This is a genomic window from Sinorhizobium terangae (genome assembly GCF_009601505.1).
Classification (GTDB): domain Bacteria; phylum Pseudomonadota; class Alphaproteobacteria; order Rhizobiales; family Rhizobiaceae; genus Sinorhizobium; species Sinorhizobium terangae.
Map to the genome: position 1 here is coordinate 1 of NZ_WITC01000037.1, position 57,671 is coordinate 57,671.

General features: G+C 61.9%; 50 protein-coding genes and 1 pseudogene (1 of these 51 running past the window's edge). 20 read left to right on the plus strand and 31 right to left on the minus strand.

Annotation, left to right across the window (positions count from 1 at the left end; translation table 11 throughout):
• Positions 1 to 60 precede the first annotated feature (60 nt).
• A protein-coding gene (locus tag GHK62_RS10900; RefSeq protein WP_167528167.1) for an IS630 family transposase occupies positions 61 to 1,006 on the plus strand; the annotation gives its coding sequence in 2 pieces (ribosomal slippage) (positions 61 to 399 and positions 401 to 1,006; 945 coding nt in all).
• 19 nt (positions 1,007 to 1,025) lie between these two features.
• On the opposite strand, the gene queF is transcribed toward GHK62_RS10900, so the two are convergent.
• The 5 genes and pseudogenes from queF to GHK62_RS10920 all read right to left on the minus strand — a co-directional run bounded on the left by queF (position 1,026) and on the right by GHK62_RS10920 (position 7,328).
• Positions 1,026 to 1,490 carry a preQ(1) synthase gene (queF, locus tag GHK62_RS10905; RefSeq protein WP_153438950.1) on the minus strand — a complete coding sequence of 155 codons (465 nt, stop codon included), beginning with the start codon at positions 1,488 to 1,490 and terminating at the stop codon, positions 1,026 to 1,028.
• Between the two features lie 86 nt (positions 1,491 to 1,576).
• Entirely contained in the window at positions 1,577 to 2,488 is a 912-nt protein-coding gene (locus GHK62_RS10910; RefSeq protein ID WP_153438951.1) for a cation diffusion facilitator family transporter, read from the minus strand.
• Between the two features lie 169 nt (positions 2,489 to 2,657).
• Positions 2,658 to 4,847 (minus strand): anthranilate synthase, encoded by a 2,190-nt coding sequence (locus GHK62_RS10915; RefSeq protein WP_153438954.1) that lies wholly within the window; start codon positions 4,845 to 4,847, stop codon positions 2,658 to 2,660.
• Positions 4,848 to 4,961: 114 nt separating this feature from the next.
• Positions 4,962 to 5,006: a trpE operon leader peptide TrpLE gene (gene trpLE, locus GHK62_RS33880; protein ID WP_184108869.1), complete on the minus strand. Its 45-nt coding sequence runs from the start codon at positions 5,004 to 5,006 to the stop codon at positions 4,962 to 4,964.
• A 117-nt stretch (positions 5,007 to 5,123) separates the two neighbouring features.
• Positions 5,124 to 7,328: pseudogene (locus GHK62_RS10920) on the minus strand (TonB-dependent hemoglobin/transferrin/lactoferrin family receptor).
• 276 nt (positions 7,329 to 7,604) lie between these two features.
• On the opposite strand from GHK62_RS10920, the gene GHK62_RS10925 reads away from it, so the two are divergent.
• Both GHK62_RS10925 and GHK62_RS10930 read left to right on the plus strand, forming a co-directional pair.
• Positions 7,605 to 8,438 (plus strand): extensin-like domain-containing protein, encoded by an 834-nt coding sequence (locus GHK62_RS10925; RefSeq protein WP_153438956.1) that lies wholly within the window; start codon positions 7,605 to 7,607, stop codon positions 8,436 to 8,438.
• A 299-nt stretch (positions 8,439 to 8,737) separates the two neighbouring features.
• Entirely contained in the window at positions 8,738 to 9,247 is a 510-nt protein-coding gene (locus GHK62_RS10930) for a DUF1993 domain-containing protein (RefSeq protein ID WP_153438958.1), read from the plus strand.
• Between the two features lie 48 nt (positions 9,248 to 9,295).
• Here GHK62_RS10930 and GHK62_RS10935 read toward each other — a convergent pair whose 3' ends face one another.
• The 7 genes from GHK62_RS10935 to GHK62_RS10965 all read right to left on the minus strand — a co-directional run bounded on the left by GHK62_RS10935 (position 9,296) and on the right by GHK62_RS10965 (position 18,675).
• Positions 9,296 to 10,975, minus strand: a complete 1,680-nt coding sequence (locus tag GHK62_RS10935) for a formate--tetrahydrofolate ligase (protein ID WP_153438960.1) — start codon at positions 10,973 to 10,975, stop codon at positions 9,296 to 9,298.
• Between the two features lie 90 nt (positions 10,976 to 11,065).
• On the minus strand, positions 11,066 to 12,292 hold the full coding sequence (locus tag GHK62_RS10940) for a DUF2333 family protein (protein ID WP_153438962.1): 1,227 nt from the start codon (positions 12,290 to 12,292) through the stop codon (positions 11,066 to 11,068).
• A gap of 3 nt (positions 12,293 to 12,295) precedes the next feature.
• Complete coding sequence (locus GHK62_RS10945; protein WP_153438963.1) at positions 12,296 to 13,585, minus strand: DUF6638 family protein; 1,290 nt, start codon at positions 13,583 to 13,585, stop codon at positions 12,296 to 12,298.
• A 49-nt stretch (positions 13,586 to 13,634) separates the two neighbouring features.
• Positions 13,635 to 15,551: an AAA family ATPase gene (locus GHK62_RS10950; protein ID WP_153438965.1), complete on the minus strand. Its 1,917-nt coding sequence runs from the start codon at positions 15,549 to 15,551 to the stop codon at positions 13,635 to 13,637.
• Between the two features lie 2 nt (positions 15,552 to 15,553).
• Positions 15,554 to 16,702, minus strand: coding sequence for a hypothetical protein (locus tag GHK62_RS10955; RefSeq protein WP_153438967.1), 1,149 nt, complete (start codon positions 16,700 to 16,702; stop codon positions 15,554 to 15,556).
• Positions 16,703 to 16,763: 61 nt separating this feature from the next.
• Entirely contained in the window at positions 16,764 to 17,852 is a 1,089-nt protein-coding gene (locus GHK62_RS10960) for a coiled-coil domain-containing protein (RefSeq protein ID WP_153438969.1), read from the minus strand.
• Positions 17,853 to 18,087: 235 nt separating this feature from the next.
• The gene (locus GHK62_RS10965) at positions 18,088 to 18,675 is read right to left on the minus strand and encodes a thymidine kinase (RefSeq protein ID WP_153438971.1); all 588 of its coding nucleotides are present in this window, start codon (positions 18,673 to 18,675) and stop codon (positions 18,088 to 18,090) included.
• 367 nt (positions 18,676 to 19,042) lie between these two features.
• On the opposite strand from GHK62_RS10965, the gene GHK62_RS10970 reads away from it, so the two are divergent.
• The 7 genes from GHK62_RS10970 to ade all read left to right on the plus strand — a co-directional run bounded on the left by GHK62_RS10970 (position 19,043) and on the right by ade (position 26,701).
• Entirely contained in the window at positions 19,043 to 19,999 is a 957-nt protein-coding gene (locus GHK62_RS10970) for a choline ABC transporter substrate-binding protein (protein WP_153439161.1), read from the plus strand.
• Positions 20,000 to 20,183: 184 nt separating this feature from the next.
• The gene (choW, locus tag GHK62_RS10975; protein ID WP_184108865.1) at positions 20,184 to 21,029 is read left to right on the plus strand and encodes a choline ABC transporter permease subunit; all 846 of its coding nucleotides are present in this window, start codon (positions 20,184 to 20,186) and stop codon (positions 21,027 to 21,029) included.
• The gene (gene choV / locus GHK62_RS10980) at positions 21,026 to 22,075 is read left to right on the plus strand and encodes a choline ABC transporter ATP-binding protein (RefSeq protein ID WP_153438972.1); all 1,050 of its coding nucleotides are present in this window, start codon (positions 21,026 to 21,028) and stop codon (positions 22,073 to 22,075) included. Before choW ends, choV begins: the two co-directional genes overlap by 4 nt.
• Before the next feature lie 91 nt (positions 22,076 to 22,166).
• On the plus strand, positions 22,167 to 22,910 hold the full coding sequence (locus GHK62_RS10985; protein ID WP_153438974.1) for a HugZ family pyridoxamine 5'-phosphate oxidase: 744 nt from the start codon (positions 22,167 to 22,169) through the stop codon (positions 22,908 to 22,910).
• A gap of 119 nt (positions 22,911 to 23,029) precedes the next feature.
• Positions 23,030 to 23,371, plus strand: a complete 342-nt coding sequence (locus tag GHK62_RS10990) for an ArsR/SmtB family transcription factor (protein ID WP_153438976.1) — start codon at positions 23,030 to 23,032, stop codon at positions 23,369 to 23,371.
• A gap of 215 nt (positions 23,372 to 23,586) precedes the next feature.
• On the plus strand, positions 23,587 to 24,915 hold the full coding sequence (gene aptA, locus GHK62_RS10995; RefSeq protein WP_153438978.1) for an omega-aminotransferase AptA: 1,329 nt from the start codon (positions 23,587 to 23,589) through the stop codon (positions 24,913 to 24,915).
• Between the two features lie 88 nt (positions 24,916 to 25,003).
• Positions 25,004 to 26,701: an adenine deaminase gene (gene ade / locus GHK62_RS11000; RefSeq protein WP_153438980.1), complete on the plus strand. Its 1,698-nt coding sequence runs from the start codon at positions 25,004 to 25,006 to the stop codon at positions 26,699 to 26,701.
• 3 nt (positions 26,702 to 26,704) lie between these two features.
• Here the strand turns inward: ade and bglA are convergent, their stop codons facing one another.
• From bglA to GHK62_RS11020, 4 genes are all read right to left on the minus strand, one after another.
• Entirely contained in the window at positions 26,705 to 28,351 is a 1,647-nt protein-coding gene (bglA, locus tag GHK62_RS11005; protein ID WP_153438982.1) for a beta-galactosidase BglA, read from the minus strand.
• Positions 28,352 to 28,538: 187 nt separating this feature from the next.
• Entirely contained in the window at positions 28,539 to 29,972 is a 1,434-nt protein-coding gene (gene der, locus GHK62_RS11010) for a ribosome biogenesis GTPase Der (protein ID WP_153438984.1), read from the minus strand.
• Between the two features lie 124 nt (positions 29,973 to 30,096).
• Positions 30,097 to 30,765, minus strand: a complete 669-nt coding sequence (locus tag GHK62_RS11015; protein ID WP_153438986.1) for a tetratricopeptide repeat protein — start codon at positions 30,763 to 30,765, stop codon at positions 30,097 to 30,099.
• An 89-nt stretch (positions 30,766 to 30,854) separates the two neighbouring features.
• The gene (locus GHK62_RS11020; RefSeq protein ID WP_153438988.1) at positions 30,855 to 31,442 is read right to left on the minus strand and encodes an NnrU family protein; all 588 of its coding nucleotides are present in this window, start codon (positions 31,440 to 31,442) and stop codon (positions 30,855 to 30,857) included.
• 146 nt (positions 31,443 to 31,588) lie between these two features.
• Here GHK62_RS11020 and GHK62_RS11025 point away from each other — a divergent pair, with 146 nt between their 5' ends.
• Complete coding sequence (locus GHK62_RS11025; RefSeq protein WP_153438990.1) at positions 31,589 to 32,593, plus strand: polysaccharide deacetylase family protein; 1,005 nt, start codon at positions 31,589 to 31,591, stop codon at positions 32,591 to 32,593.
• A 10-nt stretch (positions 32,594 to 32,603) separates the two neighbouring features.
• Here the strand turns inward: GHK62_RS11025 and sbmA are convergent, their stop codons facing one another.
• The 8 genes from sbmA to glpK form a co-directional block, all read right to left on the minus strand.
• A complete protein-coding gene (gene sbmA, locus GHK62_RS11030) occupies positions 32,604 to 33,866 on the minus strand; it encodes a peptide antibiotic transporter SbmA (protein ID WP_153438992.1) in 1,263 nt (420 codons plus the stop codon).
• Between the two features lie 166 nt (positions 33,867 to 34,032).
• Positions 34,033 to 35,163, minus strand: coding sequence for an MFS transporter (locus GHK62_RS11035; protein WP_153439163.1), 1,131 nt, complete (start codon positions 35,161 to 35,163; stop codon positions 34,033 to 34,035).
• A gap of 254 nt (positions 35,164 to 35,417) precedes the next feature.
• Positions 35,418 to 36,167, minus strand: coding sequence for a type I methionyl aminopeptidase (map, locus tag GHK62_RS11040; protein WP_153438994.1), 750 nt, complete (start codon positions 36,165 to 36,167; stop codon positions 35,418 to 35,420).
• Positions 36,168 to 36,236: 69 nt separating this feature from the next.
• On the minus strand, positions 36,237 to 37,295 hold the full coding sequence (locus GHK62_RS11045) for an LLM class flavin-dependent oxidoreductase (RefSeq protein ID WP_153438996.1): 1,059 nt from the start codon (positions 37,293 to 37,295) through the stop codon (positions 36,237 to 36,239).
• Between the two features lie 136 nt (positions 37,296 to 37,431).
• Entirely contained in the window at positions 37,432 to 37,656 is a 225-nt protein-coding gene (locus GHK62_RS11050; protein WP_153438997.1) for a hypothetical protein, read from the minus strand.
• 66 nt (positions 37,657 to 37,722) lie between these two features.
• Positions 37,723 to 38,154 (minus strand): SRPBCC family protein, encoded by a 432-nt coding sequence (locus tag GHK62_RS11055; protein WP_153438999.1) that lies wholly within the window; start codon positions 38,152 to 38,154, stop codon positions 37,723 to 37,725.
• Positions 38,151 to 38,474, minus strand: coding sequence for an ArsR/SmtB family transcription factor (locus GHK62_RS11060; protein ID WP_153439001.1), 324 nt, complete (start codon positions 38,472 to 38,474; stop codon positions 38,151 to 38,153). The genes GHK62_RS11055 and GHK62_RS11060 overlap by 4 nt, the downstream gene beginning before the upstream one ends.
• 320 nt (positions 38,475 to 38,794) lie before the next feature.
• A complete protein-coding gene (gene glpK, locus GHK62_RS11065) occupies positions 38,795 to 40,288 on the minus strand; it encodes a glycerol kinase GlpK (RefSeq protein ID WP_153439003.1) in 1,494 nt (497 codons plus the stop codon).
• Positions 40,289 to 40,591: 303 nt separating this feature from the next.
• Here glpK and GHK62_RS11070 point away from each other — a divergent pair, with 303 nt between their 5' ends.
• From GHK62_RS11070 to xdhB, 3 genes are all read left to right on the plus strand, one after another.
• The gene (locus tag GHK62_RS11070; protein WP_153439005.1) at positions 40,592 to 41,368 is read left to right on the plus strand and encodes a 3-hydroxybutyrate dehydrogenase; all 777 of its coding nucleotides are present in this window, start codon (positions 40,592 to 40,594) and stop codon (positions 41,366 to 41,368) included.
• A 170-nt stretch (positions 41,369 to 41,538) separates the two neighbouring features.
• Positions 41,539 to 43,029, plus strand: coding sequence for a xanthine dehydrogenase small subunit (xdhA, locus tag GHK62_RS11075; RefSeq protein WP_153439007.1), 1,491 nt, complete (start codon positions 41,539 to 41,541; stop codon positions 43,027 to 43,029).
• A gap of 171 nt (positions 43,030 to 43,200) precedes the next feature.
• Positions 43,201 to 45,537 (plus strand): xanthine dehydrogenase molybdopterin binding subunit, encoded by a 2,337-nt coding sequence (gene xdhB, locus GHK62_RS11080; RefSeq protein WP_153439009.1) that lies wholly within the window; start codon positions 43,201 to 43,203, stop codon positions 45,535 to 45,537.
• A 24-nt stretch (positions 45,538 to 45,561) separates the two neighbouring features.
• Here the strand turns inward: xdhB and GHK62_RS11085 are convergent, their stop codons facing one another.
• Positions 45,562 to 45,825, minus strand: a complete 264-nt coding sequence (locus tag GHK62_RS11085) for a hypothetical protein (protein WP_153439011.1) — start codon at positions 45,823 to 45,825, stop codon at positions 45,562 to 45,564.
• Between the two features lie 29 nt (positions 45,826 to 45,854).
• Here GHK62_RS11085 and GHK62_RS11090 point away from each other — a divergent pair, with 29 nt between their 5' ends.
• The 4 genes from GHK62_RS11090 to GHK62_RS11105 all read left to right on the plus strand — a co-directional run bounded on the left by GHK62_RS11090 (position 45,855) and on the right by GHK62_RS11105 (position 50,814).
• The gene (locus tag GHK62_RS11090; RefSeq protein ID WP_167528215.1) at positions 45,855 to 46,754 is read left to right on the plus strand and encodes a LysR substrate-binding domain-containing protein; all 900 of its coding nucleotides are present in this window, start codon (positions 45,855 to 45,857) and stop codon (positions 46,752 to 46,754) included.
• Positions 46,755 to 46,904: 150 nt separating this feature from the next.
• Positions 46,905 to 48,137: a urate hydroxylase PuuD gene (gene puuD, locus GHK62_RS11095; protein WP_153439014.1), complete on the plus strand. Its 1,233-nt coding sequence runs from the start codon at positions 46,905 to 46,907 to the stop codon at positions 48,135 to 48,137.
• Positions 48,134 to 49,450: a guanine deaminase gene (gene guaD, locus GHK62_RS11100; protein WP_153439016.1), complete on the plus strand. Its 1,317-nt coding sequence runs from the start codon at positions 48,134 to 48,136 to the stop codon at positions 49,448 to 49,450. Before puuD ends, guaD begins: the two co-directional genes overlap by 4 nt.
• Before the next feature lie 209 nt (positions 49,451 to 49,659).
• Positions 49,660 to 50,814, plus strand: a complete 1,155-nt coding sequence (locus GHK62_RS11105) for an alpha-hydroxy acid oxidase (protein ID WP_153439018.1) — start codon at positions 49,660 to 49,662, stop codon at positions 50,812 to 50,814.
• Here GHK62_RS11105 and uraH read toward each other — a convergent pair.
• The 5 genes from uraH to GHK62_RS11130 all read right to left on the minus strand — a co-directional run bounded on the left by uraH (position 50,799) and on the right by GHK62_RS11130 (position 54,056).
• On the minus strand, positions 50,799 to 51,161 hold the full coding sequence (gene uraH / locus GHK62_RS11110) for a hydroxyisourate hydrolase (protein ID WP_153439020.1): 363 nt from the start codon (positions 51,159 to 51,161) through the stop codon (positions 50,799 to 50,801). The two genes, GHK62_RS11105 and uraH, sit on opposite strands and share 16 nt — an antisense overlap.
• Positions 51,162 to 51,174: 13 nt before the next feature.
• Entirely contained in the window at positions 51,175 to 51,672 is a 498-nt protein-coding gene (locus GHK62_RS11115; RefSeq protein ID WP_153439022.1) for an ureidoglycolate lyase, read from the minus strand.
• 69 nt (positions 51,673 to 51,741) lie between these two features.
• Positions 51,742 to 52,245: a 2-oxo-4-hydroxy-4-carboxy-5-ureidoimidazoline decarboxylase gene (uraD, locus tag GHK62_RS11120; RefSeq protein ID WP_153439024.1), complete on the minus strand. Its 504-nt coding sequence runs from the start codon at positions 52,243 to 52,245 to the stop codon at positions 51,742 to 51,744.
• On the minus strand, positions 52,245 to 53,174 hold the full coding sequence (gene puuE / locus GHK62_RS11125) for an allantoinase PuuE (RefSeq protein WP_153439026.1): 930 nt from the start codon (positions 53,172 to 53,174) through the stop codon (positions 52,245 to 52,247). Before puuE ends, uraD begins: the two co-directional genes overlap by 1 nt.
• A gap of 81 nt (positions 53,175 to 53,255) precedes the next feature.
• Complete coding sequence (locus tag GHK62_RS11130) at positions 53,256 to 54,056, minus strand: DUF1045 domain-containing protein (RefSeq protein WP_153439028.1); 801 nt, start codon at positions 54,054 to 54,056, stop codon at positions 53,256 to 53,258.
• 473 nt (positions 54,057 to 54,529) lie between these two features.
• On the opposite strand from GHK62_RS11130, the gene GHK62_RS11135 reads away from it, so the two are divergent.
• A complete protein-coding gene (locus tag GHK62_RS11135; RefSeq protein ID WP_153439030.1) occupies positions 54,530 to 55,585 on the plus strand; it encodes a glycosyltransferase family 2 protein in 1,056 nt (351 codons plus the stop codon).
• Positions 55,586 to 55,735: 150 nt separating this feature from the next.
• Here GHK62_RS11135 and GHK62_RS11140 read toward each other — a convergent pair whose 3' ends face one another.
• On the minus strand, positions 55,736 to 56,902 hold the full coding sequence (locus GHK62_RS11140) for an NAD(P)/FAD-dependent oxidoreductase (RefSeq protein WP_153439032.1): 1,167 nt from the start codon (positions 56,900 to 56,902) through the stop codon (positions 55,736 to 55,738).
• Between the two features lie 107 nt (positions 56,903 to 57,009).
• On the opposite strand from GHK62_RS11140, the gene mnmC2 reads away from it, so the two are divergent.
• On the plus strand, positions 57,010 to 57,671 hold the 5' portion of the coding sequence (gene mnmC2 / locus GHK62_RS11145; RefSeq protein ID WP_153439034.1) for a tRNA (5-methylaminomethyl-2-thiouridine)(34)-methyltransferase MnmC2. The gene runs 58 nt beyond the window's last position; the window shows 662 of its 720 coding nt (coding positions 1-662); it begins with the start codon at positions 57,010 to 57,012; the stop codon falls past the right edge of the window.

The following is a 57,671-nucleotide window of genomic DNA, read 5'->3' on the forward strand; positions in this document are numbered from 1 at the left end:
GGATTCCCTTTTTGTTGGGATTGTGATTCAAGATCATTGCTGGTGAGGAGGCCAGCAATGATGGCGCGACCTCTTTCTCTTGATTTACGCCAGCGCGTCGCCGCCGCTTTGGCCGGAGGCATGACGGTGCGGGCGGCCGCCTTGCGCTTTGGGATATCGGCGGCGACGGCGGTGCGGATCGGCCAGCTCGACCGGTCCGGCCGCGGTTTGGCGCCGGCCAAGATGGGGGGCCATGTCAAACCCATGCTGCGGGGCGCGGCGGCCGATGAGGTTCACCGCCGACTGGCGGCCAAAACCGATTGGACGGTGCGGGCGCTTGCCGCCGATCTGAAGGCGGCCGGGATCGATGTCTCGCATGACACCGTTTGGCGGTTTCTGCGCCGCGAAGGCAAGACATTTAAAAAAAACGCTGATCGCCAGCGAGCAGGACAGGCCGAAGGTGGCGCGCTTCCGAAGCCGCTGGAAGACCCATCAACATCGACTTGATCCGCGCCGCCTGGTGTTCGTTGACGAAACCTGGGTCAAAACCAACATGACGCGCAGCCGCGGCTGGTGTCAGCGCGGCCAGCCGCTGATCGCCAGAATACCGCATGGCCATTGGAAGACGCTGACCTTCCTCGCCGGGCTGCGTCACGACCGCATCGTCGCACCCTTCGTGCTCGACGGCCCGATCAACGGCATTGCCTTCACCGCCTGGGTCGAGCAATGCCTGGCGCCAACCCTCAACCCCGGGGATATCGTCATCCTCGACAATCTCGGCAGCCACAAGGGCAAGCCGGCGCGCAGCGCCATCCGCGACGCCGGCGCCCATCTGTTCTTCCTGCCGCCCTACAGCCCCGACCTCAATCCGATCGAGATGATGTTCGCCAAACTCAAGACCCTGCTGCGCAAGGCCGACGAGCGTAGCGTCGAGGCGACATGGCGGCGCGTCGGCGAAGCTCTCAAGGCGTTCAGCCCGCACGAATGCGCCGCCTATCTCAGGCATGCAGGATACGTTTCAACGTAGGTCTGACAGACTCTAGGAATCACCCACGACCGCGATAGGTCGGCACACCCTGATCCGGCAGCCAGACACCCTCCGGCGGCGCGCCCGTCTGCCAGAAGACGTCGATCGGAATGCCGCCGCGCGGATACCAATAGGCGCCGATCCTCAGCCACTTCGGCGACAGGAGCGACACCAGCCTCTTGGCGATGTCGATGGTGCAATCCTCGTGGAAAGCGCCATGGTTGCGGAAGGAGTGCAGGAAGAGCTTGAGCGACTTCGACTCGACAAGCCAGCCATCCGGCACATAATCGATGACGATATGCGCGAAATCCGGCTGCCCAGTCATCGGGCAAAGCGAGGTGAACTCCGGCGCCGTGAAACGGACGACGAAGTCCGTCCCCGTATGATTGCTCGGTACCCTTTCGAGCACCGCCTCGTCCGGGCTTTGCGGCAGGTCGACCTTTGCGCCTAGTTGTGAAAGTCCTGATACGTCCGTTTTCGTCATTTCCTTACTGCTCCACCAAATCCTGGCCGTGATCGATTCTAAATAGTAAGAGCGGGATGCGGGCGGAAAACCGCAAACGCTTTTCCTCATCCCGCTCTGGTCTTCACACGCACACCGTGTGCCTTCTCGCCTTCCGGCTCGACGTGAATGGCTATTCTCGCGCCCGGATGAACGACGCGAATCGCGTCCTCGACCCGGTCGCAAATGTCATGGGCGTCGCCGACGGGCATCGCTTCGGGCACGACCATGTGGAAGTCCACGAAGATCGCCGGACCGGCCTGCCGTGTCTTCAAATCGTGTACGCCGAGAGAGCCGCCGGCATTTGCCGCGATTGCCTGCTTGATCGCCTCTTCCTCCTCCGCCGGCACGGCCCGGTCCATCAGCCCGTCAACCGAACGCGAGATGACCTTCCACCCCTGGAAGAGGATGTTGCCGGCGACGATCACTGCCAGCAGCGGATCGAGGATGGCGTAACCGGTGGCAATGGCAAGAAGAAGGCCGACGAGCACGCCTGCCGATGTTACGACGTCGGAAAGAATATGGTGCCCGTCGGCGCTCAACGCTGGCGACCGATGACGGGTACCGGCGCGGATCAGCACATAAGCCCAGATCGCATTAATGACGCCGGCGGCGAAGTTGATCGCTAGACCGAGCGCCGGTGCGCTCAAGAGTTCCGGCGCCATCATCTCCGGCACCGCTTCCCATAAGATCAGAAGCGCTGCCACGACAATCAGCACGCCTTCGATGACGGCGGAAAAATACTCCGCCTTGTGATGTCCGAACGGGTGGGTCGCATCCGCCGGTTTCGCGGCATAGCCAATCATCACATAGGCCATTACTGCGGCAATCACATTCACGATGGATTCCAGCCCGTCGGAAAGCAGCGCAACCGAACCGGTCACCCACCAGGCGAGCATCTTCAGCCCCATGACACCGACAGAAAGCGGCATGCCCCAAAAGGCCAGCCTCAGGATCGTTCTGCTATCGGAAGCGGTCATCTTCATTCCTCGTGCAGATGCAAACGAGTTGCAAATGCAAGCCTATTCAAACGCAAAACCGCCCGCGCGAATTTTCGCGCAGGCGGGTTCGAAACACCATATGGGTGATTACGCACGGCTTGTCAAAGGGCCGTGTGGCGCAGCCTTGCCCGCCGCAATTCGTGTGCCGTCAGGCGGCCTTGGTTTTCGCCCGTTTGGCGAGATGCGCGACCACGTTCTCGATCATCCGCATGCCGGCGTCGCCGCCGAGCGTCATGATCGATTCCGGATGGAACTGCACCGCCGCCACCGGCTCTTTCATGTGCTCGATGCCCATGATCGTGCCGTCTTCGCTCTCTGCCGTGATCATGAACTCGCGCGGTAGACTGGAGGGATCGGCAAAGATCGAATGGTAGCGCCCGACCGTCACCTCTTTGCCTAGACCGGAGAAAACGAGGCCGGGTTCCAGCACGCGGATGCGCGACGGCTTGCCATGCATCGGAATTGCCAATTGTCGCAAGTCGCCGCCATAGGCCTCGGCGAGCGCCTGAAGGCCGAGGCAGACCCCGAAGATCGGCAGTTCGCGCGCCCTCGCCTTCTTGATCGTCGCCTTGCAGTCGAAATCCTTTGGAGTGCCGGGTCCGGGCGAAAGCACGACAAGGTCCGGTTTGACGCGGTCGAAAATCTTCTCGGCAACCGGCGTGCGGACGGTGGTAACGTTCGCGCCCGTTTGCCGGAAGTAGTTAGCCAACGTGTGGACGAAGCTGTCCTCGTGGTCGACGAGCAGGATATTGACGCCCGCGCCGACCGGCGCAACGTCGCGCCCGGCCTTGGCGCTGTTGGCGGATTTGGCGTCGCGGATGGCTGCAATCATGGCGGATGCCTTCAGTTCGGTTTCGGCTTCTTCTTCTTCCGGATTGGAATCATAGAGGAGCGTCGCGCCCGCTCTAACCTCGGCGATCCCGTCCTTGATGCGGATGGTGCGCAAGGTCAGGCCGGTGTTCATGTCGCCATTGAAGCCGACCATGCCGATCGCGCCACCATACCATGCACGCGGGCTCTTCTCATGGTTCTCGATGAAGCGCATGGCCCAAAGCTTCGGCGCGCCGGTGACGGTCACCGCCCAGGCGTGGCTCAGGAAGCCGTCGAAGGCATCCATGTCATCGCGAAGCCGCCCCTCGATGTGGTCGACTGTATGGATCAGCCGCGAATACATCTCGATCTGGCGACGGCCGATGACCTTCACCGAACCAGGAACGCAGACGCGGCTTTTATCGTTGCGGTCGACGTCCGAGCACATGGTGAGCTCGGATTCGTCCTTCTTCGAATTCAGGAGCTTCAGGATCTGCTCGCTATCGGCGATCGGGTCGTCGCCCCGCTTGATCGTGCCGGAAATCGGGCAGGTCTCGATGCGGCGGCCTGAGACCCGGACGAACATCTCCGGCGATGCGCCAACGAGATATTCCTGGTTTCCGAGATTGATGAAGAAGGAATAGGGCGACGGGTTGATCGCCTTCAGCCGGTTGGAAATCTCCGAAGGGCGGCTCTCGCAGCGTTCGTAGAATTTCTGCCCTGGCACGACCTCGAAGAGGTCGCCGCGACGGAAGCTTTCCTTTGCCTTGACCACGAGTTCGGCATATTCGCCCGGGCGATGATCGCCATGCGGCGGAATGCCGTCGACAGAGCGGAACGGCTCCGGTGCGATGTCCGCCGCCTTGCCCTCGGTCGAAAGACCGCCCTTGGCAAAATCATAGCGGTCGACCCAGGCCTTCGCCGCATAGTGGTCGACGACGAGGATCTCATCCGGCAGGAAGAGGACCATGTCGCGCTGGTCGTCGGGCCGCTGCAATTTGAGGTCGATTGCGTCGAACTGGAAGGCAAGGTCGTAGCCGAACGCGCCATAGAAACCGAGATTGGAATCTTCGGGCGAATGGAAGAGGTTCGTCACGGCGCGAAGCACGGTGAAGACCGTCGGCATCTTCGAGCGCTCTTCCTCGGTAAACACGCGATCCGGCTGGTTGATGGTGAGATCGAGACGACGGGCCTCCGATTTGCCGAGCGTGATGTCAGCAACGGATTTCAGGTACTCGCCGATCAGCGCCAGCAACACCTCGCCGCGCTCGTTATAGGCTTCGATCCAGAGCGAGCGACCGAAGGAAGAGATGGCGAGCGGCGGGTCGACGACGGCGGTGTCCCAGCGGGTGTAGCGGCCGGGATATTCGTAGTTCGAGGAGAAGACCGCGCCGCGCCGCTCGTCGAGCTTGTCGACACAGGACGAGATCGCGTCCGTGTAGGATGCATCGCGCCGCCTGCGCGTGACGACGATGCCGCCTTCGGTTGTGTAGCTCTCCGCGCCGTCTTCCAGAATTACCGTTGCCATTCGCCTCGCTCCGTAAAAGCCCGGTCTTTCCACACGGCTTTGAATACGAAAAAGCCGCCTCGAAATCTCCGGGCGGCTTCATGTCTCAATCACGCATGACTGGTCAAGGCCGCCTCAGCGAGCCCACCACCAGATCGAAATGTTGCGTGCGTTCATCATGGGCGAAAGTGTTAGCGCGGCTTGCGGATGCGTGCAAGCGGGAAAAACGGGATCGACGGAGTTGAAATGGGCGGCTACCGAGAGCCGCCCATTCGATCGATCGGATGCGTCGGGCCGCTAGAAGCGTTGCGTCAGCGAGATCTTGAAGGTGCGGCCCGGCTCCGAATAGAAATCCGCCGGCTGCGTGAACGTATTTTGGGTGTTGATCGCATCCCAATAGGTCTTGTCGAAGACGTTGTAGACGCCGGCATTCACCCGCAGGCCCGGCAACTCAGCCGGCTCCCACCAGCCGGTGAGATCGACGATGCCATAACCCGGCGCCTTGAAGCTGTTGGTCGACTTGTCCGAAACGGCCATCGCAGCCGTAAGGATCACGTCGGTTCCCCAGGTTTCGGTGGCATAGCCTACACCGAGGACTCCCTTCAACGGGGCCACAGAGCCCAGCACTTCGTCCGTATCGAGATCCCGGCCATAGGCATAGGCAAGTGCAGTGCGCACGTGGAAGCCATTGGCGAAGACCTTGTGGCCGGACACCTCGATCCCGTGGATGGAGACGTTCGCGCGGTTTATAGCCTCGGTAATGCCGAGCGGATAGGTTCCGGTCGGATCGAAGCTCTAGCGCTCGTCGATGAAGTTCCGGTACCTGTTGTAGAAGGCACTTACGCGCCCACCGAATTCCTCGTCACCGAAATTGGCTCCGACCTCAAAACCGTGGCTCGTTTCCGGCTTCAGGTCGGGATTGCCGATCTGCAGGTAGCTGCCCGGTGCACCGTAGTTGAGATAGAGTTCCTCGGCTGTCGGCGGCCGGAAAGCCATCGCCCACTGCGCGAAAAGCTCGACCTGTTCCGCCGCCTGATAGGTCGCAAGCAGCTTCGGCGACAGCGCCTGGTCGCTCTGACCGGGCGGCACCCCGTCATAGTTGGGATTGCGCATATAGGCAGCGGTATTCTGGGGCGAATAATCGTACCAGTCGAAGCGGAGCCCCGGCGTCAGCGCGAAGGGACCATCACCGATCGAGATGCGATCCTGCAGGTAAATACCTACTTTCTTGCTGTCGACGTCCGGGCTGTCGGACTGATTGGTATGCAGGAAGTTGCAGGAAGGGCTGGGCGCCGTGTCGCAGCTATCCTCACCTGAAGAGTACTGGTGTAGCTTGCCGATGGCAAAATCGCCGCCGAGCGTGACCTGATGCAGCAGGAGACCGGTGTCGAAGAACCTGTCGACGTAACCGGTGGCGCCGAAGCTCTCGTCCTCCGCCTCGTTGAGCCGCGAATACTCGCCGATCACCGAGGTGCTGCGAAAAGCATCAACACCATTTTCGCGGAGCAGGCGTTGCCAGTAAATGGTGGCCGAGGCGCTGTCGAACCAGCCGTTATCGTCGGTGGCCTCGAATTCATAGTCGAGCGACAGGCGCTCACGCCGGGTATTGTCGAGCTTGTCGTAGTTGCCCGGCCGATAGTTGCCGAGGAGACTCTGCCCGGACATGAAATCGATGTCCTTGTCGCGATCGAAGCGTTCCGCCGTCAGCCCGAACGTGTGGCCGCTGTCGGTATATTGCCGCACCTTGAACAGGAGGTTGTTCTGGTCGTAGTCGGCCGGATCCGCCTCGGTGCGCGTCGTCGAATAGCCACCGACATCACCGTTGCTTTGCCGTTCGTGCCCCCTCTTGTAGCCACCCTGGAACAGAACGGCCGTATTGTCGTAGCGCGCGGCAACGGCGGCCGATCCGCCGAGGCTCTCATCGTCACCGTCATAGGCGAACTTGAAGATTCCGCCCCAGGTCCTTCCCTCGCCGATCAGGTCTTCCGGCTCCAGCGTGCGCAGGACGACGGCGCCGCCGAGCGCACCACCGCCGGCGCGGCTCGAATCGGCGCCACGTACGACATCGATCGTCGAGAGCGTGGCAAAATCGAAGCTGTCGATACCGCCATCTGCTTCGGGCGCACCGTCATCAATGAAGGGGATCGGGATGCCATCAATCGTCGTCAGCACCCGTGGCCCTTCCAGACCGCGGATATTGACGCTGCCGTTTGTGCGGTTGAAGTTCACGCCGGGCTCAAGACTTCTGCCCAGATCTTCGAAACTCGATATCTGGTTGTTGTCGAGTTGTTCTTCGGTGACCCGCTCGGCAAGCGGCGTATCCGCCACACCTTCCTTCTCGCCGTTCGTGACGACCAATTTCTTCAGTGCCGTTACGCGCCCCTGCTTTTCAGCGGCAGTCGCCGCCTTGTCAGCGGGTTGCGCGTGCGAAAACGTTGTTCCGGCCAGGGTGACGAATGCCGTGCATGCAAAAAGACCCAGGCGATGATGCCGGTTGAGCATGGACCAGTCCTTTGAGATGTTGGCCGGGCTTGCTGTTGAGCGGCAAACTCAAGGGGCTGGCTGGGCGAGGTTTAATTGCGAGCGACGTGTGAGCCGCGTCGCCTCATTTACGCCACATAAAAAACATGAGTGAAATTGTCAATATAAATCCAGGGGTGCGGGCGCCCCCCCGGATTCACGCTCCAAACCGACCTCGTCCTCAGTTTCAGCACATTTTGAAACAGGATCTGCTCTCATGCGTTTTGGCTTTGGCCGCAACGGATGGGAAGGACCTGCATGCGCCACTCCGCCGGAATGATCCTGTTGTCCGTTTCGATTCTTTCGGGCGCAAGCCTTCCCACGAAGGGTCCGGTGCCGGTCCCGAAACCAGCTGTCCCCGGCGAGCAAGCAACGCCAACCCCGGAGCTGAAACCTGGCGTGCCACCCAAGGGCGCCGAGATCAATAGAAAGACAGGTGCTCAGCCGCGCGTAGAAGAGAAAGAAGCAGCTCCCGGAGACAAGACAAAGGACGACAGCATTGAGGAGGTATTCCTGCCGGTGAAAGAGGAGCCTGCCGAAGAGCACGCCTCCTGCCTTGCCGATCTCAAGGCGCTCGGCGGCACATTCACTGACACCAAGCGCATCGACGATGGCAAAGGCTGCGGCATCGACAAACCGGTTCGCGTGACGGCGATCTTGCCGGGCGTCGCCCTGAAGCCGGAAGGGACTATGCGCTGCGCGACGGCACTGGCGCTTGCCCGTTGGACCAAGGAATCGGCGGTCCCCGCAGCCGCGGCCGCGTTCGGACCGGACACCCGGATCGCGACGGTGAACCAGGCATCGACCTACGTCTGCCGCCTGCGCAACAACGCAACGGCCGGCAAGATATCGGAGCATGCCCATGGCAACGCTGTCGACATCGCCTCGTTCACATTGGGCAACGGCAGGACGATCGCCATCCAGCCGCGCGACGAGGATGGCACGCTGGACGGCGCGTTTCAGCGCGCGGTCACGGCATCGGGCTGCCTCTATTTCACAACCGTCCTCGATCCGGGCAGCGACGCCGCCCATGAGATGCACCTGCATCTCGACATCATCGAACGCAAGAACGGCTATCGCTACTGTCGATAGGCGGTCGTCAAGTTCCTGTCGGAGCAGGTTGGCGCCTTCTCGTCTGCAGGCACGACGAACTTGCCCAGGGAGACAAGTCGTTACCGTGGTACCTGCCGCCTACTGCAAATCAAAGTGCTACAGCGACCTTTGCGCGTCCGATTGGACGCGCGGCGCTGTAGGTATCCATGCTGCGCGGTGACGCGGCTCACCGACCATGGGACGCAAGATAGCGGCGAGGCGATTGAAATCACCGCGGGCGAGCACGATCTATTGCGCATCATTTTTCGCCCGCCATCGACCTGACCGAGGAACAATCCATGCCGCTAACCATGTACAAGCTCTCCGTGCCCGCCTTCATCCGCGGCTTTTCTGCCCTCGGTGGCCTCTTGGACAAGGCCGAGGCCTTCGCTGCAGAGAAGGGCATGCCGCTCGCTGAGCTCTTCGAGGCACGGCTCGCGCCGGATATGCTGCCGCTCGTCGGACAGATCCAGCGGGCGAGCGACACCAGCAAGAACGCCATCGGACGGCTGACGACGATCGAAACGCCACGCTTCCCGGACGAGGAACGGAGCTTCGCCGAGCTGCGCGAACGGATCGCCAAGACGGTCGCATTCCTCGAAACGGTCCAACCCGCCGATCTTGAAGGCAGCGAAAACCGCGAAGTCACGCTCAGCTTCCCCAACCTCAAGGTCAACTTCAGCGGCGAGGACTATCTCTTGAAGTTCGTACTGCCGAACTTTTATTTCCACGTCACCACTGCCTACGACATCCTCCGCCACAAGGGCGTTCCGATCGGCAAGCCCGACTATATCGGCGGTCTTGGCTGAAAGGCAGAGGGGGTGCCGTCATGGGCGGCTTCGCCATGATCGCGCGCCTCAGAACAGCCCCTCAATCAGCCCCTCTTCATTGAGCCGTATCCTCTCGGAGGACGGCGCTTTCGGCAGGCCGGGCATCGTCATGATCTCGCCGGTGATGACGACGATGAAGCCGGCGCCGGCCGCAAGTCGCACCTCCCGGATCGGCACGGTGTGACCGCTCGGCGCGCCGCGCAGGTTCGGGTCCGTCGAGAACGAATATTGGGTCTTCGCCATGCAGATCGGCAGGTGGCCGTAACCCTGGTCCTCCCAAGTCCGGAGCTGTTCGCGCACCAGCTTGTCGGCAATAACCTCGCTCGCGTGATAGATGTCCTTGGCGATCGTCTCGATCTTCTGGAAGAGCGGCATGTCGTCCGGGTAAAGCGGCGAAAACTGCGAGTGGCCCGCATTGGCAAGGTCCACGACCTTGTGCGCCAGTTCCTCGATCCCTGCCGAACCCTCGGCCCAGTGCCTGCAAAGAACGGCTTCGGAACCGAGCGTCCTGACGTAGTCCTTGATCGCCTGGATCTCGGCCTCGGTGTCGGAGGTGAAGTGGTTGATCGCAACGAGCACGGGAACGCCGAATTTCTTGACGTTCTGCACGTGCCGCCCAAGATTGGCGCAACCTTTCTTGAGCGCTTCGATATTCTCCCGGCTGAGGTCCTCCTTCTTCACGCCGCCATTCATCTTGACCGCCCGCACGGTCGCGACGACGACGGCGGCGTCCGGCTTCAGGCCGGCCTTGCGGCATTTGATGTCGAAGAATTTCTCGGCGCCGAGATCGGCACCGAAGCCGGCCTCGGTCACCACGTAGTCGGCGAGCTTTAAGGCCGTTGCCGTAGCGACCACCGAATTGCAACCATGGGCGATATTGGCAAAGGGGCCGCCATGGACGAAAGCCGGGTTGTTCTCAAGCGTCTGCACCAGGTTCGGCTGCATCGCGTCCTTGAGCAACACCGCCATCGCCCCGTCCGCCTTGATGTCGCGGGCGTAGACCGGGCTCTTGTCGCGCCGATAGCCGATGATGATGTTGCCGAGCCGCTTTTCGAGATCCTTGATGTCCATCGCCAGGCACAGAATCGCCATGACTTCCGAGGCGACGGTGATGTCGAAGCCGGTCTCGCGCGGGTAGCCGTTGGCGACACCGCCGAGCGAACCGACGATCTGGCGCAGCGCCCGGTCGTTCATGTCCATCACCCGACGCCAGGCGATGCGGCGAATGTCGATCGCCTGCTCGTTGCCCCAATAGATGTGATTGTCGATCAGCGCCGCCAGCAGGTTGTGCGCCGCCGTGATGGCATGGAAATCGCCGGTGAAGTGAAGGTTGATGTCCTCCATTGGCACGACTTGGGCATAACCACCGCCGGCCGCGCCGCCTTTGCTGCCGAAGCAGGGGCCGAGTGATGCCTCCCGGATACAGACGACCGTCTTCTTGCCGATGCGGTTGAGGCCGTCGCCGAGCCCAACGGTGGTCGTCGTCTTGCCCTCGCCGGCCGGCGTAGGGTTGATCGCGGTCACCAGGATAAGCCGGCCGTTTCCGTTGTTCAGTTGCTGAGCGATGAATTCAGCGCTGACCTTGGCCTTGTCGTGGCCGTAGGGCAGCAGGTGCTCCGGCGGAATGCCGAGCTTTTCGCCGATCTCCTGGATCGGCTTCTTCTTCGCGGCGCGCGCGATCTCGATATCGGATTTGACCTCCGGCATGGCTGTTCCCCCTTTGTGGCACGCCCATCCGCCTCCTCCGCGAAAATGGGCGCGCTTTGTTTCTGCGTGCTTACGCTTGCACGCCGCGCGTCATCGGGCAAGGATATCGCGCATTTCCACCAGGTTGGACCGCACGCGAAGGATGTAGAAGCCCATCGTCGCCAGATGCGTCGGCATGATCCAGCCATCCTCGCGACCGTTCGAGATGATGAGCGGCTGGATGTTCAAGGCGGCGCGCAGCTGCCGGATCGTCTCCGTCCAGATCGGCGTCAGGCCGCGCTGCGCCACCACATTCTCGAAGTCGGCACCGGCCGCGGAAAGAATGCCGTAGTAGCCATAGAGCTGGCCGAAGGCGAACCAGAAGCGGTCGTCGGCGCGCGTGTCGAACCAGCCGCCGTTGTGGAATTCGGAGCGTTCGCGGATGATTGCCGAGGTGTTGCCGAGATCGTTGGCGATGCGGTCGAGGAACTCGACCATGTTGTCGGACCGCCCGTCGAAGATCGCCTCGCACTTGCCGAGCGAAACATTGAACTTCCTGAAATCGTGCATCGCCGCCCGATAGAAGCTCGGCGTCGGCGTCTTGGGTCCGAACGGGTTGATGCCGAAATACCAGGTCTCCTCGTCGAACTGGATGTTGCCGCGCGCGCTTTGCAGGTCGTTGTTGATGCCCGACGTGCCGCGGACGCGTCCGAGCGAATCCACGAGCTCCACCGAGGTGCGGCGTATCGCCTGGTTGATGCCGCGCTGGAACGACGCCTTGTTGTCGAGCCAGGGCGTATCGTCCCAGTCCATCCCGAAGAGGCCGAGCTTGTAGAGCAGCATCGAGGATATCCAGGCATTCTGGTTGACATTGTAGTCGATGAGATCGGCTGCTACGTCGACGATCGCCGAGGTCTGGCAAACCGTTCCTGCCGGCAGCTGCGCGACGGCGAGCGCCTCGGTCGTGTTGGCCTCGCCCGATGAACCGACTGCGGCAGCCTGGTCGCCAGTAGTCCCTGGATTTGGCTGCCCCGGCGTGGTTGCGCCGGGACCGCTTACCGGCGACCCTGCCGGCACCTTGCGCTCGGCGAGCTTGTAGCGATCGACATAGTCTGGATTGAAGTTGGTCCAGGCCTGCGTCTGCCAAATGAAGTAGCCGTAGAACAGGATAAGACCGAGCAGGACGAGGCCGACCGGGCCCTTGATGATCCAGCTTCTCGCCCGATACCAGTTGCCGAGTGCGACGAAGGGCCAGAGGAGCCAGGCCACCGCCAGGCCGATGCCACGGCCGATCGCCGTGAAGACACGCGAAAAAAACGCAACGATCGGATCGAACATGTCCTATTCCTCTTTGAGACCGTAAAGCTTGTGGCGGAAAGCGGCCTTGTCCTTGAGATACGTGCTGGTCAGCGTCGCGACAACATATTCCCGGAACTTTTCGCCGTAATGCTCGTAGGCGTCATAGAATCCCTGCTTGTCGAACACGAAGCGGGAGACGAAGTCGCGCGGGACGAGCTGCGATATCAAGCGGTTCACCAGCCATTGATCGGGATGCATCGGTGCGGCGCGCACGAGCAGGAAGCGATGTTCCGGCGGGACCTCCGCCATGGTGATCGTGCCCGTTGCCGCAAGCATGCGAGCCATTTCCTGAAGGAAGGGGTATGTCCCGTCGCGCGACACGATCGCCGCGTTGCGGTGGATCCAGGTCTGCAGCCAGATCCGGTCGGCACCCATGAGATCGGCAGTCGGATCGGCAGCGTTGATCAGCCCGCGAATGATCATGTCTGCCCGGTGCTGGAACAGCCCGGATTCCTGCACCCAGGAGGCCTGCGGCAGTTGCAGCCGGTTGGTCCGGGCGAGAAACTCGTAGATGCGGGCGTGATCGTTGATGGCAATGTAGGCCACCTGCCACGGCCGCGACCGCCTGAAACCGGGCACCGAGGGATCGCAGATCACCGTCGTCGTCTTCTGGTCGAGGAAGACATAGACGCCGCCGAAGTGATTGGCCCAGAAGGCCTCATGGCGGAAAACGAGTTCGTTCGGCACCAGCGCGTTCTGCCGGATGTCGCCGGTCACCTTTGCCAGCTCCACCATCCGGTTCAGCATGGCGTCGTCGGCCCAGGCGGTCGGTACCTTCTTCAATCGGTCCACCAGTTCCCTGAGCTCGGTTGCCTTGCCTAGCATGTCTTCCGCCGAAAGGACCCGAAAACGAACCTCGTTGATCGAAAGCAGGTCGTCGATGTCCTCGACCACCGAAACCGAATCCTCGATCTCGCCGTAGAGCGCATCCTTGATGGTCACCGCGTTGATCGCGCGGCTGTTGGCGTTGAAGAATTCATGCATCAGCGCCGCGGTGTTGGAGAAACTCGTATGAACGACCGGGAGGTCCGCCTGCGCCGGCGTCAGGATGATAAAGCGCCGATTGACGCGGTTCGGGTCGAGATAGTCGCGATCCCCGAGTTCGTCGGCGATCTCCGGCGAGAAACCGGTCATATCGATGCTGAAGTGATCGAGCGCCGTCGGTTTCAGGCCCAAGCCCTGCAGCGCCTTGTTGTAGCGCGCGACGAGATGCGGCTCGGCTATGTCGAGCAGCCGCCCATAGATCAGTTCCGCTTCGAGGAGGCGTTTCATACGGAAATGCTCCGCGCGTTGGCGCTGGAGCGTTCCTTATGCTCTTCGCTCATGCCTGCCACCTGCCCTCGCGCTTCATGGTCTCGATTTCGCGGATCGCCTTCTCCCGCTGGCGCTCGCGGCGGATGATCTCGCCGACCGCCGCATCGTCCGACTTGTCGGTGTAGCGGAACTCGCTGTCGGCGTAGCGGTTGATTTCCTGCAGCACCATCTCGATCGTGATCGGGCCGCGCAACTCCTCGATCATCGCCTTCTTCTCGTCGTAGGACTTGTGCATGAAGGCGCCGGCATCCTTGAACCAGTCGTCGGGCAGTTCAACGTCCATCGCCCGCATCTTGATCGCATCGGTGATGTTCCTGATCGCCCGGCCGGTAAAGCGCGGTTCGGCTTCCTTGATCATGTGCAGATAGGCGCCGACGTCGGCGAGCGTGGCAATCTTGCCCTTTTCCTTCTCGTAGCGCTCCCAAACGGCGGCGAGCCCCTCCTCCTGCGGCTGTGAATGGGCCACGTAGGACTTTGACACCGCGCGCTCGATCTCCTGGCCGGCATAGAGATCGTGCTGACCAAGCGGGATCTTGTGGTTCTTGCCGACAAGCAGCGCAAAGATGTCGATATAGTCGCCTTCCGTCTGGGGCCCGTCGACAAGCCAACGCGCCCCCGCGCGCTGACGCAACGCGTCGTCGACGTTCTCCGGGTAGTTCGAGAACATGCCGAACGTGCAGTTGCCGCGCACCACGGTCGACGCACCGGCGAAACTCTCCATCAGCACCGCCGTCACCTCATGCTGGCCGGCCGAAGCGCGGTCGTCGGAGCGCCTCGCCGCCACCTGGTCGACATCGTCGATCGTGCCGAAGCCGATCGCCCGAGGATTGATGACGTTGTTGACGAATTCCTTGCAGTTCTGGCCGGACTTTCCCTGGTAGGAGGAGATCTGGTCGACTCCGAAGTTCTCGTAATGGAAAGCGTAGCCGGCAACGCCGCAGTAATCGTGGAGCATTCCGGCGAGCATCTGGATGAGAATGGTCTTGCCGGTGCCCGGCATTCCGTCGCCGATGAAGGTGAAGAGGAAGCCGCCAAGTTCGACGAAGGGATTCATCTGCCGGTCGAAGTCGTAGGCCATCAGCATCTTGGCAAGCTTCAGCGCCTGGTACTTCGCAATGTGGTTGCCGATGATTTCTTCCGGCTTCTTGAAGGTCATCACCAATGGCTTGCGCTTCTGCCCAGGCGCAATGTCGAAACCGTTCAGGGTGAAGTCGTCCTGGTCGAGCCGGATATGGACGTTTTCGAAGCTCTGGAGGCCGGTGAACCGCGCCTTGCGGGCGATCAGTCCTTCGATCGTGGCGCGTGAAAAGGCGCGCGTCCGGGCGGTCAAGGCAAGATCGTCCTGGGCGCCAGCAATGCTGCGGTCGAGTCCCGCAACCATGCTCTTCAGCGCATCCTGGGGCGTATCGAAGAGAAAGTCGGGCTCTGCGGCATCATCGACCGGTTCGCCCTCTCCCTGCAGGGTGGCACCCAGATAGGCCGCGAGCGTGAAGGCGGCGATATAGGCGGCGGCCGAAAGCAGTGCCTTGAATTGGCCTACCTCCTCGCCGCCGAGCGGCGCCGTGGCGTTGCGCGCCTGCAATTGCTCGAGATTCGTCTGCCGCGCGAAGACGTCGGCCACGGCAAGCGCCACCTGGATGCCGCGGCGCGTCCGGTAGAGGACGGCATGCTGGGCGGGCGACAGGAGCGGATCGGCGCCACGCACCGACTGGATCGTGCGCTGAAGCTCGACCTCGCGGCTGCGGCGCTGGCTGCCGGTCGAAACGGTCGAGACAAAACGACGGCCGGTGCCCGCGAGCGGCGTCCCTCTGGATGTATCTTCCCGTTCGAGGATGATCAGCTTGGTGACAAGGCTCTGGGCTGTCGCCTGATGTTTGGCGATATCGTCTTCGTGCAGCGTCGTCAGGCCGGTATTCAGCGTCATCGTCAAACCTCGCTCACCACCTGGTTGCCGGAAATCACGTGCACTTTGTAGTCTCCGAAGACCGCACCCGCCTCCCCTTCGGCGTAAAGCGCCTGATAGGCGTCGTGCGGCACGAGCGCATGCTTCTCATAGGAGCTGACGCCCATCCGTGCAGCCTCCAGGTTGTCCGTGTCTATGTGGAATTCCTCCTGCGCCGGCGTCGAGGACCAGAAGCCGCGCTCCGCAGGGCGTTCGGCCTTGGAGAAGACCTCCTGCACCGTCCAGGTCAAAAGCCAGGCATTTTCGGCCTTCCGGACCTTCGAGAGGATATCGTTGACCCGGGCGTTGTTCTCGGTGATCCCGGCCGAATAGAACGGGCCGAGCACGATGCGCCGAAGCTGTTTCGGGTGAAGCTCCGGGAAATCCTTGTCGAGATTGGTCGCGATCGTCACCGGCGTCAGCGAATAGGCGCTGTTCTTCGAGGCGAAGTCATCGAAGCGGCTCGCAAGGTCGGGATTGAGGAGCCCGCCAACCGGCAGCGGAATCTCGACGTCCGGGTTGAGCTTGCCTTCACGGGTGACCAGCATTTCGACGATGTTTTCCGATGAATCCTCGATCGTCGCCATGTAGACCATGGGGAGCGTCTGGGTGCCGTCGAAGGCGCCCCAGGAGACGACGTAATAGGGCCGCATCGTCTTCGAATTGACGGCGACCCGGATCGTCTCCGGCAGGATGAACGGCGAAAAGATGTCGCCCTTGCCGATCTGCTCGAGATAGAGCCTTTCCGCCATGCGGGCCTGCAATGCCTCGGGAAAGGCCTTCTGCCTGAGGATGAAATCGGCCATTTCTTCGCGGAGCGCATCGGCCGCGGGAATGCTCGCCAGACGCTTTTCCGCGCTCTGCCGGTCGTTTTCCAGTTCGAGCACGTTCTGGAACACCGGGAAGCCGCTTTCGGCGCGCGAAATCCGGAACCGCTCGACGAAGCCGATGCGGTTCTCCCAGCAGGCGATCGATGCCTTCAGACGGGCGAGATAGGGAACGATCACCTCCCCGACCACCGTATTCTGATAGAGCGGTGAGTTGCGGTCGCCGAGAAACAGTTCAAGCCCCGCCAGCGCGGATCGGATGGAACTGAAATATTGCCGTACGGCTGCGGATGCGGCGGTGTTCATGCCTAATCCCTCGGCGAGCGCCGAAAGGCGGTCGCAAATCTTGTCATTGCCGCCTTGCCGATCACTGCTTCACGTAGTTTGCCGCATTGTGCTTGTCCATCACCGTTTGGAAGCGACGGGCGAAGGCGTCGTCGGCAAGCTTCTTGCGCCGCTGGATATCCTGCGTCGCGAGCATGTTCTTTTCATGCATTTCGAGAAGGTCGCCGATGTGACGCTGCGCCGCCGCGCCGATCCCGGCCATGGTTTCCTCGGCCGCGGTGTCGACCTGGCTCCCGAGCGTGTTGATCCTGTGGGCGACGTCCTGCTGCGCCGCCGTCTTCAACGAGTCCTCCAGCGATTTGTAGAGCACGATGCGCTGTTCGGTATCGATCGTCAGCTTGTTGATCAGCGTATTCTGCGCCGCGATCTGATTGTTGAGGGAATCGACGAAGGTCTGGAACATCGACGTGTAGCGTTCGAGCGTCTGGCTCTCTGCGAGCAACTCCTGCTCCTTGGCCTGCTTCTCGTTATATTCGGTCGCGAGCGTCGAGCGCTCGCCCTCGAGTCCAGTTCTCGTCTTCTGGTCGGTCGACGCGGCGATCCTGTTCTCGATGTCGAGCAACAGTGGATTGAGTTCCTCGATGCGCTTCTGCGTCTCCTCAAGCGCTGCCATCGTCCCCTTGCGGCGGTCGATCACCTTGATAAGGCTCTGCTCGGAGGTCTTGTAGCGCTGGTCGAGGATCGCCCTCTGTTCCTTGAGGATGCCAACGATGGTGTCGGACTTGACGAGAAGTTCCTGCAGGTTCCCGGCAAGCGACATGTTGCGCACGCGATCGGTCCTGAGGCGCTGCATCTTCTGCTTGGAGAATATGCCGATGAATTTCTCATAGCCGGTATAGCTTTTCATGCTTTCAAATTCGGAGCCGAAGACGTTGGTCGCATCCTCAAGCCCGATGATCAGATCGGCAATGTTGGCTTCCATCACCTTCTGCTGATTGATCACGTCCTGAATGCGGGCGTTCTCGATGTCGAAATTGACGTCACCGAGTTTGGTGTCGGCCTTGGCGAACTGGTCGAGGACAACGCCAGATTGCTCAAGCTTGCCGCGCATCTCCTGGACGACATTCTTCGTCTTTTCGATTTCTGCGGCAAAATTCTGAAGAGTCGCCATACTTTCCCCCTTTAACCCGGCCCCTTGATCGGGACGGTCACCCGCATCGCGTGCCGAATTATTCAGCTTTCGATTGCAGTTATATAAAGGATGTTTGGCCGGTCAGGACAAGTATAGCACACACGCTTTTTTGCGCGGGCGCCCGCACAGGCGCAAGCGGTGGCGGTGGCCGTCTATCGTGCAGCCGAAGTGTCCGTGAGATTGGCGATCACGTCGGGAATTTCGGCGGGCTTCTTCAGCCGTCGCGCATCCGGTCTTCCCAGTGACGGCGGCAATAGGGGACGTATTTCTCGTTGCCGCCGACATCTACCTGCGCGCCCTCGCGCACAAGGTTGCCGGCGCCGTCGAGGCGCACGACCATCGTCGCCTTGCGCCCGCAATGGCAGATTGTCCTGACTTCGCGCAACTCGTCAGCGATCGCAAGCAGCGCCATGGAACCGGGAAAGAGCTTGCCCTGGAAGTCGGTTCTGAGGCCATAGGCCATCACCGGAATGCCGAGGCGGTCGGCAACGCGCGCAAGCTGCCAGACCTGATCTTCGGCGAGAAATTGCGCCTCGTCCACGAAGACGCAGGCGATCTCGCCCGAACCGTCACCGTTCAGGCGATCGACCAGGGCGTAGAGATCGTCATCACCGCTGAACGGGATCGCGTCCGAGGCCAATCCGATGCGCGACGAGATGCGGCCGGCTCCGGCGCGGTCATCGAAGGCGGCAATCAGCATGACGACGCGCATGCCGCGCTCCTGATAGTTATAGGAGGCCTGCAGCAAAAGCGTGCTTTTGCCGGCATTCATCGTCGCATAGCTGAAATAGAGTTTGGCCATATTCCCCGTCTCCGGACTTCCTGCAGCGCCGCGCGTCCTAATCAGACGCGCAAGCTGCAGCAGTCCGCTTCATGACGGGGCTTGCGGCCGATGGCCAGAGCGGGTCGGCACGACCCACAGATTTTCGCTTCGGCGCGTTTCCCCAAAACCGCGTAGCTGGGCGAAGCATGACGACAACTGGTGCGCGCCGGTGCAAGCGCGTGGCGAAAAATGGCTTTCTTTTCTTGGATATTGCGACATCCGGCGTCGCATTGTGCATCCCGTCAATGTATTGACGCAATACACTTCCTTCGGCATCAAGGCGCTTGAATTCAAGCTCCATTGGTGTTTGGCTAAAACAATAAATACAGGCAGGGGAACGACAATGATGACAAGCATACGCTCTCTCAAATTCATGCTGGCTGGTGCCGTCTGCATGGCAGCCCTGACCGCCGGAAATGCCGTCGCGGCCGAGCCGGAAAGCTGTGGAACCGTCCGTTTCTCCGATGTCGGCTGGACGGACATTACGGCAACGACCGCAACGGTGACCACGATACTCAAGGGCCTCGGCTACGAGACTGACGTGAAGGTCCTGTCGGTTCCCGTCACCTATACCTCGCTGAAGAACAAGGACATCGATGTCTTCCTCGGCAACTGGATGCCGACAATGGAAGCCGACATCGCGCCCTATCGCGAGGACAAGTCGGTCGAAACCGTGCGCGAGAACCTCGAAGGCGCCAAGTACACGCTCGCCACCAACGCCAAAGGCGCGGAACTCGGGATCAAGGATTTCAAGGATATCGCCACACACAAGGATGAACTGGACGGCAAGATCTACGGTATCGAACCGGGCAATGACGGCAACCGTCTGATCATCGACATGGTCGACAAGGGAACCTTCGATCTCAAGGGTTTCGAGGTGGTCGAGTCCTCCGAGCAAGGCATGCTGGCGCAGGTCGCCCGCGCTGAGAAGGACGGCGAGCCGATCGTCTTCCTCGGGTGGGAGCCGCACCCGATGAACGCCAATTTTAAGCTCACCTATCTGTCGGGCGGCGATGATATCTTTGGTCCGAACTTTGGCGGCGCGACGGTGCTGACCAATGTGCGTGCCGGCTACACGACCGAATGCCCGAACGTCGGCGCCCTGCTGAAGAACCTGAAGTTCTCGCTCCAGATGGAAAACGAGATCATGGGCAAGATCCTGAACGACGGCGAAGAGCCGGAGGCAGCTGCGGCGGCATGGCTCAAGGCCAATCCGACGGTAATCGACCCCTGGCTTGCCGGTGTGACCGCCAGGGACGGCGGCGACGGAATGGCTGCGGTCAAGACCGCCCTGGGTCTCTGATCGACCAGAGGGCCGTGTGTCCTGCAGCACGCATAGAGGTCGCTGTAGCACCCTGAAGTGCTGCACGTTTCACCCTTCAATCGGTCCGGTTTGAGGAAACATGCAGCGGGCGGGGTACCACCCCGCCTTTTTTCACCGCTTCGCGCGATCCGGTTTTTGACCCTGACAAGAGGGATCCAAGCTCGTGGAATTTCTGACTGAATACCGCATCCCCATCGGAGGCTGGGCCAAAGCGTTCGTCGACTGGCTGACAACCAATTTCGAACTGTTCTTCGATCAGCTCGCAAATTTCCTGTCGGCGGTCGTGGCCGTCCTGCTCTACATCCTCCAGACCCCTCATCCGCTCATCGTCGTCGCGGTCGTCACGGCGCTCGCCTGGTGGTTCCGCCGCTCGCTCGGGGTGACGCTCTTCACCGGTCTTGGGCTTCTCTTGATCGTCAACCAGGGCTACTGGAAGGAAACGACCGAAACTCTAGCGCTGGTTCTCGCGGCAAGCTTCGTGAGCATGGCTGTCGGCGTTCCGCTCGGCATTGCCGCAGCCCGCCGCGCGTGGGTCTATGCCGTCATGCGCCCCATTCTCGACCTGATGCAGACGATTCCGACCTTTGTCTATCTCATCCCGGCGCTGATCCTCTTCGGCCTCGGCATGGTTCCAGGCCTGATCGCCACCGTCATCTTCGCCATTCCCGCGCCGATCCGGCTCACGCGCCTCGGCATCATCTCGACGCCGCCTTCCCTGGTTGAGGCGGCCGAATCCTTCGGCGCGACGCCGTGGCAGGTATTGCGCAAGGTGGAGTTGCCCTTTGCGACGCCGCAGATCATGGCCGGCCTTACCCAGACGATCATGCTTTCCCTGTCGATGGTGGTCATCGCCGCGCTCGTCGGCGCCAACGGTCTCGGCGTTCCGGTGCTTCGCGCCTTGAACTCGGTCAATGTCGCCAAGGGTTTCGAGGCTGGTCTTTGCATCGTTATCCTCGCGATCATCCTCGACCGCCTGTTCCGCTCGTCCGATGAAGGAGAAAGCGCATGACGGACGCGGTTGTTTTCAAGAATGTCGACATCATCTTCGGCAAGAGCCCGCAGACCGCTCTGCAAATGGTCGACCAGGGAAAGAGCCGCGACGAGATCGGCGCCGCCACGGGTCTTGTGCTCGGCGTCGCCGGGGCTTCGCTGACGATCAACGAGGGCGAAATCCTGGTCCTGATGGGCCTCTCCGGTTCCGGCAAGTCGACGCTGCTCAGAGCTGTCAACGGCCTTGCACCCGTGGTACGCGGCGACGTCGAGATCAAAACGGCAAACGGTTCTCTGAACCCCTATCGCTGCACGGCGAAGTCGCTGCGCGACTTCCGCATGCATACGGTCTCCATGGTGTTTCAGCAGTTCGCGCTTCTTCCCTGGCGCACGGTTGCCGACAATGTCGGCTTCGGTCTCGAACTCGCAGGCATGCCTGAGGCAGATCGCAAGAAACGCGTCGGCGAACAGCTCGATCTGGTCAACCTGACGAAATGGGCGGACCGGAAAGTCAACGAGCTTTCGGGCGGCATGCAGCAGCGCGTCGGACTCGCCCGCGCCTTTGCGACAGGCGCGCCGATCCTGCTGATGGATGAACCGTTCTCGGCGCTCGATCCGTTGATCCGCACCCGCTTGCAGGATGAGTTGCTCGAATTCCAACGGCGGCTGAAGAAGACGATCATCTTCGTAAGCCACGATCTCGACGAAGCCTTCCGCATCGGAAACCGCATCGCCATCATGGAGGGCGGGCGCATCATCCAGTGCGGGACACCGCAGGAAATTGTGAAAAGCCCGGCAAACCAGTACGTCGCCGATTTCGTCCAGCATATGAACCCAATCACCATGCTGATGGCCAAGGACGTCATGCGCACCGGCGTCGAACGGGACGCGACAATTGCCGGCGTGACGGCGACGGCGAAACCGACGACTCCCCTCGTCGACATCCTTGATGCAATGTCCCGCCAGCCGGGCAGCATCGGCGTGGTCGACAACGGCTCGGTGGTCGGCACGATCGACGCGCAAAACATTGTCGAAGGCCTGACGCGCCACCGCAACAAAAGTTGACGCGACACGCCGAACGGCCAATAAAGCCCGGAGCAACCGCTTCGGGCTTTATTATTTGTCTGGAGTGACAAGCGGCGAAAGGAAGGCGGTCATGAGCGAAAAACCCAACGTTTTGCGCGAAACCGATGATGAGGCCCGCAAGCTCGCCCGGGTGTTGCTTCGCTCAGCGAAAAGCGCCTCGCTCGCCGCGATCGAACCCGAAAGTGGCGGCTTCCCCTTCGTCAGCCGTGTGCTGATCGGCATCGACATCGATGGCGCGCCGGTCATTCTCGTCTCGCGGCTGGCAACGCACACGCAGGCGCTGCTCGCCGACCGGCGCGCGTCGCTTCTGACCGGAGAGCCCGGCAAGGGCGATCCGCTCGCCCACCCGCGCCTCACCGTTCAGTGCGAGGCGGAAGAGGTCCCACGTGACTCCGAGGCCCATGTCCGCATCCGCGCGCGCTTCGTCCGCCGCCATCCCAAGGCAAAGCTCTATGTCGACTTTCCCGATTTCGGCTTCTTCCGGCTGAACCCATTGAGGGCAAGCCTCAACGGTGGCTTCGGACGCGCCTACGCACTGACGGCCGAGGACCTCGCCATAGCCTCGCCCGCCGTCGCTGAACTCGCCGAAATGGAGGAGAGCGCGATCGAACACATGAATACTGACCACGTCGACGCCGTGAATCACTACGCGACCGTCCATTGCCGCGCGCCGGACGGTGACTGGAAGATCGTCGGTATCGACGCGGCCGGCCTCGATCTCTTCGACGGCGAGCGGTTGAAACGCCTCGAATTCGAAGCACCGATCCAGGAAACGATGGAATTGCGGCCGCTTCTGAAAAAACTTTACCGTTAACCGCTGCCTAGCTACCCCCATTTTTCGCAGTGGGTAGTTGCCCTTTCATGCATCACGTCTAATTATCGTGCTTCATCAATCATAACTACGTGTGATGTAATTTTCGCATGGAGCACGCAATGCAGCCCCTTCCGCCTGAAAAACACGAGGACGCCGAAATAGCAGCCGGTTTCCTTTCGGCCATGGCAAATCCTAAACGCCTCCTCATCCTTGACTCTCTCATCAAGGAAGAGCTGGCGGTCGGCGCCTTGGCCAACAAGGTCGGGCTGAGCCAGTCGGCTCTTTCCCAGCACCTTTCGAAGTTGCGCGCCCAAAATCTGGTAAGTACCCGACGTGACGCCCAGACGATTTATTATTCGAGTTCCTCTGACGCGGTCATGAAGATCTTGGGCGCCCTCGCAGAAATCTACGGCGAAGGCAATGCCGTGGAAGAAAAAGTCCTCGTCCGCAAATCGGCGTAGTCTCCCAATACGTCCGTCACGCTGGACGCGTCATGAAGCCCCCACGAGCAATCGCGCGGGGCTTATATTTTTTCGAGCCCCGAAAACGCCGGTCGTCTCCTCGCGCCGTAGAAGCCGCAGGCTTGACGCTATCAGGCGCGCTGATAGTTTGACCAAAGGGTAAAAGAATCCAGTCGCATCGCCAGCAAGTCAGAATTCGCGGAGGAGAACAGCACATGTCGAACCGATTGAACACAACGCCGAACGATCTGCGCGCCTTCTGGATGCCGTTCACGGCAAATCGGCAATTCAAGAAGGAGCCGCGCCTCTTCGTCGGCGCCAAAGACATGTACTACACGACCCATGATGGGCGCACGGTGCTGGATGGAACAGCCGGCCTCTGGTGTGTCAATGCGGGTCACTGCCGGCCCAAGATCACCGAAGCGATCCGCGAGCAGGCCGGCGAACTCGACTACGCGCCGGCTTTCCAGCTTGGCCATCCGAAAGCCTTCGAACTGGCGAACCGACTGGTGGACATCGCGCCCGAGGGCATGAACCATGTTCTCTACACGAACTCGGGTTCGGAATCGGTCGACACGGCGCTCAAGGTCGCGCTCGCCTATCATCGCGCAAAGGGCAATGGCTCCCGCTTCCGGCTGATCGGCCGCGAGCGTGGCTATCATGGCGTCAACTTCGGCGGCATCTCGGTCGGCGGCATCGTCGCCAATCGCAAGATGTTCGGCACCCTGCTCACCGGCGTCGATCACCTGCCGCATACCCATCTCCCGGCAAAGAATGCTTTCACCCGAGGTGAACCGGAGCACGGCGCCGACCTTGCGACCGAACTGGAACGGATCGTCACCTTGCATGACGCTTCCACGATCGCCGCCGTCATCGTCGAGCCCGTTGCCGGCTCCACCGGCGTGCTCATCCCACCGAAGGGCTATCTCCAGAAGCTACGCGAGATCTGCACCAAACACGGCATCCTCCTGATCTTCGACGAGGTCATCACCGGTTTCGGCCGCCTCGGCACGCCCTTCGCAGCGCAGTATTTCGACGTGAAGCCAGATATCATCACGACCGCGAAAGGCATCACCAACGGCGTGATCCCGATGGGCGCGGTCTTCGTGACCTCGGAAATCCACGACGCCTTCATGACCGGGCCGGAGCATCTGATCGAGTTCTTCCACGGCTACACCTATTCCGGCAACCCGATCGCCTCCGCTGCCGCACTCGGCACGCTCGATACCTACAAGGAGGAAGGCTTGCTCACGCGGGCCGCCGAGCTCGCGTCCTATTGGGAAGAAGCTCTGCATTCGCTCAAGGACTGCCCGCATGTCATCGACATCCGCAACATCGGACTGATCGGCGCAATCGAACTGGAGCCGATCGCCGGAGAACCGACGAAGCGGGCATTCTCCGCCTTCTTGAAGGCCTATGAGAAAGGGCTGCTTATCCGCACGACCGGCGACATCATCGCCTTGTCGCCACCGCTCATCATTCAGAAACAGCAGATCGACGAATTGTTCGACAAGCTGCGCGACGTTCTGAAGAATAACATCTGAGCTTCGGCATCACGCTTTCTCAAGCCCTTTCCCCGCAAGCGGGGAGAGGGTTATTGTCATGAATTAATATAGAAAGCGGAGCGTGGGCATGTCCGAGAGGTTGGAACGTATCATCGATCAGGGCGTCGGCCGCACCCCGGCTGACATCGTGCTCAAGGGCGGCCGTTTCTTCGATCTCGTCACCGGCGAACTGATTGCTTCCGACATCGCCATTTGCGGCGACCGCATCGTCGGCACTTACGGCGATTATCAGGGGCGCGACGAAATCGACATCGCCGGGCGCATCGTCGTTCCGGGTTTTATCGATACGCATCTGCATATCGAATCCTCGCTTGTCACCCCGCATGAGTTCGACCGCTGCGTGCTACCGCTCGGCATAACGACAGCGATCTGCGATCCGCACGAAATCGCCAACGTGCTTGGCACCGAGGGCATCCAGTTCTTCCTCGATTCGGCGGTGGAAACGATCATGGACATCCGTGTTCAGCTTTCGTCCTGCGTGCCCGCAACACATCTCGAGACGGCTGGCGCCGACCTGCCGATCGAGCGCCTGCTGCCCTTCCGCCACCATCCGAAGGTGATCGGGCTCGCCGAGTTCATGAATTTTCCCGGCGTCGTCCACAAGGATCCCGTCTGCCTGGCCAAGCTCGATGCATTCCAGGGGGGCCACATCGACGGTCATGCGCCGCTTCTCTCCGGCAAGGAGCTGAACGGCTATCTCGCTACCGGCATCCGCACTGATCACGAGTGCACGACGGCGGACGAGGCGCTCGAAAAGCTCCGCAAGGGCATGCACATTCTCGTGCGCGAAGGCTCCGTCTCGAAGGACTTGCATGCCCTGATGCCGATCATCACCGAGCGGCTGTCGCCCTACCTCGCACTCTGCACCGACGACCGCAATCCGCTCGATATCGCCGAACAGGGCCATCTCGATCACATGATCCGCACCGCGATCGCCGGCGGCGTCGAGCCTCTGGCGATCTATCGCGCTGCCTCGGTTTCCGCCGCCCGCGCCTTCGGCCTCAGGGACCGCGGCCTTGTCGCGCCCGGCTGGCGCGCCGACCTCGTCGTTATCGACAGCCTGGAGAACTGCAAGGCCGAGATCGTGTTTTCCGCGGGCCGACGGGTAACGGATGCGTTGTTCGCGACGCGCACGCCAGTCGAGCCGGTCGGGCTCGACAGCGTCAAGGCTGGCCAAGTCAAAGCCGCCGATTTTGCGGTTCCCTACACGCAAGGCCAGACCTCGGTGATAGGCGTCCTGCCCGGCAAGATCATCACCGAACACCGCCGCTTCCACCTGCCCGCTGAAGGTAACCAGACGGGGCTGGACCTCGGCCAGGACATCATCAAAGTGGCCGTCATCGAGCGTCACGGCGTCAACCGCAACCACGCCAACGGCTTCGTCCAGGGTTTTGGACTGAAGAAGGGGGCGATCGCCTCGACCGTCGGCCATGACAGCCATAATATCTGCGTCGTCGGCGTTAACGAGGAGGACATGGCGCTCGCGGCCAATCGGCTCGGCGAGATCAAGGGCGGCTTCGTCGTTGTCGACGGCGGCAACATCACGGGCGAAATCGCCCTCCCCGTCGCGGGCCTCATGAGCCTTGAACCCTACGACCGCGTGCGCGACACCCTGCATCACCTGCGCCAAGCCGCCTTCGCTCTCGGCGCGACGCTGGAGGAGCCCTTCCTCCAACTCGCCTTCCTGCCATTGCCGGTGATCCCGCACCTGAAGATCTCGGACAAGGGCCTGGTCGATGTGGATACGTTCACGCTGATCGGCTGACAGTCACCGCAACCGGCCGCAGAAGACGTCGCGCGCGGAAAGCGCGATGACGTCGTCGAGCCAGACGGGTGCGAAGCCGGGCATCGGAACGGCCTCGTGAACAATCACATCGGCGGGGAGCCGCACCTCCTGCGGTTCCCGCGTGAGGTTGAACACGAACAGCATGCGTTCGCCATTCTTCTCCCTCGTGAAAGCTAGGATGTCCTGGTCGAAGGTGAGAAACGCCATGTCACCGTCGAGCAGCGGTTCCTGCGTCCGGCGAAAATCGAGGGTTCGGCGATAATGCTCCAGCACCGATCCCGGAACGCCCTCCTGCGCATCGACGGCGAGCAACCGCTGTTCGTCGCGGACCGGCAGCCAGGGTGTCCCGAGGGAGAAGCCCGCATTGGGCAATTCCTTTTCCCATACCATCGGTGTACGGCATCCGTCGCGGCCCTTGAAGGCCGGCCAGAAGCGGATTCCGTAGGGGTCGCGCAGTTCCTCGAAAGCAAGTTCCGCCTCCGGCAATCCCAGTTCCTCTCCCTGGTAAAGGCAAATCGACCCGCGCAACGCAGCAAGCAGACAGATCGCGAGCTTGGCCACCCGTTCCCGCTCGGCTTCATTGTGTGCGAACCGGCTGACATGGCGGATCACATCGTGGTTGGAAAAGGCCCAGCAAACCCAACCGTCGGCGACCACCGCCTGAAAATTCTCGACGCAGCGGCGGATATGCCTTGCCGTCAGTTCGGGGCCGAGAAAATCGAAGGTGTAGCACATATGCAGCTTGTCGCGGCCACCGGTGTAGGCGGCGACCGTCCTCAATGAACGGCGGCCGTCGCCCACTTCGCCGACCGTTGCGCGAGCGCTGTATTCATCGAGCATCGCCCGCAATCGGCGCAGGAAGCCGACGTTCTCCGGTTGGGTCTTATCGTAGAGATGGTCCTGCATGCCATAGGGATTGACATCCGGCGCATCGTGGCTCGTTGCGTCCGGATCTGGAACGAGCGGCGGATTGTCCCTGAGGTTCCGGTCGTGGAAATAGTAGTTGGCGGTATCGAGCCGGAAGCCGTCGACGCCGCGGTCGAGCCAGAAGCGGACGGTCGAGAGCACGGCCTCCTGGACCTCCGGATTGTGGAAGTTGAGGTCTGGCTGCGACGACAGGAAATTGTGCAGGTAATATTGCCTGCGGACGCCGTCCCATTCCCAGGCCGGGCCGCCGAAGATCGAAAGCCAGTTGTTCGGCGCCGTCCCGTCGGGTTTCGGGTCGGCCCAGACATACCAGTCGGCCTTGGCATTGGTCCTGCTCGACCGGCTCTCGAGGAACCACGGATGACGATCGGAGCTGTGCGAAATCACCTGGTCGATGATCACCTTCAGCCCGAGGCGATGCGCCTCCGCGAGCATGGCGTCGAAATCGGCAAGCGTGCCGAACATGGGATCGACGTCGCAATAGTCGGAGACGTCATAGCCCATGTCGGCCTGAGGTGACTTGAAGAAGGGCGACAGCCAGATCGCATCGACACCGAGCGAGGCGATATGGGGAAGCCGCCCCGTGACACCGCGAAGATCGCCGATACCGTCGCCGTCAGTATCCTGAAAGGAGCGCGGGTAGACCTGATAGATCACCGCGCCGCGCCACCAGTCGTCCGCTGATCTCGATGCTATCGCCATCGGCAAATCTCCTCGTTTCGGCTGTCTGCAAGCAGATGTATCTTTGCGAGTTCTTTGAGTAAACGACGATGGTGATATTCACTCGCCGGGCGTCCGCGCGAGCGCGATCCGGAAATCGAGGGCGTATGGCCGGCACGCGTCGTTGACTGCGCGGGACAAGTTGCCGGCGAGGCTCGCCGGCTCCCGATCAGCGCTTCTTGCGTGCCTTTGATTCGTAGGGATTGTCCGACGCGCGGAAATGCACCCGGATCGGCACGCCCGGCATGTCGAAGTCGTTGCGAAGCCCGTTGATCAGATAGCGGGTGTAGGATTCCGGCAGCGCCTCGGGACGCGTGCAGGAGATCATGAAGCCCGGCGGGCGGGCCTTTACCTGCGTCATGTATTTGAGCTTGAGGCGGCGCCCGGAAACGGCCGGCGGCGGATGCTGCACCTGCTGAGACTCGAGCCAGCGGTTGAGCCGGGCCGTCGAGATGCGCCGGTTCCAGACCTTGTCAGTATCGATGATCGCCTGCATTAGCCGGTCGAGCCCATAACCCGTATGGCCGGAAATCGGCACCGCACGGATGCCGCGCGCCTGCGGCAGGAGGCGCTCGGTCTTTTCACGAAGATCGGCGAGCACCGCTTGCCAATCCTCGACAAGGTCCCATTTGTTGAAAGCGAGCACAGCCGCCCGCCCCTCGCGCAGGACCAGATCGACGATCTGCAGGTCCTGCTTCTCGAAAGGGATCGTGGCGTCGAAGACGACAACCACGGTCTCGGCGAAGCGGATTGCTCTCAGCGCATCGGCGACCGAGAGCTTTTCAAGCTTCTCCTGGACCTTGGCCTTGCGGCGCATGCCGGCCGTGTCGAACATCTTGATCGTGCGGCCGCGCCATTGCCATTCGACGGAGATCGAGTCGCGCGTGATGCCCGCCTCAGGCCCGGTCAGCAACCGGTCCTCGCCGAGGAAACGGTTGATCAGCGTCGACTTGCCGGCATTCGGCCGTCCGACGATCGCCACGCGCAGGGGCTTCGTCTCGTCGTAGGCAGGCTCGGCATCCTCGTCCTCGGCCCCCTCGCCCGGAGCGGTTGGGCGAATGTCGACATCGGTCACCGCCACGTCTTCCCTGGGCGGAAAGGCCCTCTCCTCGCCGAGCGCTGCGACAATGGCATCGCGCAGGTCGAGCATGCCCTCGCCGTGTTCTGCCGAAATCGGGCAAGGATCGCCGAGGCCGAGTGTGAAGGCGTCGTAAAAGCCGCCATCGGAGCCGCGCGCTTCCGCCTTGTTGGCGACGACGATAACGGGCTTGCCGCGACGGCGCAGCATCTCGGCGAGCGTTTCGTCCGCCGGGGTCAATCCCGCCTTTGCATCGATCACGAACAGCGAGAGATCGGCCTCGTCGATCGCCGCCTCGGTCTGCGCCCACATCCGCCCCTGCAGGCTTTCGGGCGCCGATTGTTCGAGGCCGGCCGTATCGATGATGCGAAACTTGAGGTCGACGAGCTTCGCGTCGCCGGGGCGCCGGTCACGGGTCACCCCCGGCGTATCGTCGACAAGCGCCAGCTTCTTGCCAACCAGACGGTTGAACAAGGTGGACTTGCCGACATTGGGGCGCCCGACGATGGCGACGGTAAAACTCATCTCGAAATTCCGTTTCCGCTCTTACAGCGCCGTGCATCCTTTAGGACGCACAAAGGACGCTGTAACTCTTTGAGTCTACGCATCGTGCTTTCCGAAAATCGGGTCCGATTTTCGGGCCGATGCGCTAGGCTTTTCCGCTCGCCGCGATCACATCAAGCAGCATCTGCGCACGGCCCACGACCCCGCGCGGGCTCTCGGTGTCGTCGGTGATCTGCTGGAACCAGCTTTTCGCCTTGGCGAAGTCGCCGGCCTTGTAGGCCGCGAGGCCAAGCGCTTCCCGGGCGGAATGGCGCATCGTGTTTTGCGGAACGGCCAGTTGTTCGACCTCCGACGACACCTGCTCATAGGTTCCGTGGTCAACGAGCAGATAGGCGGCGCGCAGGCGCGCGGCGTCACGCAGCGCCGGCGGAATGCGCGTATCCTTGCCGATTTCGGAAAAGGCAGTGATCGCCGCCTCGGTCTCGCCCTTCTGCGCCTGAAGGGTCGCCGACCGCAGCCGGGCCAGCACCGGATAGGAGCCGTAGCCGTCCTTTTCCAAAGCCGTGAGCGCCGCGAGGGCCTCGTCCGACTTGTTATCCCGGGCGAGATTGAGCGCGGCGAGGAAGGCGTCTCCCGACTGTGACGAGGATGTTTCCTGCCAATAGTCGTAACCGACCTTACCGACGGTGCCGAGCACGATCAAGGCGGCGAGCGCGACGATCAGGCCGCCGAAGCGCATCCAGATGGCTTTCATCTGGTCCGAACGGAGTTCTTCATTGACCTCGCGGATAAAACTGTCGTCTTGGTTCGCCATGTCCCTGTGTTCCGGCTGCCCGGCCTTCATGCTGAGAATTTTGCGCCTTCTACCCGATTTTGCGCCGCTTGTAAGGGGGAGAAGATCATTTAGCCGATGGCGATGGGTGCCACGCCGATCACCAGTTCGTGCAGCTTCCAGACAATCGCGACGAAGAGTACGGCACCGAGGAGGATTGCGCCGACATCATAGCGATAGGAAGCAACGGTGGGATAACTGATCTCGCCGGCTCGCCAGCGCTTCTTCATGGAAATGCGGAGAACGACGCCCCAGGCCAGGAAGGCACCGAAAAGCAGGACGGACGAGGTCTCGCCATTGGCAAGCAAATGGGCAAACGCCCAGATCTTGATGGCGAGGATGGCCGGATGTTTCGTTGCGACACGGATCTTGCCGGCGGGCAGGAAGGCCGCGGCGAGACAGATGCAGGCGATCAGCATCAGCGTCAGGGCGATATGGGTGAGAAAGACCGGCGGCGTGTAGAGAATGCCGGTGGTCGAGCGCGCCTGGTCGAAACCGAAGGCGATAAGGGCGAGGCCAACGACCGCCGAAATGCCGTGGATCGCATGCCAGGTTCCAACACCCTTCCGCTCGATCACCGCCTTGCGCACGCCCGGTGCGAAGCTTCGAACGAGGTGGATGCCAAAGAAGATCACAATGCCCAGTATGAGAAGCGCCATGTTTCACCGATCGAAATTATTCATTTGTTTACCAAGCCATAGCGATATCGCTCGCGAATTTCCAGATGGATCAAAGGATTGCCGCAATCCTCAAGAAGGGACGGCACGAACAAATCCTTTACTGATTCTCCCAAGATGCCTCCCGAATGACGCGCCAGATCCTTGCTCTCTCCCTTTGCCTTTATCCCGCCCTCGCCACGGCCGAGCCGCTGCCGGCGCCCGACCCCACAGCGAACAAGCAGCTCATTATCGTCTCCTTCGACGGCGCGCACGACAACGCGCTGTGGGAGAAGAGCCTCGCCATGGCCAAGCGCACCGGCGCCCACTTCACCTATTTCTTGTCCTGCACATTTCTGATGACGAGAGCGGACGGCAAACAGATCTACAAGGCACCGGGCCAGAAGGCGGGACGCTCCAATGTCGGCTTCGCGCAAAGCCGCGAGGAGATCGCGACGCGCGCCGGCCATATCTGGCAGGCCCATCTCGATGGGCACGATATCGGCAGCCATGCCTGCGGCCATTTCGACGGCAAGGGCTGGAGCAAGACCGATTGGACGCGGGAATTTACGGCGTCCCGGGAGGCACTTGTCGATGCCTGGAAGAAGGCCGACAGGGCAGAGGCCGAGCCGCAAGGCTGGGCCGACTTTGCGACCAACGACGTCAAGGGCTTCCGCGCGCCCTACCTTTCGTTGAGCGACGGCCTGCTGCCAGCATTGAAGACATTCGGCTTCACCTATGACGCAAGCCTTGTGACCAAGGGGCCTGGGTGGCCGGCGGTGCAGGATGGCTTGCCGCGCTTCGGCCTGCCTCTCATTCCCGAAGGGCCGTCGCATCGGCCGGTGATCGGCATGGACTACAACCTCTTCGTCCGCCATTCGATGGGCGTCGAGAACAAGAAGAAGAGCTCCGTTTTCGAAGAACGTACGCTTGCGGCCTACCGCGATGCCTTCCGTAAGGAATATGACGGCGGCCGTGTGCCGCTTCAGCTCGGCTTCCATTTCGTCGAGATGAATGGCGGCGCCTATTGGCGCGCGCTCGACCGCTTCCTGACAGAGACCTGCGTCAAGCCGGATGTCGCCTGCGTCAGCTACGCGGAAGCGCTTCCCCTCATCGAGAGCGCAAAAAAGAAGGCGGATCGCTCCGCCTTCTGATGCCCGCCTCTTAAAGCGCCAGCTCTTCCTTGCCGCCAGCCTCGATGAACTGCTGGTCGATCTGCGGCAGCGGCTCCTCGTCGAGGATCGACTCGAAGGCACGCAGGCGCTTGTAGATCGAGAGAAGCTCGACGATCGTCGGCCACGAGTTGACGAGGTACTGGAACGAGGACGTTACCTGCCCGAATGCGCCGGAAATCTGGTTCAAGGCACCGAGCGAAATCCGGCCCGCGATGATCGACGGAGCCAGGATCAGCAACGAAAAGATGTTGTTGATCTGCAGGTAGAAGATGCGGGCGATATTGAAATAGAGATAATGGAAGTAAAGCCGGAAATAGTTCCGGCGAACATTGTCGAACAGATCGGCGACCGCCGGCGGTTGGGCGCGGTCGGCGTGATCCTCGCCATAGACGAGTTCCTTGCGGTAGGCGGCTTCCACCCGCTGATTGCGGAATTCCAGCCCCGGCAGCTTGATGCCGACGAGAGCCAGGAACACGGTGCCGAACAGCGACCAGAGTACGGCGGCCGTTACCAGCGGATAGGGAATGATGCCGACGATCGGAAGCTCGGTGACATTGGCTGATAGTCGGATCAGCACCGGCGTGAACGCGATCAGCGTCATGACGCTGTCGATCAGGCTGACACCAAGCCCCTCGACAGTGGTCGAGAAACGCATCGTGTCTTCCTGGACGCGCTGCGAGGCACCTTCGATGTGGCGAAGCCTGCCCCAATTGGCCATATAGTATTCGTTCATCGCCGTGCGCCAGCGGAAGATGTAATGGCTGACGAAGAACCGCGTCATGACTGCAACGGCGACGGCGACCATCGCAATCGCCAGGAATGTGCCGATTTCGCCATAGAACTGCTCAGCGGTCACGGTGGCCGACTTGGAGACCGCGGCCTGCACCAGATCCCAGAACGGGCCGTACCAGTTGTTGATCGCGACACTGACCTGAACCTGGAAATAGGTGACGAAAAGGATCAGCGCCGAGCCCAGGATGGACCAGGTCTGCCAGCGATGCGGGGAATAGACATACCAGAACGCCGTGAAGAGCCCGACGACGATGCCGAAGTAGATATAGAACCACACAAAGGCCGGCGACCAGAACGCCGAAATGCCGACGATCGGCGGCGCATCAACCGACAACGGGGGAAGGCCGAATACGGCGCCCAGGCTCTCGCCCCAGCCATACCAGAAGGCAATGGCTAACAGTGACCAGGCGACGACGGAAATGAAGAATTGCTTCGGCTGAGGGAAAAAGGATTGGAACAAGGTGCGGCACTCTCGCTTCTGAGGAGGGACAATGACTTGCCCCCTGATGTGCCGAAACTAGGGCAATTCGCCCTAGGCAACAATTAGGTAATGTGAATGTTACTGTTATTCATCAAGCTGCGCGCGTTCAAATTTTTCCTGCAGATCGGCCGGATGACCTTGGAAATCAACGATCCAGGGCGGCGCTGATCTTGCGCAACTCGATAACGACCACGCTTCCGCAGCAAAACAGAACCACGGCTGCCACGAGTGTCGGCAAGGTAAAATCGCCGGTTTGTTCGGCAAGCCAGCCGGCGACGAGAGGCCCGACGATCTGGCCGATGCCAAAGGCTGCCGTCATCAGGGCAAGCGCCCGGCGCGGGCTTTGTGGCGCAAGCCGCCGGCCGATCTGCAGGCCATAGGCGGTGATCATCATGAAGGTGGCGCCAAGCATCAGGCCGCCTACGAGCGGCGCGAAGGGCAAGGGCAACGAGACGGTCAGAACCAGCCCCGCGGCCTCCACCAGCAGGCCGATGGCGTAAACGCCCGCGAGCCCGAAGCGCGGCACCGCGAAGCGCCAGAGATAAACCGAGACCGCGGCGCTTGCACCCGTCAGCAGCCAAGCGAGGAATTCGACGCTGTGGCCGCCGCTGGCATCACGGGCCATGGCGACAAGAAACGTGGCGGTGATCACATAGCCGAAGCCGAAGAAGCCGTAGGTAAGCGTCATGGCCGTCAACGGCCGCGTCCACGTCAGCGGCCCTTCGCGTTCACCCCCGCTCGCGGCATGACGACCGCGCGGCAGCAGCGCAGCCACGACGACTGTGCCTACAAGCGCGACGAGCGCACCGGTGAACCAGTCGGCCTGCGACGTGGAAAAACCGGCTGAAGCGAGCGGCGCGGCCCAGACACAGATCGAGGAAAGGGCGATGCCGAGGCCGACGCCGCCGAAATGCACCGACGGTACATGCTCCGATCTGGCGCGCAGCCCCTCTCCCAGCACGATCCCTGAGATGAAGATCATCGCAAAGGCGCTGGCAAGACCGGCGAGGAAACGAATGACGGAGTAAGCGAGCACGGAGGTCGTCACCCCCATGGCGGCGAGCAGCAGCGTCGTCGCCACGAGTGCAGCGAGGCCGATCGCCCGTTCGCGACCATGAGCCCAGCCATAGGCCGCAAGCACGGCGCCGGCGAGATAGCCAACGAAGTTCGCCGACGCGATCAGTCCGGCATCTCGTGGCGAGAGCCCCGCATCCGCCATCATCGCCGGCAGGATCGGCGTGTAGGAAAACCGGCCGAATCCCATGGCGACCGCCATGGCGATGGCACCGGCGATCGCCGTTGCCGCGAGATTGCCGCCCGAGGCGGGATGCGCGAGAGACTCTTTGCTTGCCGGGTGCCCTGCCTTATGAAGGCCGGCACCGGCTTGCTTCGAAGGGACATGGTCGCGGTCCGGCAATTTGTGAAGCGTGCTCATGGTCGTCTTATTGCACCGCAGCAAGAAAACGACAAATGACTATATTTGAACGTCCTGTTGACGAAATCGAATGATCCACCGGATCGGGGTGTGCGTCACCCCGGCAGCGTCACGACCAGCGGCCCGCTGCGCGTGACGACGACGGTATGTTCATACTGCACGGTCGGCGCCCGCGGTTCGCTGTAGAGCGTCCAGTCGTCGTCTCCGCCTTCCGCCCAGTGGGCGCCCATCGACAGGAACGGCTCGACCGTGAAGACCATGCCATCGGTCATGTGCCGCCGCTCGGACGGGTCCGGCCAAGTGGCGATCTCGCCCGGCTCCTCATGCAGCGATCGGCCGATGCCGTGGCTTGCAAGATTGGTGACGAGCGAATAGCGGTTCTTGCGAGCAAAATCGCCAATGGCATTGCCGATCGCCGCCAAGGATTGACCAGGGCGTACCTGCTTCAAACCGACCCACATCGCGCGCTTGCCGTCGCGGCAAAGCCGGTCGATTGCCGCGGTCACCGGAGGCACCGGAAAGGAAGCTGCCGTATCGGCAAAGATCCCGTCCTTCTCGGCCGAAACGTCGATATTGACGAGATCGCCGGCGCGGATCACGCGGGCGCCGGGGATGCCGTGGGCGACTTCCTCGTTGACGCTGATGCAGGTCGCGCCGGGGAACTTGTAGCAAAGCTCCGGCGCCGAACGCGCGCCCGCATCCTCCAGTACCTTGCGGCCGATCGCGTCGAGTTCCGCCGTGGTGATGCCGGGTTCGAGGGCCGCGGTCATGGTCTGAAGCGCATTGGCGCAAATGCGGCCGATTTCCTTCAGCCGCTCAAGATCTTCGTCGTTGTTGAGGGTCATGGTGTCTCGCTTTCGCGGCCACATGTAGCGTGCCGACCCGGCATATGCCAGTGCCGAGACCACGGAGGCTCAGGCGCCGGCAGGCTGCGATCGGCGTTCCTCCGCCAGCCTCTCCCGGACCAGCGGCGCGACCTTGGTGCCGTAAAGCTCGATGCCACGCATGATCTGATCGTGCGGCATCGGGCCGATCGCCATCTGCAGGAGGAAGCGATCGTTGCGGAAGAGTTTTTGATGCGCAACGATCTTTTCCGCCACCGTCTCGGGATCGCCGAGGAAAAGATTGCCGGTCGGGCTGCGCGCCTGGTCGAAGTGGGCGCGGTTCGTCGGCCCCCAGCCGCGCTCTCGGCCGATGCGGTTCATTACCTCCGCCTGCGGTCCGTAGAACTGGTCAGCCGCCTTTTCCGTCGTGTCGGCGATGAAGCCGTGAACGTTGATGCTCGTCTTCAGTTTCGCGACGTCCCGCCCGGCCCGGCGCGCCGCCTCGCGAAAGAGGTCGAAGAGCGGCGCGAAACGGCGGGGCTCGCCGCCAATGATCGCAAGCGCCATCGGCAAGCCGAGCGCGCCGGCCCGCGCGACCGACTGCGGCGTACCGCCGACGGCAATCCAGAGCGGCAGCGGATTCTGCAGCGGACGCGGATAGACGCCGCGGTCGTCGATCGGCGGACGCAACTTACCTGACCAGGTAACCTTTTCGCCCTCCCGGATCGCCAGCAGCAGATCCAGCTTTTCGGAGAAGAGCTGGTCGTAGTCGTCGAGCGACTGGCCAAAGAGCGGGAAGGACTCGATGAAGGAACCTCGGCCCGCCATGATCTCGGCGCGGCCGTTGGAGAGAAGGTCGAGTGTCGAAAACTGCTGGAAGACCCGCACCGGATCGTCCGAGCTCAGTACCGTCACGGCGCTGCTCAACCGGATCCTGCTGGTGCGCGAGGCGGCGGCCGCCAGGATTACGGCCGGCGCTGACGCGGCGTAGTCCGGGCGGTGATGCTCGCCGAGGCCGAAGACGTCGAGCCCGACCTGATCGGCAAGCTCTATTTCCTCAAGAAGGTTGGCGAGGCGCCGCCGTCCTTCGGCACCCTTGTCGATCGCATTCGGATCCACGTCCGCGAATGTATAAAGCCCGAGTTCCATGATGCCTTCCTGTTGCTGTTCGCACAGAAATAGTTGGCATCCTGTCAAGCCGCAAATGGCCGTTCGGGAAACGCATCGTTTCCACTGTGGAGCCACGGGCCGACCTGGAAGCCGGCGCGTCTAGCTGCCATTGTGCTCACTTCATCGCATCAGCGGGTCGACCACGCGGCTTCGCAATGTACGGCAACATGAACATGTAGAGGCCAGTAAACAGCAGCAGGAAGAGCGGGAGCAATGGCGAATAGACCACCCATGCGGGAGGCTCCCCCAGTGCCATGGCGACGAAGTTGGCGATCACAGTCACCGTGAAGACGATCGACAACCAGCGGTGGATTTGCCGAATCCACACATTCCAATTCATTGAGACCTCCCATTAATGCAGTGAACCGGGGGGCGATTGGCCCATTTTGGACGATGCTGGCGGACTTCAATCCATTTGCGCCAAGACGCGCTCCAGATTGGCAAGGAACTGCTGCCATCCCGCTTTGGCGCCTCCGTAGGCCTGCCGCTGTTCCGGCCGGAAGCCCGACTGCTCCATGCGCAGCTGGGTCCCCGTGCTCGTCGGGATGAGAGTGAAAGTCACCACGCTCCTCAGATCGTAGGCGGCATCGTCGTGGGCGAAATTCCAGGTGTAGGTCAGCCTTTTGTTCGGCTCTACGGCGAGGACCTCGCAGTCCAATACTCCGCCCCAGTCTCCGCGAAGATTGAAACGGTGACCCACGAGAGGTTTGAAATCGTTCTTCATCAGCCACTCCTCGACCAGGTGCGGTTGGGTGAGCGCACGCCAGATCTTTTCCGGCGGATGAGGGAACTCGCGTTCGATCACGACGGAGCGGGTTTCGGGCGACGTTTCGTTCATTGGTCCATCCTTTTCAGTAGGTCTTCGAGGTCGTCGAAGCGGCTTTGCCAGAAACCGGCCATCTGGCTTGTCCAATCGACCAGCGGAGCAAGAGCGCCGAGTTGGGCGCTGTAGTACGTGTGGCGACCTTCGTGGCGGTCGCGAACCAAACCCGCTTCCTTCAGGAGCCCGAGATGCTTTGAGACGACCGGTTGCGACACGCCGGCCTGCGCCGTCAGAGCCCCGACTGTCCTTTCCCCCTCACGGCATAATCGCTCAAAGAGCGCCCGCCGAGTCGGATCGGCAAGCGTCCTGAAGAGCACATCGTGCGCGTTCGACATTTTGGGATCCATACCCCGTTGGCTATTGATGAATATATAGCCATCAAGCTATGCGTTAGTCAAGCCGATCCTGGAGTCGGTTGATGATCTTCCTACAAAAGTGGTCGGGGACATAAAGCCCCCGTTGTGCTGGGTCAATCGCCCAGAGAGTGCGCGGCGCGCAGGGGCACATATCCCGCCAGCTATGCTTTCGAATATTATCGATATCGATGATTTGGACAGTGGTAAAATACTGCGGCTGATACCCCTCTGCCCTGTCGGGCAGAGGGGTATCAGCCTGCGCATGGGCAGCCGCGATTCGGTCGGATCGCGACGTTGCTCTAAGCCGCGATCAGCGTCCGCTTGACGGCGCTGCGCCAGCCCTTGAGCTTCCCCTTGCGTGTCGCCTCGTCCATCTTGGGCTCAAAGCGCCGGTCGCGCGCCCAGGAGCTGGCGAACTCCTTCTGGCTTGGCCAGATGCCGGCGCGACTTCCGGCAAGCCAGGCAACACCAAGCGCCGTTGTCTCGAGAATCACGGGGCGATCGACCGGCGCGTCGAGCAGGTCGGAGAGGCGCTGCATCGTCCAGTCGGACGCGACCATGCCGCCGTCGACGCGCAGCACCGTATCCTTGCCGCCGTTACGCCAGTCCTTGTGCATGGCCTCGAGCAGATCGCGGGTCTGATAGCAGACGGCTTCGAGCGCCGCCCGGGCAAACTCCGCCGGGCCCGTGTTGCGGGTCATGCCGAAAATCGCGCCGCGCGCGTCCGGGTCCCAGTGCGGCGCGCCGAGGCCGGTAAAGGCAGGCACGAGATAGACGTCCTGCGAGGGATCGGCGCTTTCGGCGAGCGTGCCAGTGTCCGGAGCCGCCTTGATCACCTTGAGGCCGTCGCGCAGCCATTGCACGGCCGCGCCGGCAACGAAGATCGAACCCTCGAGCGCATAGGTGGTCTCACCGTTGAGGCGATAGGCGATGGTGGTAAGCAGGCGGTTCTTCGAACGGACGATGTCCTTGCCGGTGTTGAGCAGCGCAAAGCAGCCGGTGCCGTAGGTCGATTTCAGCATGCCGGGCGTAAAGCATGCCTGACCGATCGTCGCCGCCTGCTGGTCGCCCGCAACGCCGAGGATCGGGATCGCCGCCCCGAAGAGCGCTGCATCGGTCACGCCGAAATCGGCGGCGCAATCCTTGACCTCCGGCAGCATCGCCCGCGGAACGCGCAGGATATCGAGCAGTTCGTCGTCCCAGGCATTGTCGGCGATGTTGTAGAGGAGCGTGCGCGATGCGTTGGTCGCGTCCGTGGCGAAGGACTTGCCGCCGGTAAGCCGCCAGATGAGGAAGGTGTCGATCGTGCCGAAGCAAAGCTCGCCCTTTGCCGCGCGCGCATGCGCCCCCTTCACGTTCGAAAGCAGCCAGCTGAGCTTCGTGCCGGAGAAATAGGGATCAAGCAGCAGGCCGGTCTTTTTCGCAAAGGTCTTTTCCAGTCCCTTCTTCTTCAGCTTTTCACAGAAGGGCGCCGTGCGGCGGTCCTGCCAGACGATCGCATTGTGGATCGGTTTGCCGGTCTCGCGCTCCCACACGACCACCGTCTCGCGCTGGTTCGTTATGCCGATTGCGGCGATCTCGCTCGCCGAGATGCCGGCCTTTTCGATCGCCTCCTTGACGGTAAAGAGAACCGTTTGCCAGATTTCCTCCGGGTCGTGCTCGACCCAGCCCGATTTCGGGAAATGCTGCTTGAATTCCTTCTGGCCGACGCCAGCGACCTTCTGCTTGCGGTCGAAAACGATCGCCCGGCTCGATGTCGTGCCCTGATCGATCGCGAGAATATATTCGCCCATGCGCCCCTCCCCGGCCTAATTCGACGTCGCGCCTTCCTCAACGACGACATTCGAAAAACTTCAATACGACGGAAAAACGAATGTCAAACGAAAACGAAACGCAATCCCGCCGCTCCTCCAACGGCGTCAAATCTGCGTTGGCAATCCGAAAAACACAATTGTCACTCGTGCATTTTTCCGCGTAGGTTGACACTGTTGCAGCGCAAAACCGAAGCGACGGCGGAAGGACGAACAGCGCGGCGAGTTTCGCCCGCGATCCGCTTCGACCGGCGCAAAGAGCGGCAGCGCGAGGGAGAGAACGAAATGACGAAAACTGCGGTCATAACAGGTTCGACGAGCGGCATCGGTCTGGCGATTGCCAAGGCTTTCGCGAAGACCGGCGCAAATATCGTGCTGAATGGCTTCGGTGCGCCGGACGAGATCAGGGCGGTGACGGACGACGTCGCCGGGCTCGGAAGCGGCACGGTCATCTATCATCCCGCGGACATGACGAAGCCCGACGAGATCGCCGATCTGATGGCGACCGCTGCGGCGCGCTTCGGCGGCGTCGATATCCTCGTCAACAATGCCGGCGTGCAACATGTCGAGAAGGTCGAAGACTTTCCGGTCGAGCAATGGGACCGCATCATCGCCATCAATCTCTCGTCGTCCTTCCACACCATCCGCGCCGCGCTGCCGGGCATGAAGAAGAAAGGCTGGGGGCGGATCATCAATATCGCCTCCGCGCACGGGCTCGTCGCCTCGCCGTTCAAGTCCGCCTATGTCGCGGCCAAGCACGGTATCATGGGCCTCACGAAGACGGTTGCGCTGGAGGTCGCGGAAAACGGCATCACCGCGAACTCGATCTGCCCCGGCTACGTGCTGACGCCGCTCGTCGAGAAGCAGATCCCGGACCAGGCGAGGACGCGCGGCATCACGGAGGCGCAGGTGGTTAACGACGTGATGCTCAAGGGCCAGCCGACCAAGAAATTCATAACGGTCGAGCAAGTGGCATCGCTGGCGCTCTATCTTGCAAGCGACGATGCCGCACAGATCACCGGCACGCATGTCTCGATGGATGGCGGCTGGACCGCGCAGTAGAGCGGCCTAAGTGAACGTATGAGCGGTTTCCATAAGCATCCCGCTCCACCGACAGCACCGCGCTTCTTGTCAGACGCATGAAGCACCTGTAGCACTTTGAATTGCTGCATGTTTTTATCCATATATCGTCTACGGTTATGGGAACATGCAGCAGCCACGGAATGATTGGCATGGCACAGGCATCCGATAGCATCCGCTTCATCCTGAACGACACCGAAGTCGCCCTTTCGGACGTCTCGCCGACCGCAACCCTGCTCGACTATCTGAGGCTGGAGCGGCGGCTGACCGGCACCAAGGAAGGCTGCGCCGAAGGCGATTGCGGCGCCTGCACGGTTCTGGTCGGCCGTCTTTCGAACGATGGCGAGAACGGTGAAAGGCTCGTCTACGAAAGCGTCAACGCCTGCATCCGCTTTGTCGGCTCGCTGAACGCGACGCATATCGTGAGCGTCGAGCACCTCGCGGCCCAGGACGGCACGCTCCATCCGGTGCAGCAGGCGATGGTCGATTTCCACGGTTCGCAATGCGGCTTCTGCACGCCGGGCTTCGTCATGTCGCTCTATGGCCTGTGGCTGACGAATGAAAATCCGAGCCGGGCCGCGATCGAAAAGGCGCTGCAAGGCAATCTCTGTCGTTGCACCGGCTATGAGCCGATCGTGCGGGCGGCTGAAGCCGCAGCGCGGGAACGCCCATCGGCGATATTCGATCCGATCACCCGTACGCGGGAAGCGGTCACCGCACGGTTGAAAGCGCTCCGTTCCACGGAAACGATCGTGATCCGCAAGGGCGAGGACTGTCTGATCGTGCCGGCGGACGCGACGGGACTCGCAACGGTGCTCGACGAACATCCGACCGCGACGATCGTCGCAGGCGCAACCGATGTCGGCCTCTGGGTGACGAAGCAGATGCGACCGCTCAATCCGGCGGTGTTCATCAACGGCATCGCCGAACTCCAGCGGATCGAGCGCACGGAAGTGGGTCTGACGATTGGCGCCGGCGTCAGCTACACCGCCGCGTTCGATGCCCTATCCAAAGCCTACCCAGCCTTCGGCCAACTCATCGATCGCATCGGTGGCGAACAGGTCCGCAACATGGGCACGATCGGCGGCAACATCGCCAATGGCTCGCCGATCGGCGACAGCCCGCCACCGCTGATCGTGCTCGGCGCATCGGTCAGCCTGCGATCGAAGAACGGCGCCCGCACGATGCCGCTCGAGGACTTTTTCATCGCCTACGGCAAGCAGGATCGCAAGCCGGGCGAATTCGTCGAAAGCATCTTCGTTCCCACATTGCCCGAAGGCGATCACTTCGCCGCCTACAAGGTCTCCAAGCGCCGCGACGAGGATATCTCCGCCCTCCTCGGCGCCTTCCGAGTCTCGCTTGACGAAGACAACCGCGTCCGCACCGCCCTCGTCGCCTTCGGCGGCATGGCCGCAACGCCGAAGCGGGCGAAGGCCGTCGAGGCGGCCCTCATCGGCCAGCCCTGGAGCGAGGAGACCATTCATGCGGCGCAAGCGGCTCTCGAGAGCGACTACCAGCCGATCACCGACTGGCGCGCCACGAGCGCCTATCGCATGCTGGCGGCAAAGAACCTGCTAATGCGCTTTTTCCTGGAAAGCACGGGCGAGACTGTTCAACTCCAGCGGTTCGAGGATGTGGCATGAGCGCCTGTCTCGACGTTGGTAGGTTGGGATTGCCCCTCACCCTAACCCTCTCCCCGCTCGCGGGGCGAGGGGACAAGGGCGGCGCGGCAAAGTCCCTTCTCCCCGTCGGAACGGGGAGAAGGTGGCCGGCAGGCCGGATGAGGGGCGCTTTCTTCGAAAGGAATCGACGAGATGGATAAGTCCACCTTCGAAGAGCAGACCACCATTTCTGGCCCGATGCACACGCGGCTCCGCCACGACAGCGCCCACAAGCACGTCGCGGGGACGGCCGATTATATCGACGACATGCCCGAGCCCGCCGGCACGCTGCATGGCGCGTTGGGCCTCACCGATCGCGCTCATGCGGAAATCCTGGAGATGGACCTCTCCGCCGTTGCCGCGTTGCCCGGTGTTGTCTGCGTGCTGAGCGCAAGCGACATGCCGCATTCCAACGACATCAGCCCGAGCCACCTGCACGACGAGCCGGTGCTGGCCGACGGCCGCGTGCAGTTCCATGGCCAACCGGCCTTCGCCGTGATCGCGGAAACGCGCGAGATTGCGCGTCGCGCCGCGCGGCTCGCCAAGATCACGTACCGCGACCTGCCGCATCTGATCGATGTAGCCGACGCCATGGTCCAGGGCGGCGAACTCGTGACGCAGCCGCTGACGCTCCAGCGCGGCGACGCGGAAGGAGAACTGGAACGAGCGCCGCGCCGGCTGAAGGGGCAGATGCGGATTGGCGGCCAGGAGCACTTCTATCTGGAAGGGCACATAGCCCTCGCCATCCCCGGAGAAGACGACGAGATGACCGTCTGGTCCTCGACGCAGCATCCAAGCGAAATCCAGCACATGGTCGCGCATGTGCTGGGCGTGCCGTCCAACGCCGTTACGGTGAACGTGCGCCGCATGGGCGGCGGCTTTGGCGGCAAGGAGACGCAGGGCAACCAGTTCGCGGCGCTTGCCGCCGTCGCCGCGCGAAAGCTTCGCCGCGCCGTGAAATTCCGCCCGGATCGCGACGACGACATGATGGCGACCGGCAAGCGCCACGATTTCCTCGTCGACTATGATGTCGGCTTTGACGACGAAGGGCGCATCCATGCCGTCCATGCGAACTATGCCGCCCGTTGCGGCTACTCCTCCGATCTCTCGGGCCCGGTGACCGATCGGGCGCTCTTCCATGCCGACAGCTCCTATTCCTACCCGCATGTGAAGCTGACCTCGCAGCCGCTGAAAACCAACACGGTTTCCAACACCGCCTATCGCGGCTTCGGGGGACCGCAGGGCATGGTCGGCGCCGAGCGGATTATCGAGGAGATCGCCTACGCCCTCGGCAAGGATCCGCTCGAAATCCGCAAGCTCAATTTCTACGGAGAGAAAGGGTCCGGTCGCGATGTCACGCCCTACCACCAGAAGATCGAGGACAATATCATCCATCGGATCGTCGGCGAGCTGGAGGCCAGCGCCGATTACCAGGCGCGCCGCGCGGCGATCATCGATTTCAACAAGTCGAGCCGGGTGATCCGGAAGGGCATCGCGCTGACGCCCGTCAAGTTCGGAATCTCTTTCACCATGACCGCCTTCAACCAGGCGGGCGCGCTGGTGCATATCTATCAGGATGGCTCCGTCCACCTCAATCATGGCGGCACCGAGATGGGACAGGGCCTGTATACCAAGGTGGCCCAGGTCCTCGCCGACAGCTTCCAGATCGATATCGACCGGGTGAAGATCACCGCGACGACGACCGGCAAGGTGCCGAACACGTCGGCGACCGCGGCGTCGTCGGGCTCAGACCTCAACGGCATGGCCGCCTTCGATGCGGCCCGCCAGATCAAGGACCGTCTCGTCGCCTTCGCCGCCGAGCGCTGGCAAACCACCCCCGAACACGTCACTTTCGTGGCGAATCATGTGAAGATCGGTGAGGAGCTCGTGCCCTTCCCGGATTTCATCCGCCAGGCTTACACGGCGCGCATTCAGCTCTCCGCCGCCGGCTTCTACAAGACGCCGAAGATCCACTGGGATCGCGCGACGGGGCGCGGCACGCCATTCTACTATTTCGCCTACGGCGCCGCCGTCTCCGAGGTCTCGATCGACACGCTGACGGGGGAATACCTTATCGACCGCGTCGACGTGCTGCACGATGTCGGCCGCTCGCTCAATCCGGCGATCGACCTCGGCCAGATCGAAGGCGGCTTTGTCCAGGGCATGGGCTGGCTGACGACGGAAGAGCTCTGGTGGGATGAAAAGGGCCGCTTGAGGACGCACGCGCCCTCGACCTACAAGATTCCGCTCGCCTCGGACCGGCCGAAAATCTTTAATGTGCGGCTCGCCGAGTGGTCGGAGAATGCCGAGAAAACCATCGGGCGATCGAAGGCGGTCGGGGAACCGCCCTTCATGCTGCCGATCTCCGTGCTGGAGGCTCTATCGATGGCGGTCGCCAGTGTCGCCGACTACCGCGAGTGCCCTCGCCTCGATACGCCGGCGACGCCGGAACGGATTTTGATGGCGGTGGAACGGCTGAGACGGATGTGAGGCCTCCAAAGACGGCCCCTCGCCCTACCGGAACATCTCGTCCTCCCGCCGGGGCGCGCCCCAATCCATGAAACCCATGTCTCTTTTCATGTGATCGGACAAGACCCTGATGTCCAGTCTCGGATTCGGGCGAAACAGGATCGAAGCCAGTCGCGAAATCGGATCGATTGAAAGAAATACTTTTCTTTCAGGGTGTTCCAATGCGTCGCAAGTCATTTTAGCACCTTTGAAGTTGCTGAATTCGACTTGCAGCATGGCGCCAAAGGTGCTCGAATTCCAATCGAACATCCGTCTGCATGCATCAAGAGCACTTATCCATGAAAATGTCGAAGCAGTTCCCGCTGAACGCGCTAAGGGTCTTCGAGGCCACGGCCCGGCTCGGCAGTTTCACCAAGGCGGGCGACGAGCTCGGCATGACGCAGACGGCCGTCAGCTATCAGATCAAGCTCATCGAGGAGAATGTCGGTGAACCGCTGTTCCTGAGGCGCCCGCGGCAAATCACGCTGACGGAAGTGGGCCACCGGCTGGCGCCCAGGGTGACGGAAGCATTCGAGATGCTGCAGGAGGCGGTTGCCTCGGCGCGCGGCGACGCGGCATCCGCCCTGCTCATCAGTTCGACTGCGACCTTCGCGTCACAATGGCTCGCCCGCCATATCGGCTCATTCCAGCTCGCCCATCCCAACATCGCCGTTCGGCTCTCGGCGAACGATGCGATGATCGATTTCAGCAAAGAGGCAGTGGACGTGGCGATCCGGTCCGGGTTGGGCGAATGGCCGGGTCTCGTCAGCCATCGGCTGATGAAGGTGGAGTTTGCACCCATGCTCAGTCCGGCGCTCGCTTCGACGGTCGGCGGGGTGAACGAACCGCGAGACCTCCTGAAGCTCCGCATCATCGACCCTCAAGACCGTTGGTGGCCACTATGGTTTCGTGCCGCCGGCGTCCGCGATCCGGATCTCGAAGGTCGGGTTCCGACGCGGCTCGGCGCCCAATCCTTCGAGGCAGGCGCGGCGATCGCTGGGCAAGGTGTGGCGATCCTCACTCCTCAATTCTACGCCGATGACGTCGCGCTCGGTCGGCTTTATCAACCTTTCGATCTGCTCGGCAGCGAGGGCCACGACTACTGGCTGGTCTACCCGCATGCGCGACGCAACGTCGCAAAGATCCGCAGTTTTCGCGACTGGATCCTTGCGGAGTTCAAACAGGATGGCTGCGCGTAGACCCTGTCAGTTAGCGCGGGATGCGGGCGGAAAGCCGTCCACACTTTTCCTCATTCCGCTCTACGCCTGTTGCGTGAATCGTCGAGAACGACCCTTCCCCGTTTCGGGTTTTTCTCGCAAGCTGCGTCGACAAAAAACGAGGGGACCTGAATGTACGAATACGCCATTGCCTGGGAATGGCTGGCCTTCGCCGCCCGCTGGCTGCATGTCGTCACCGCCATCGCCTGGATCGGCTCATCCTTTTATTTCATCGCGCTCGACCTCGGCCTGGTGAAACGCGAGCATCTTCCTCCCGGCGCCTATGGCGAGGAATGGCAGGTGCATGGCGGCGGCTTCTACCATATCCAGAAATACCTGGTCGCACCGGCGGCGATGCCGGAGCATCTCACCTGGTTCAAGTGGGAATCCTACATGACGTGGCTCTCCGGCTTCGCCATGCTCTGCATCGTCTACTATGGCGGCGCCGATCTTTTTCTGATCGACCGTCACGTGCTGGATATCTCGGCGACAACGGCGATCCTCATCTCGCTCGCCTCGCTCGGGATCGGCTGGATTCTTTACGACCTTCTCTGCAAATCGCCGATCGGCAAGAATACCTGGGGGCTGATGGCGCTGCTTTATGTCGTGCTCGTCGCCATGGCGTGGGGCTACACGCAGGTGTTCACCGGTCGCGCGGCGTTTCTGCATCTTGGTGCCTTCACCGCCACCATCATGTCGGCCAACGTCTTCTTCATCATCATTCCCAACCAGAAGATCGTCGTCGCCGACCTGATCGCAGGCCGCACGCCGGATCCGAAGCTCGGCGCCCAGGCCAAGCAGCGTTCCCTCCACAACAACTATCTGACACTGCCGGTCATCTTCTTCATGCTGTCGAACCACTACCCGCTCGCCTTCGCGACGGCTTTCAACTGGATCATCGCAGCGCTCGTCTTCCTGATGGGGGTGACCATCCGCCATTGGTTCAACACCACCCACGCGCGCAAGGGCGAGCCGACCTGGACCTGGATCGTCACTGTGATCCTCTTCATCCTGATCATGTGGCTCTCGACAGTGCCGAAGGTGTTAACCGGCGAGGAACAGGCCGAGGCCGCGCCGGCCTTCAAGCGCTTCGCCGATAACGCGCATTTTCCAGCGGTGAAGGATACGATCTCGACCCGCTGCAGCATGTGCCACGCAGCCGAGCCCGCTTACGAGGGCATTGCCCGCGCGCCGAACGGCGTCATACTCGAAAGCGACGCCGAGATTGCCGCCCATGCCCGGGAAATCTATATCCAGGCCGGGCGCAGCCATGCCATGCCGCCCGGCAACATAACCGACATGACGGCGGATGAACGCAGGCTGGTGACCGCCTGGTTTGAAAGCGCCGTCGGGGAGACACGATGACAACCACCCTCATTCGCGGCCGCCTGCTGAGCTTCAACCGTGCCCCGCAAGCCATCGACGACAGCGATGCCTATTCCTACGAAAGCGACGGCGCGCTGCTCATCGGGGACGGCGTGATCAAGGCGTCCGGGCCGTACACGGCAGTCAAGGCCGCAGCGCCGGAGGGCGTCGCGGAGATCGATCATCGCCCGCATCTGATCATGCCTGGCTTCATCGACACGCACCTTCACTTCCCGCAGATGCAGGTGATGGCCTCCTATGCCGCCAACCTGCTCGAATGGCTGAACACCTACACGTTTCCTGAGGAATGCCGGTTCGTCGAAACGGCGCATGCCGAACGCATTGCCGTTCATTTCTTCGACGAGATGATCCGCCAAGGGACGACGACCGCGACTGCCTATTGCTCGGTCCACAGGGCTTCCGCCGACGCCTTCTTCGCCGAAAGCCTGAAGCGCGACATGTGCATGGTCGCCGGCAAGGTGATGATGGACCGCAACGCACCGCAAGGCCTGCTCGATACCCCTGAGATGAGCTATGACGAGACGCGGGCGGTCATTGCGGACTGGCACGGCAAGGGCCGCAACCACGTCGCCATAACGCCGCGTTTCGCCATCACCTCGACCCCCGAGCAAATGGACGTCGCGAAATCGCTCGTTGGCGAATTCCCGGACCTGCACGTGCAGACGCATCTTTCCGAGAACCGCGACGAGATCACCTACACCTGCGAACTCTATCCGGAAGCGAAGGACTATACCGACGTCTATGCCCGCTACCGCCTGCTTGGACCGAAGAGCCTCTTCGGCCATTGCATCCATCTTTCCGATCGCGAAGCCGATGCCATGAGCGAGAGCGGCTCCGTCGCAGTCTTTTGCCCGACCTCGAACCTCTTCCTGGGCTCGGGACTCTTCCCGCTGCGCACCTTGACGCGCCGGCAGAAGCCGGTGCGCGTCTCCGTCGCCTCCGATATCGGTGGCGGCACCAGCTACTCGATGCTGAAGACACTCGACGAAGCCTACAAGATACTGCAACTGCAGGGCGAGCGGCTGAACCCTTTCGACAGCTTTCACCTGATGACCCGCGGCAATGCCGAGGCGCTGTCGCTCGTCGATCGCATCGGTACCCTGGAGCCAGGCACCGATGCGGATATTGTCGTCCTGAACATGGCGGCGACACCCGCCATGGCGCTGCGCGCCGAAGTGGTCAATTCGCTGGCCGATGAGCTCTTCCTGCTGCAGACAATGGGGGATGATCGCGCGATCGTCGAGACCTATGTGGCGGGCCGTCCGGCCAAATCTTCGCTGGGTACCGACTGAACCAAGTGAGAGGTCAATTTTTTTGACCTGTTCTCCCCCAAAGCTATTACGCACCTCCCGAAATCGTGATAATGGCCCTACAGCGCCGTGCGTCTCACAGGACGCACAAAGGTCGCTGTAGCACTTTTGAGTTGCTGCATGGCTTTACCCTTGAGTTCGCTCGACTTGAGGAAACATGCAGTCGTCATCCATCGATGAAGGCCGTTCCCATGACGCAAATCCTCGAAATCCGCGATCTCAAGGCGCTCGCCAAGCGGCGTGTTCCAAAACTCTTCTTCGACTATGCCGACAGCGGCGCCTGGACGGAGGGGACCTATCGCGCCAACGAGGAGGATTTTTCGAAGATCAAGCTGCGTCAGCGGGTTCTGGTCGACATGACCAACCGCTCGCTGGAAACGACGATGATCGGCCAGAAGGTGTCGATGCCGGTTGCACTTGCGCCGACAGGGCTCACCGGCATGCAGCATGCCGACGGAGAAATGCTGGCGGCACAGGCCGCGGAGGCTTTCGGGGTACCCTTCACGCTTTCAACCATGAGCATCTGCTCCATCGAGGATGTCGCTTCGGTCACCACCAAGCCCTTCTGGTTCCAGCTTTATGTGATGCGCGAGCGCGAATTCGTACTGAACCTGATCGACCGCGCGAAGGCCGCCAAATGCTCGGCGCTCGTCCTGACGCTCGATCTGCAGATCCTCGGCCAGCGCCACAAGGACCTGCGCAATGGCCTTTCCGCACCGCCGCGCATGACGCCGAAGCACCTCTGGCAGATGGCGACCCGACCCGGCTGGTGCATGAAGATGCTCGGCACCAACCGGCGCACCTTCCGCAATATCGTCGGTCACGCCAAAAGCGTCACCGATCTTTCGTCGCTCGGCGCCTGGACCAACGAGCAGTTCGATCCGCAGCTTTCCTGGAAGGACGTCGAATGGATCAAGGAGCGCTGGGGCGGCCCGTTGATCCTCAAGGGAATCCTCGACCCCGAGGATGCGAAGATGGCCGCCAAGACCGGCGCCGACGCGATCGTCGTTTCGAACCACGGCGGGCGCCAGCTTGACGGAGCACCCTCGTCGATCAGCATGCTGCCACGCATCGTCGATGCCGTCGGACACCAGATCGAAGTCCATCTCGATGGCGGCATCCGCTCGGGCCAGGATGTGCTGAAGGCGATCGCACTCGGTGCGCAAGGGACGTTCATCGGCCGCCCCTTCCTCTACGGCCTCGGCGCCATGGGCAAGGAGGGCGTGACGCTCGCGCTCGAGATCATCCGCAAGGAGATGGACGTCACCATGGCCCTCTGCGGCAAGCGCAGCATCACCGACGTCGGCCGCGACATCCTCGCGGAGTACGATCAGCTTCCGCGATAGGTGGAATAGCCGTAGGGCGAGAGCAGCAGCGGGACGTGATAGTGGCTTCCGGGATCGGCGATCCCGAAGCGCAAGGGGATGAGGTCGAGGAAGGCCGGCTTCGGAAGGACGACGCCCGTTGCCCGGAGATAGTCGCCGGCGTGGAAGACCAGTTCGTAATTGCCCGCCATGAAGGCCACGCCTTCGACCATCGGTCCGTCGACACGCCCGTCGCTGTTGGTGTGGACCGTGCGGATCAATTGCCGCTCCTCACCCTCCAGCCAATAAAGATCGATCCTCAGGCCCTCGGCCGGTTTGCCGAGCGCGGTGTCGAGGACATGGGTCGTAAGCCGCCCGGTCTTGCTCATCGCTTGATTTCCTTCAGAAGGGAACGGGGATCACGAAGGGCTCGTCGTAGAAGAATTCTTCCAGATTGTTGCCCGGCCCTTCGCGGTCGACGACGATGAAATCGCTCGCTGCTTCGACCGCCATCAGCGGATGATGCCAGACATTGCGGCCATAATTGACCCCTTGCCGTCCGCTCGCCAGGAACACCCGGGGCCTGCCCGGGTGCCCGCCTTCATCCTCGGCCACGACCGCCAGCCACGGCCGATCATCGAGCGGCGAGAAACTCTGGCTGCCGAGCGGATGGCGCTCCATCATCGTGACGGCATAGGGGAACGCGCGCGGTTGGCCGCGAAAGATGTTGATGATGACGCCGGCGCCCTCGCCCGACACGTCGGCGCGCGCAAGCGCGTGGAACCGTTCGGTGTTGCCGCCATTGATGAACCGCATCGATGCCGGATCTGCTTCGATGACACTGCCAAACGGGGCGAAAGCCTCCTTCGTGAGGGGCTCGATCAAAAGCAGGCGCGACATCAGGCTTCCGCTCTGCAGCATTCAGGCGCGCGGCTTGATGCCGAGGCGGAGAAGTCAGGGACGGCACTTTCAGGCATTTTCATCTCCGGGGAGCATGGATTTGAGCCGCAGTCGGGCGATCTGCTCCACCTGCGCGCAGGCGGTTTCAAATTCTTCTTCCGCCGAATTGTCAATCCGCCTCTCGAAGGCTGCGAGAATGTCGTCCTTCGTCAGACCCTTGACCGCGATGATGAAGGGGAAGCCGAATTTCTTCGTATAGGCCTTGTTGAGCTGAGTGAATCGCTGATGCTCCTCGGGTGAAAGGCGGTCCAGTCCGGCAGACGCCTGCTCGGCCCGGGAGTCGGCGGTCAGCTTGCCGGCGATCGCGAGCTTGCCGGCAAGATCCGGATGGGCTTTGAGGACCGCGCGGCGTTCGGCGGGAGACGCCGCACGAAACGCGTTGCAGAGTGCCGAATGGACGCTGCCGGCGGTCAGCCCGGCGGAAGCGGCGCGGTCGTAGGCGCGCTCGGCCACCCATGGCGAATGCTCGAAGACACCGCCGAAGCGAGCGACGAAGGCCTCCCTGTCAGACATCAGCGCACACCCTCCGGCTTGTGATGATCGTACCAATGGCGCGCAATGTCGATGCGCCGCGGGATCCAGACCTTGTCGTGGGACAGCACGTAATCGATGAAACGGGCGAGCGCAGCGGCACGGCCCGGACGGCCGACGAGGCGGCAATGCAGGCCGATGTTCATCATCTTCGGACTGCCTTCCTTGCCCTCCGCATAGAGCACGTCGAACGTGTCCTTGAGGTAGGTGAAGAACTGGTCGCCGGAATTGAACCCCTGATTGGTCGCAAAGCGCATGTCGTTCGCATCGAGCGTGTAGGGAATGATGAGATGCGGCTTGTCTGCGGTCAGTCCAGGAATCCAGTAGGGAAGCTCGTCTGCATAGGAATCGCAGGAGTAGAGAAAACCGCCCTCCTCCAGTACGAGCTTCAGCGTGTTGACCGAGGGCTTGCCCTGATAGATTCCGAGCGGCCGCTCGCCGGTCAGTTCCGTATGCAGGCGGACGACCTCGCGGATATGCTCGCGCTCGACCTCTTCCGGGAAATCCCTGTATTCGAGCCAGCGCAGTCCGTGGCTGGCGATCTCCCAGCCCGCCTCCTTCATCGCCGCGACCGCCTCGGGATTGCGCGCCATCGCAAGCGTTACGCCATAGACCGTGAGCGCGACGCCGCGGCTCGTGAACAGGCGCCACAGCCGCCAGAACCCGGCCCGGGCGCCATACTCGTAGATCGATTCCATGTTGAGATTGCGCTGGCCCGGCCAGGGCTGCGCGCCGACGATCTCCGACAGCAGGCATTCGGACGCCGGGTCGCCATCGAGAATGCAGCTTTCGCCTCCCTCCTCGTAGTTCAGGACGAACTGCACGGCAATGTGTGCATCACCCGGCCAGCGCACCTGCGGCGGCATGCGCCCGTAGCCGACGAGGTCGCGCGGATAGGAAGCCTCTGCCATCAAATCACCCCTTCGTTTTTTCGGAACGGTAGCACCGCGGACCGGATTGTCGAGATGAAATTGACGCTTCAGAGGGGGCGACTACCGGCCCGCAAGCAAGGAGGCCATGATGTAGGGTATCGGCCGGGCAGCGCGACCTTCGGTCAGGCTTTCGATGGCCGACCGTTTCGCCGCGCCGTCGCGCAGACGGGCGGAAATCTTGCCAAGCGGATGCTGAGAATGGACCCGCATCGGCGCGCCCGGATCCTGCTCGATGAACAGGGCAAGGCTGCCGATCGAAAGCGGCCTTTCCAAATGCGGCTCGAATAGCTCCCTGAGGGGCGCCTCCATGCGCCGGGCGGTTTCCGGATTCAAGGCGCCCGTCAGCTTCATGTGAAAGCGATACTCGTCCATCACGTAGGGATCGCCCCAGCGATGGAGGTTGGTGAATTGCGGTGCGGTCAGCCGGTCCGGGTCACACCGTTCGATCTCGTCCTCGCTCATCGGCGCGCGAAACCTGTCGAATGCCTGGACGACACGGGCGGCGAGCAGGTGCATTTCATGGCTCGGCACCTGCGGCACCAGCCCCCAGCACTGGCTGAACCGGGCAACCTCCATCCGCGCGATTTCGAAGGGGGCCTCGGCGCTGGCAAAATGCATCAGCGCCTTCAGCAGCTCGGTCTCGTTGGTCGCCTCGTTGAGGCAGAACGGCGCCATGATCATGGCATGAAAGCCGAAGCGGCGGGGTGCTGCCGTGTGGAAGGCGATCTCCGGAACGCTCAGTCCGGCAACGGAAGGCAGTTCCGTCGGCTCATCCGAATAGACGTTCCGCCCGAGCCAGCTGGCGGCCACCGCCGACAGCGGGTCCCCCATAGGTGGAGTGAAACAAATGGCGTAACGCATGGCGCATGCTCCGGAAGTCCGTGGATGGCCCGCCTATTAGGTGATTTGCGTGACAGATTAACGAAGTTGGAGGCTCGGAACCGGGCCAAAAATCGATCGTTTAAAGCGACCGAAGCGTCTCATGCGAAGCATGATGGACGGTGGAAACACGCGATGTCCAACCCCGCCAACGCTCGTCGACGTTCCGTACGCCGATCCGGCAGGGCCCTATTGTCAACACAATAAGTGCAGTTACTACGCCGCAGCGCTTCCCTTGAAGCGTGGAAAATCGCGCAATGGTGCAAGGCAGCAACCTGCCGTTTTGAGCACCGCCGCGCCGGAGGAAATCTACCCGCGGTTTCCTTTGAAGGTTGGTAGTGGCCGCCTGCGAGGCGGCGAATGCCTTGTTATCTCGAGAGAGATCCCGGCGACCGACCGCGCACACTCAGCACGAGTACCGAAGCGACAAGCGGGGATCAGAGCGAGGGCAGGCTTTGCTGAACCAAACTTCTGTATCCATCATCATCACCAACTATAATTACGCACGCTTTCTCAGGCGCTGTGTTGACAGCGCCCTGGCTCAAGATCACGCAAATACCGAGGTTATCGTCGTCGACGACGCCTCATCCGATGGATCGCCAGACATCATTCGATCATACGGCGACAGGATCCGCGCCTGTCTGCGACCGGCAAACGGCGGACACGCGGCCGCCTTCAACACCGGTTTTGCCGCGAGCTCTGGCGACATCGTGTTCTTCCTGGACGCCGACGACTATCTCTATCCGGCTGCCGTATCCGAGGTCGTCAATGCATGGGACCCCTCGACCGCGCAGTTTCAGTTCAGGCTTGATCTCGTCGACCAGCGAGAAAGGGCAATGGATATCTATCCGCCACCGGAGCAGCCCTTCGACACCGGCGACGTGACGCCAAAACTGTTTCATCGCGGCCGCTATCAGACGACGGTCACCAGCGGCCTCGCCTTCGCCCGTTCGGCTCTGGAAGCGGTGATGCCGATCCCGGAGGGAGAATTCAGGCAAGGAGCGGATGGCTATCTTGCAACTGTGGCGCCGTTGCATGGACAGGTCCACGCCACCGACGATTGCCTCGGGGCATACCGCATGCATGGTTCCAATCATTCGCTGTTTGCCGAGAAGCTGGCCGAGCGGGCCCGCTGGCGCATGCAACATGACTTCCGCCGCCTTGAGGCTCTTTCCGCCGAGGCAAAGGCCACTGGATCGCACTTGCAGCCCGGGATCGTCATGCGCGACCCGACCCACCTCGAAGAGCGGCTTGCCTCCTTGTGCATCGAGGAAGCGCGGCACCCGGTCAGAAGTGACTCGCGGCTGCGCCTGGCAGCAGCCGGGGCAACCGCCAGCCTTGGCATGAACTACTCTATCCGAAGGCGTGCCGTGGAGGCGGCCTGGTTCCTTGCCGTCGGGGTGCTTCCGCGGCAACTGGCGACGTCGGTGCTCTCCTGGAAGCTCGTGGCATCGTCCCGCCCGGCCTTCCTGTCTCTGCTGTCAAAAACCATACGGCGCGCAATGGGCTAGAGAATTTTGCAGTCAGGTGGGATCACCTGACGTCGCACAAATGCGGCAAAAACAAACAGATAGAGCGGTTGCGCGAACGCACGTGAGCGCATCCCGCTCTAAAGTGCAACAGCATCCTTTGTGCGTCTCGTAGACGCGCGGCGCTGTAGGTCAAGGAGCACCCTCGGGCCGGCTGCGGCCTTGCTGCCGCAGCGCCGCCATGTGGTGCGCGCACGCAAAGGACTCGGGAAGAGCGACGGTCGGCCGCCCAATGATGTCGTCGATCACGAAACGCGCCAGGGCGTGTGCGATGCCGAAACTGACTTTGAAGCCGCCGGTCAGCACGGACAGATTGTCGTGATCGGGATGGCGGCCGACGATCGGCTCGCGCCCGGTTGCCTTCGGGCGCAGTCCGGCCCAACGCTCGATGACCCGCGCGCCGCGCAACGCGGGCGCTAAAGCTTCGGCTCGCCGGATCAATGCATCCAGTTGATTGTCCGTCGAATAGGGCTCGTCGAAGCGATTCTCGCTGGTGCTGCCGATCGCCACATGACCATCTTCGTGCGCGACGATGTAGAGCCCATCGGTAAAGATGATTGGCGAAGCCGGATCGATATCTGCGCGAAGCAGCGCCGCCTGCCCCTTGACCGCACCGCCGCTCGGCGCCTGCGCCGAATGCGCCAGGCGATCGATCAGGCCAAAGCACTCGACCCCGGCGGAGAGGATGCAATGTCCGAAGGACATCTCCCTCTCGCCCGCGAGCAAGAGCCGTCCGTGTTGAGGATCGAGCGAGACAACCTCGGCACCCTCTTCGACACGGACATGGGGGAATTGCGCAAGCGCGGTCCTGAGCAGTTGCACAAGGCGCCGCGGCGCCACTCTCGCAGCCAGCGTGTCATGGATAATGCCGAAGGAGGCCGCCTCCGACGCCGGCCAGTCGCAGTCGGAATCCACATCCCGGACATGCCAGTGGAACCGGCGCACGCCGGCAATCCAATGCCGTGCCGCATCCCGCTCGTGGTCGAGAGCGATCTCCCTCAGATGCGGCTTGGCGAGCGGCATGATCCGGCCGCAGCGGCGATAATCGGCCGATAGTCCGGTCGCGCGCTGCAGTTCGGCGATCTCGTCTTCGAGCGCGACCAATGCATCGAACTGGAATTGTTTCTTTGCGTTCCACCGGTCGGGCATGTGCGGCATCAGCGCGCCAAGCAGGCCTCCGCTCGCACCCGCGCCGATGCTCCTGCGCTCGACAAGGCACGTGCCGATGCCCGCCCGGCCGGCCATGACGGCGGCCCACAGCCCCATGATACCGCCGCCCACGATCAAAAGTTCACTCATCGATTGACCTTCCGCGGCATAATTCCGTAGATCGAATCCGATCGAAGGAAAAATTATGCAGCGTTTCACCCTTGTGCATCTTCAAAGGGTCGGAAGACGACCACGCCATGACAGCAACTGATTTCCACCAGAGCCATCCGCCATCGCGGCAAAGCCTTGAATGGCACGAGGGCGATATGCCCTACTCGAGGGAGTTTGGCGATCACTTTTATTGCCGCACGGACGGCCGGCTGGAATGCGGCCATGTCTTCCTCTCCGGCAACAGGCTGCCGCAACGCTGGCAGGCGGCGGAAAGCTTCGTCATAGGCGAGCTCGGTTTCGGCACCGGCCTCAATTTCTGCGAAACGTGGCGGCAATGGAAACAGACGCGAACGGCGATGGGCCGGCTGCACTTCATCTCCTTCGAGCGTTTCCCAATGCCGGCAGCCGACATCGGCCGGGCGCTTTCGCACTGGACGGAAATTTCCGAGGAAAAACGGGCGCTTGTTGCGAGCTGGCCGGAAGCACCGGAAGGCAACGTCGATCTCGAATTCGCCGATGGAGTTCGGTTGACGGTGGTGTGCGGGCCTGCGCTTGAGAACCTCGCCACCTCGGTGCATACATTCGACGCCTGGTATCTCGATGGTTTTGCTCCTTCCCGCAACCCGGACATGTGGTCACGGGAACTGATGCGGCTGGTGTTCGACAAGGCGGCGTCCGGCGGCACCTTCGCGACCTATGCCGCCGCCGGCTTCGTCCGACGGAATCTCGAAGCGGCCGGCTTCATCGT

Coding starts and splice junctions, on each gene's coding strand:
- GHK62_RS10925 (WP_153438956.1), top strand. CDS start 7,605: ATGCGCCACTCCGCCGGAATGATCCTGTTGTCCGTTTCGATTCTTTCG.
- GHK62_RS10935 (WP_153438960.1), bottom strand. CDS start 10,975: ATGCCGGAGGTCAAATCCGATATCGAGATCGCGCGCGCCGCGAAGAAG.
- GHK62_RS10950 (WP_153438965.1), bottom strand. CDS start 15,551: ATGACGCTGAATACCGGCCTGACGACGCTGCACGAAGACGATATCGCC.
- guaD (WP_153439016.1), top strand. CDS start 48,134: ATGACAACCACCCTCATTCGCGGCCGCCTGCTGAGCTTCAACCGTGCC.
- GHK62_RS11090 (WP_167528215.1), top strand. CDS start 45,855: ATGAAAATGTCGAAGCAGTTCCCGCTGAACGCGCTAAGGGTCTTCGAG.
- aptA (WP_153438978.1), top strand. CDS start 23,587: ATGTCGAACCGATTGAACACAACGCCGAACGATCTGCGCGCCTTCTGG.
- GHK62_RS10910 (WP_153438951.1), bottom strand. CDS start 2,488: ATGACCGCTTCCGATAGCAGAACGATCCTGAGGCTGGCCTTTTGGGGC.
- GHK62_RS11025 (WP_153438990.1), top strand. CDS start 31,589: ATGACGCGCCAGATCCTTGCTCTCTCCCTTTGCCTTTATCCCGCCCTC.
- GHK62_RS10970 (WP_153439161.1), top strand. CDS start 19,043: ATGACAAGCATACGCTCTCTCAAATTCATGCTGGCTGGTGCCGTCTGC.
- map (WP_153438994.1), bottom strand. CDS start 36,167: ATGACCCTCAACAACGACGAAGATCTTGAGCGGCTGAAGGAAATCGGC.
- GHK62_RS11085 (WP_153439011.1), bottom strand. CDS start 45,825: ATGTTCGATTGGAATTCGAGCACCTTTGGCGCCATGCTGCAAGTCGAA.
- puuE (WP_153439026.1), bottom strand. CDS start 53,174: ATGGCAGAGGCTTCCTATCCGCGCGACCTCGTCGGCTACGGGCGCATG.
- bglA (WP_153438982.1), bottom strand. CDS start 28,351: ATGGCGATAGCATCGAGATCAGCGGACGACTGGTGGCGCGGCGCGGTG.
- puuD (WP_153439014.1), top strand. CDS start 46,905: ATGTACGAATACGCCATTGCCTGGGAATGGCTGGCCTTCGCCGCCCGC.
- GHK62_RS10965 (WP_153438971.1), bottom strand. CDS start 18,675: ATGGCCAAACTCTATTTCAGCTATGCGACGATGAATGCCGGCAAAAGC.
- GHK62_RS11045 (WP_153438996.1), bottom strand. CDS start 37,295: ATGGAACTCGGGCTTTATACATTCGCGGACGTGGATCCGAATGCGATC.
- GHK62_RS10985 (WP_153438974.1), top strand. CDS start 22,167: ATGAGCGAAAAACCCAACGTTTTGCGCGAAACCGATGATGAGGCCCGC.
- GHK62_RS11020 (WP_153438988.1), bottom strand. CDS start 31,442: ATGGCGCTTCTCATACTGGGCATTGTGATCTTCTTTGGCATCCACCTC.
- GHK62_RS11140 (WP_153439032.1), bottom strand. CDS start 56,902: ATGAGTGAACTTTTGATCGTGGGCGGCGGTATCATGGGGCTGTGGGCC.
- GHK62_RS10930 (WP_153438958.1), top strand. CDS start 8,738: ATGCCGCTAACCATGTACAAGCTCTCCGTGCCCGCCTTCATCCGCGGC.
- queF (WP_153438950.1), bottom strand. CDS start 1,490: ATGACGAAAACGGACGTATCAGGACTTTCACAACTAGGCGCAAAGGTC.
- xdhB (WP_153439009.1), top strand. CDS start 43,201: ATGGATAAGTCCACCTTCGAAGAGCAGACCACCATTTCTGGCCCGATG.
- xdhA (WP_153439007.1), top strand. CDS start 41,539: ATGGCACAGGCATCCGATAGCATCCGCTTCATCCTGAACGACACCGAA.
- GHK62_RS11070 (WP_153439005.1), top strand. CDS start 40,592: ATGACGAAAACTGCGGTCATAACAGGTTCGACGAGCGGCATCGGTCTG.
- GHK62_RS11105 (WP_153439018.1), top strand. CDS start 49,660: ATGACGCAAATCCTCGAAATCCGCGATCTCAAGGCGCTCGCCAAGCGG.
- uraD (WP_153439024.1), bottom strand. CDS start 52,245: ATGTCTGACAGGGAGGCCTTCGTCGCTCGCTTCGGCGGTGTCTTCGAG.
- der (WP_153438984.1), bottom strand. CDS start 29,972: ATGAGTTTTACCGTCGCCATCGTCGGGCGCCCCAATGTCGGCAAGTCC.
- GHK62_RS10955 (WP_153438967.1), bottom strand. CDS start 16,702: ATGAACACCGCCGCATCCGCAGCCGTACGGCAATATTTCAGTTCCATC.
- GHK62_RS11015 (WP_153438986.1), bottom strand. CDS start 30,765: ATGGCGAACCAAGACGACAGTTTTATCCGCGAGGTCAATGAAGAACTC.
- GHK62_RS10915 (WP_153438954.1), bottom strand. CDS start 4,847: ATGGCAACGGTAATTCTGGAAGACGGCGCGGAGAGCTACACAACCGAA.
- GHK62_RS10945 (WP_153438963.1), bottom strand. CDS start 13,585: ATGAAACGCCTCCTCGAAGCGGAACTGATCTATGGGCGGCTGCTCGAC.
- GHK62_RS11115 (WP_153439022.1), bottom strand. CDS start 51,672: ATGTCGCGCCTGCTTTTGATCGAGCCCCTCACGAAGGAGGCTTTCGCC.
- uraH (WP_153439020.1), bottom strand. CDS start 51,161: ATGAGCAAGACCGGGCGGCTTACGACCCATGTCCTCGACACCGCGCTC.
- GHK62_RS10960 (WP_153438969.1), bottom strand. CDS start 17,852: ATGGCGACTCTTCAGAATTTTGCCGCAGAAATCGAAAAGACGAAGAAT.
- GHK62_RS11060 (WP_153439001.1), bottom strand. CDS start 38,474: ATGTCGAACGCGCACGATGTGCTCTTCAGGACGCTTGCCGATCCGACT.
- ade (WP_153438980.1), top strand. CDS start 25,004: ATGTCCGAGAGGTTGGAACGTATCATCGATCAGGGCGTCGGCCGCACC.
- GHK62_RS11050 (WP_153438997.1), bottom strand. CDS start 37,656: ATGAATTGGAATGTGTGGATTCGGCAAATCCACCGCTGGTTGTCGATC.
- GHK62_RS11130 (WP_153439028.1), bottom strand. CDS start 54,056: ATGCGTTACGCCATTTGTTTCACTCCACCTATGGGGGACCCGCTGTCG.
- GHK62_RS10940 (WP_153438962.1), bottom strand. CDS start 12,292: ATGTTCGATCCGATCGTTGCGTTTTTTTCGCGTGTCTTCACGGCGATC.
- GHK62_RS10990 (WP_153438976.1), top strand. CDS start 23,030: ATGCAGCCCCTTCCGCCTGAAAAACACGAGGACGCCGAAATAGCAGCC.
- GHK62_RS11035 (WP_153439163.1), bottom strand. CDS start 35,163: ATGGCGGTCGCCATGGGATTCGGCCGGTTTTCCTACACGCCGATCCTG.
- GHK62_RS11055 (WP_153438999.1), bottom strand. CDS start 38,154: ATGAACGAAACGTCGCCCGAAACCCGCTCCGTCGTGATCGAACGCGAG.
- choV (WP_153438972.1), top strand. CDS start 21,026: ATGACGGACGCGGTTGTTTTCAAGAATGTCGACATCATCTTCGGCAAG.
- glpK (WP_153439003.1), bottom strand. CDS start 40,288: ATGGGCGAATATATTCTCGCGATCGATCAGGGCACGACATCGAGCCGG.